This window comes from Curtobacterium phoenicis (assembly GCF_047238015.1).
Lineage (GTDB): Bacteria > Actinomycetota > Actinomycetes > Actinomycetales > Microbacteriaceae > Curtobacterium.
The window spans coordinates 2454151-2511055 of record NZ_JBDFLZ010000002.1 but is presented as its reverse complement, the minus strand read 5'-3'; the positions used below and the strand labels follow the sequence as shown (position 1 = coordinate 2511055).

At 72.6% G+C, this 56905-nt stretch carries 52 protein-coding genes (2 of these 52 running past the window's edge); 22 read left to right on the top strand and 30 right to left on the bottom strand.

Translation table 11 applies throughout. From position 1 onward, the window contains the following. From ABC270_RS12035 to aroA, 4 genes are all read right to left on the bottom strand, one after another. On the bottom strand, positions 1–12 hold the 5' portion of the coding sequence (locus ABC270_RS12035; protein ID WP_412881008.1) for an inositol monophosphatase family protein. 771 nt of this gene lie to the left of the window's left edge; the window shows 12 of its 783 coding nt (coding positions 1–12); it begins with the start codon at positions 10–12; its stop codon lies off the left edge, out of view. Positions 13–73: 61 nt separating this feature from the next. Further along, the gene (locus tag ABC270_RS12030; RefSeq protein ID WP_412881007.1) at positions 74–1189 is read right to left on the bottom strand and encodes an ABC-2 transporter permease; all 1116 of its coding nucleotides are present in this window, start codon (positions 1187–1189) and stop codon (positions 74–76) included. Between the two features lie 106 nt (positions 1190–1295). Continuing rightward, a complete protein-coding gene (gene rsgA / locus ABC270_RS12025) occupies positions 1296–2354 on the bottom strand; it encodes a ribosome small subunit-dependent GTPase A (protein WP_412881006.1) in 1059 nt (352 codons plus the stop codon). Further along, entirely contained in the window at positions 2351–3754 is a 1404-nt protein-coding gene (gene aroA / locus ABC270_RS12020; RefSeq protein ID WP_412881005.1) for a 3-phosphoshikimate 1-carboxyvinyltransferase, read from the bottom strand. Before aroA ends, rsgA begins: the two co-directional genes overlap by 4 nt. 114 nt (positions 3755–3868) lie before the next feature. Here aroA and ABC270_RS12015 point away from each other — a divergent pair, with 114 nt between their 5' ends. The 3 genes from ABC270_RS12015 (at position 3869) to ABC270_RS12005 (ending at position 5387) form a co-directional block, all read left to right on the top strand. Further along, positions 3869–4627 (top strand): sigma-70 family RNA polymerase sigma factor, encoded by a 759-nt coding sequence (locus tag ABC270_RS12015; protein WP_412881004.1) that lies wholly within the window; start codon positions 3869–3871, stop codon positions 4625–4627. Continuing rightward, entirely contained in the window at positions 4624–4866 is a 243-nt protein-coding gene (locus ABC270_RS12010) for a zf-HC2 domain-containing protein (protein ID WP_412881003.1), read from the top strand. Before ABC270_RS12015 ends, ABC270_RS12010 begins: the two co-directional genes overlap by 4 nt. Before the next feature lie 80 nt (positions 4867–4946). Beyond that, entirely contained in the window at positions 4947–5387 is a 441-nt protein-coding gene (locus ABC270_RS12005; RefSeq protein WP_412881002.1) for a GNAT family N-acetyltransferase, read from the top strand. 69 nt (positions 5388–5456) lie between these two features. Here the strand turns inward: ABC270_RS12005 and ABC270_RS12000 are convergent, their stop codons facing one another. After that, positions 5457–9245, bottom strand: a complete 3789-nt coding sequence (locus ABC270_RS12000) for a multifunctional oxoglutarate decarboxylase/oxoglutarate dehydrogenase thiamine pyrophosphate-binding subunit/dihydrolipoyllysine-residue succinyltransferase subunit (protein WP_412881001.1) — start codon at positions 9243–9245, stop codon at positions 5457–5459. Between the two features lie 221 nt (positions 9246–9466). Between ABC270_RS12000 and guaB1 the strand changes: the two genes are divergently transcribed. Then, complete coding sequence (gene guaB1, locus ABC270_RS11995) at positions 9467–10906, top strand: GMP reductase (protein WP_412881000.1); 1440 nt, start codon at positions 9467–9469, stop codon at positions 10904–10906. A 166-nt stretch (positions 10907–11072) separates the two neighbouring features. Here the strand turns inward: guaB1 and ABC270_RS11990 are convergent, their stop codons facing one another. The 4 genes from ABC270_RS11990 to ABC270_RS11975 form a co-directional block, all read right to left on the bottom strand. Beyond that, entirely contained in the window at positions 11073–12155 is a 1083-nt protein-coding gene (locus ABC270_RS11990) for a hemolysin family protein (protein ID WP_412880999.1), read from the bottom strand. Further along, complete coding sequence (locus ABC270_RS11985) at positions 12152–13567, bottom strand: hemolysin family protein (protein ID WP_412880998.1); 1416 nt, start codon at positions 13565–13567, stop codon at positions 12152–12154. Before ABC270_RS11985 ends, ABC270_RS11990 begins: the two co-directional genes overlap by 4 nt. Positions 13568–13717: 150 nt before the next feature. After that, the gene (locus ABC270_RS11980) at positions 13718–14800 is read right to left on the bottom strand and encodes an NADH:flavin oxidoreductase/NADH oxidase (protein WP_412880997.1); all 1083 of its coding nucleotides are present in this window, start codon (positions 14798–14800) and stop codon (positions 13718–13720) included. Continuing rightward, the gene (locus ABC270_RS11975) at positions 14797–15432 is read right to left on the bottom strand and encodes an HAD family hydrolase (protein ID WP_412880996.1); all 636 of its coding nucleotides are present in this window, start codon (positions 15430–15432) and stop codon (positions 14797–14799) included. Before ABC270_RS11975 ends, ABC270_RS11980 begins: the two co-directional genes overlap by 4 nt. Before the next feature lie 24 nt (positions 15433–15456). Between ABC270_RS11975 and ABC270_RS11970 the strand changes: the two genes are divergently transcribed. The 5 genes from ABC270_RS11970 to ABC270_RS11950 all read left to right on the top strand — a co-directional run bounded on the left by ABC270_RS11970 (position 15457) and on the right by ABC270_RS11950 (position 20010). Beyond that, a complete protein-coding gene (locus ABC270_RS11970; protein ID WP_412880995.1) occupies positions 15457–16314 on the top strand; it encodes an ADP-dependent NAD(P)H-hydrate dehydratase in 858 nt (285 codons plus the stop codon). 193 nt (positions 16315–16507) lie between these two features. Beyond that, on the top strand, positions 16508–17815 hold the full coding sequence (locus ABC270_RS11965) for a glycosyltransferase 87 family protein (RefSeq protein ID WP_412880994.1): 1308 nt from the start codon (positions 16508–16510) through the stop codon (positions 17813–17815). After that, the gene (locus ABC270_RS11960) at positions 17812–18120 is read left to right on the top strand and encodes a thiamine-binding protein (RefSeq protein WP_412880993.1); all 309 of its coding nucleotides are present in this window, start codon (positions 17812–17814) and stop codon (positions 18118–18120) included. The genes ABC270_RS11965 and ABC270_RS11960 overlap by 4 nt, the downstream gene beginning before the upstream one ends. Before the next feature lie 132 nt (positions 18121–18252). Next, positions 18253–18435: a hypothetical protein gene (locus ABC270_RS11955; protein ID WP_412880992.1), complete on the top strand. Its 183-nt coding sequence runs from the start codon at positions 18253–18255 to the stop codon at positions 18433–18435. A 309-nt stretch (positions 18436–18744) separates the two neighbouring features. Then, positions 18745–20010: an MFS transporter gene (locus ABC270_RS11950; protein WP_412880991.1), complete on the top strand. Its 1266-nt coding sequence runs from the start codon at positions 18745–18747 to the stop codon at positions 20008–20010. Between the two features lie 263 nt (positions 20011–20273). Here ABC270_RS11950 and ABC270_RS11945 read toward each other — a convergent pair whose 3' ends face one another. The 6 genes from ABC270_RS11945 to ABC270_RS11920 form a co-directional block, all read right to left on the bottom strand. After that, positions 20274–20945 carry a response regulator gene (locus ABC270_RS11945; RefSeq protein ID WP_412880990.1) on the bottom strand — a complete coding sequence of 224 codons (672 nt, stop codon included), beginning with the start codon at positions 20943–20945 and terminating at the stop codon, positions 20274–20276. 115 nt (positions 20946–21060) lie between these two features. After that, positions 21061–22383, bottom strand: a complete 1323-nt coding sequence (locus ABC270_RS11940; RefSeq protein WP_412880989.1) for a hypothetical protein — start codon at positions 22381–22383, stop codon at positions 21061–21063. 49 nt (positions 22384–22432) lie between these two features. Then, positions 22433–23590, bottom strand: a complete 1158-nt coding sequence (locus tag ABC270_RS11935; RefSeq protein WP_412880988.1) for a sensor histidine kinase — start codon at positions 23588–23590, stop codon at positions 22433–22435. Positions 23591–23758: 168 nt separating this feature from the next. After that, positions 23759–24958, bottom strand: coding sequence for a homoserine O-acetyltransferase MetX (metX, locus tag ABC270_RS11930; RefSeq protein ID WP_412880987.1), 1200 nt, complete (start codon positions 24956–24958; stop codon positions 23759–23761). A gap of 325 nt (positions 24959–25283) precedes the next feature. Then, complete coding sequence (locus tag ABC270_RS11925) at positions 25284–26612, bottom strand: bifunctional o-acetylhomoserine/o-acetylserine sulfhydrylase (protein WP_058726377.1); 1329 nt, start codon at positions 26610–26612, stop codon at positions 25284–25286. 176 nt (positions 26613–26788) lie between these two features. Beyond that, positions 26789–27871, bottom strand: coding sequence for an acyltransferase family protein (locus tag ABC270_RS11920; protein WP_412880986.1), 1083 nt, complete (start codon positions 27869–27871; stop codon positions 26789–26791). Positions 27872–27963: 92 nt separating this feature from the next. Between ABC270_RS11920 and ABC270_RS11915 the strand changes: the two genes are divergently transcribed. From ABC270_RS11915 to ABC270_RS11895, 5 genes are all read left to right on the top strand, one after another. Further along, complete coding sequence (locus tag ABC270_RS11915; protein ID WP_412880985.1) at positions 27964–28740, top strand: SDR family oxidoreductase; 777 nt, start codon at positions 27964–27966, stop codon at positions 28738–28740. An 85-nt stretch (positions 28741–28825) separates the two neighbouring features. Beyond that, positions 28826–29359 carry a phosphoribosyltransferase gene (locus tag ABC270_RS11910; protein WP_193750459.1) on the top strand — a complete coding sequence of 178 codons (534 nt, stop codon included), beginning with the start codon at positions 28826–28828 and terminating at the stop codon, positions 29357–29359. Then, on the top strand, positions 29356–30075 hold the full coding sequence (locus tag ABC270_RS11905; RefSeq protein ID WP_412880984.1) for a Type 1 glutamine amidotransferase-like domain-containing protein: 720 nt from the start codon (positions 29356–29358) through the stop codon (positions 30073–30075). The genes ABC270_RS11910 and ABC270_RS11905 overlap by 4 nt, the downstream gene beginning before the upstream one ends. 5 nt (positions 30076–30080) lie before the next feature. Then, positions 30081–30761 (top strand): uracil-DNA glycosylase, encoded by a 681-nt coding sequence (locus ABC270_RS11900; RefSeq protein WP_412880983.1) that lies wholly within the window; start codon positions 30081–30083, stop codon positions 30759–30761. 48 nt (positions 30762–30809) lie between these two features. Beyond that, entirely contained in the window at positions 30810–31424 is a 615-nt protein-coding gene (locus ABC270_RS11895; RefSeq protein ID WP_412880982.1) for a GNAT family N-acetyltransferase, read from the top strand. A gap of 461 nt (positions 31425–31885) precedes the next feature. On the opposite strand, the gene ABC270_RS11890 is transcribed toward ABC270_RS11895, so the two are convergent. Further along, positions 31886–32593: a FadR/GntR family transcriptional regulator gene (locus tag ABC270_RS11890; RefSeq protein WP_412880981.1), complete on the bottom strand. Its 708-nt coding sequence runs from the start codon at positions 32591–32593 to the stop codon at positions 31886–31888. A gap of 227 nt (positions 32594–32820) precedes the next feature. Between ABC270_RS11890 and ABC270_RS11885 the strand changes: the two genes are divergently transcribed. Both ABC270_RS11885 and ABC270_RS11880 read left to right on the top strand, forming a co-directional pair. Next, positions 32821–34350 carry a GntP family permease gene (locus ABC270_RS11885; RefSeq protein ID WP_412880980.1) on the top strand — a complete coding sequence of 510 codons (1530 nt, stop codon included), beginning with the start codon at positions 32821–32823 and terminating at the stop codon, positions 34348–34350. A 62-nt stretch (positions 34351–34412) separates the two neighbouring features. Continuing rightward, entirely contained in the window at positions 34413–34895 is a 483-nt protein-coding gene (locus ABC270_RS11880; protein ID WP_412882089.1) for a gluconokinase, read from the top strand. Positions 34896–34984: 89 nt separating this feature from the next. Here ABC270_RS11880 and ABC270_RS11875 read toward each other — a convergent pair whose 3' ends face one another. Next, positions 34985–36979 carry a glycoside hydrolase family 43 protein gene (locus ABC270_RS11875; RefSeq protein WP_412880979.1) on the bottom strand — a complete coding sequence of 665 codons (1995 nt, stop codon included), beginning with the start codon at positions 36977–36979 and terminating at the stop codon, positions 34985–34987. Positions 36980–37164: 185 nt separating this feature from the next. Here ABC270_RS11875 and ABC270_RS11870 point away from each other — a divergent pair, with 185 nt between their 5' ends. Next, positions 37165–38430: a cytochrome P450 gene (locus ABC270_RS11870; protein WP_412880978.1), complete on the top strand. Its 1266-nt coding sequence runs from the start codon at positions 37165–37167 to the stop codon at positions 38428–38430. Between the two features lie 27 nt (positions 38431–38457). After that, the gene (locus ABC270_RS11865; protein ID WP_412880977.1) at positions 38458–38826 is read left to right on the top strand and encodes a YciI family protein; all 369 of its coding nucleotides are present in this window, start codon (positions 38458–38460) and stop codon (positions 38824–38826) included. 9 nt (positions 38827–38835) lie between these two features. On the opposite strand, the gene ABC270_RS11860 is transcribed toward ABC270_RS11865, so the two are convergent. After that, positions 38836–40518: an ABC-F family ATP-binding cassette domain-containing protein gene (locus ABC270_RS11860; RefSeq protein WP_412880976.1), complete on the bottom strand. Its 1683-nt coding sequence runs from the start codon at positions 40516–40518 to the stop codon at positions 38836–38838. 72 nt (positions 40519–40590) lie between these two features. Here ABC270_RS11860 and ABC270_RS11855 point away from each other — a divergent pair, with 72 nt between their 5' ends. Beyond that, positions 40591–41214 carry a dihydrofolate reductase family protein gene (locus ABC270_RS11855; RefSeq protein WP_412880975.1) on the top strand — a complete coding sequence of 208 codons (624 nt, stop codon included), beginning with the start codon at positions 40591–40593 and terminating at the stop codon, positions 41212–41214. 7 nt (positions 41215–41221) lie between these two features. Here the strand turns inward: ABC270_RS11855 and ABC270_RS11850 are convergent, their stop codons facing one another. Then, the gene (locus tag ABC270_RS11850; RefSeq protein ID WP_412882088.1) at positions 41222–41521 is read right to left on the bottom strand and encodes a putative quinol monooxygenase; all 300 of its coding nucleotides are present in this window, start codon (positions 41519–41521) and stop codon (positions 41222–41224) included. Positions 41522–41648: 127 nt separating this feature from the next. Here ABC270_RS11850 and ABC270_RS11845 point away from each other — a divergent pair, with 127 nt between their 5' ends. Further along, positions 41649–43112 carry an amidase gene (locus ABC270_RS11845; protein WP_412880974.1) on the top strand — a complete coding sequence of 488 codons (1464 nt, stop codon included), beginning with the start codon at positions 41649–41651 and terminating at the stop codon, positions 43110–43112. Positions 43113–43541: 429 nt separating this feature from the next. Here ABC270_RS11845 and ABC270_RS11840 read toward each other — a convergent pair whose 3' ends face one another. The 6 genes from ABC270_RS11840 to ABC270_RS11815 form a co-directional block, all read right to left on the bottom strand. Beyond that, positions 43542–44324 carry an ABC transporter ATP-binding protein gene (locus tag ABC270_RS11840; protein ID WP_412880973.1) on the bottom strand — a complete coding sequence of 261 codons (783 nt, stop codon included), beginning with the start codon at positions 44322–44324 and terminating at the stop codon, positions 43542–43544. Then, on the bottom strand, positions 44321–45088 hold the full coding sequence (locus tag ABC270_RS11835; RefSeq protein WP_412882087.1) for an ABC transporter ATP-binding protein: 768 nt from the start codon (positions 45086–45088) through the stop codon (positions 44321–44323). Before ABC270_RS11835 ends, ABC270_RS11840 begins: the two co-directional genes overlap by 4 nt. 95 nt (positions 45089–45183) lie before the next feature. Further along, entirely contained in the window at positions 45184–46143 is a 960-nt protein-coding gene (locus ABC270_RS11830; RefSeq protein WP_412880972.1) for an ABC transporter permease, read from the bottom strand. Beyond that, positions 46143–47096, bottom strand: a complete 954-nt coding sequence (locus tag ABC270_RS11825; RefSeq protein WP_412880971.1) for an ABC transporter permease — start codon at positions 47094–47096, stop codon at positions 46143–46145. The genes ABC270_RS11830 and ABC270_RS11825 overlap by 1 nt, the downstream gene beginning before the upstream one ends. Positions 47097–47125: 29 nt before the next feature. After that, positions 47126–48664: an ABC transporter substrate-binding protein gene (locus ABC270_RS11820; RefSeq protein ID WP_412880970.1), complete on the bottom strand. Its 1539-nt coding sequence runs from the start codon at positions 48662–48664 to the stop codon at positions 47126–47128. A 60-nt stretch (positions 48665–48724) separates the two neighbouring features. After that, positions 48725–49678 carry an alpha/beta fold hydrolase gene (locus tag ABC270_RS11815; protein ID WP_412880969.1) on the bottom strand — a complete coding sequence of 318 codons (954 nt, stop codon included), beginning with the start codon at positions 49676–49678 and terminating at the stop codon, positions 48725–48727. A 64-nt stretch (positions 49679–49742) separates the two neighbouring features. Here ABC270_RS11815 and ABC270_RS11810 point away from each other — a divergent pair, with 64 nt between their 5' ends. Together ABC270_RS11810 and ABC270_RS11805 are read left to right on the top strand one after the other, a co-directional pair. Next, entirely contained in the window at positions 49743–50657 is a 915-nt protein-coding gene (locus tag ABC270_RS11810) for a siderophore-interacting protein (RefSeq protein WP_412880968.1), read from the top strand. A gap of 8 nt (positions 50658–50665) precedes the next feature. Beyond that, on the top strand, positions 50666–51469 hold the full coding sequence (locus ABC270_RS11805) for an ABC transporter ATP-binding protein (RefSeq protein WP_412880967.1): 804 nt from the start codon (positions 50666–50668) through the stop codon (positions 51467–51469). 484 nt (positions 51470–51953) lie between these two features. Here the strand turns inward: ABC270_RS11805 and ABC270_RS11800 are convergent, their stop codons facing one another. The 5 genes from ABC270_RS11800 to ABC270_RS11780 all read right to left on the bottom strand — a co-directional run. Continuing rightward, on the bottom strand, positions 51954–52310 hold the full coding sequence (locus ABC270_RS11800) for a Fe-S oxidoreductase (RefSeq protein WP_412880966.1): 357 nt from the start codon (positions 52308–52310) through the stop codon (positions 51954–51956). After that, positions 52307–53710, bottom strand: a complete 1404-nt coding sequence (locus ABC270_RS11795) for a dihydrolipoyl dehydrogenase family protein (protein ID WP_412880965.1) — start codon at positions 53708–53710, stop codon at positions 52307–52309. Before ABC270_RS11795 ends, ABC270_RS11800 begins: the two co-directional genes overlap by 4 nt. 85 nt (positions 53711–53795) lie before the next feature. After that, positions 53796–54617, bottom strand: a complete 822-nt coding sequence (locus tag ABC270_RS11790; RefSeq protein WP_412880964.1) for an arginase family protein — start codon at positions 54615–54617, stop codon at positions 53796–53798. A gap of 80 nt (positions 54618–54697) precedes the next feature. Next, entirely contained in the window at positions 54698–55423 is a 726-nt protein-coding gene (locus tag ABC270_RS11785; RefSeq protein ID WP_412880963.1) for a PspA/IM30 family protein, read from the bottom strand. A gap of 109 nt (positions 55424–55532) precedes the next feature. Continuing rightward, on the bottom strand, positions 55533–56905 hold the 3' portion of the coding sequence (locus ABC270_RS11780) for a TPM domain-containing protein (RefSeq protein WP_412880962.1). 571 nt of this gene lie beyond the right edge of the window; the window shows 1373 of its 1944 coding nt (coding positions 572–1944); the start codon falls outside the window, past its right edge; the stop codon is at positions 55533–55535.

The following is a 56905-nucleotide window of genomic DNA, read 5'->3' as shown; positions in this document are numbered from 1 at the left end:
GCTGAGGTCCACGCGACGAGCGTAGCGTCCGGGCCACCCGGGCCCGGACGAGCACCGTGCGCGGCTTCCGGCCTCAGGCGGCGACGACCTCGTCCTCCTCCTGCGCGGTCACGACGCGGTCGCGGGCGATGCGGGTCCGGCGGGCGGCCAGTCCGTGCACGACGACGCAGAGCAGGACGGCCACGACCAGCCAGAGTGCCAGCACGAGCATCGGTCGACCGATGGACGCACCGGGGAAGTACTGCAGGGCCTGCGCGACCTGGAGCCATGCGGCGCCGCTCCAGAACGTGTTGAGCGCCGCGAAGAAGCCCGGCTGGAACGCCGGCTGGAAGATGCCGCCGGAGCTCGTGAAGTTGAGCATGACGAAGAGCATCGTGAGGATCGGCGTGGTCCAGCGTCCGAGGACCGGGTGCAGCCCGACCCCCAGCGCCACGATCACCGCGTCGTACAGCCACGCGACGAGGAAGACCTCCCACCGGTGGGTCGCGACGACGCCGTACACCGGGCCGGCGATGACGACGCCGATGCCCGCGACGACGCCCGCGGTGGCGAGCCCGACCGCGGCCGTCCAGACGCCGCGGAGCTTCGTCGCGACGGCCGCCACGGCGATCGCCGAGGCGTATCCGCCGACGCTGAGGCCGACCAGCAGGAAGAAGAGGCCCTGCCCGGTCGAGTCCTGTCCGCCAGCGGGCACGACGTCCACCACGCGGAACGGCAGGTGCTGGCCGTAGGCGATCGGCAGGAACACCTTCTGCGCGGCGGTGGCGGTCGTCTCGGACGCGGCGCTCGAGACGTAGAGGGTCGCGCCGGTGCTCCTCGGTGCGTAGACGGCGGCGAGCGCGCGGTCGCGGACCTGCTGCTCGGCGCGGTCGGTGTCCGCCACGACGTGCGCGACGAGGGCCCCGTCGGACCGGTCCGTCACGGTCTGCGCGAACACCTGCGTCGCAGCACCCTGCCCGACGATGCCGACCGGGAGGTCGTGCGGCGACGGGGCGTGGAACGCGCCGAGGTACGCCAACCCCATGCCCGCGGCGAGGAACAGCGGGACGAGGATGTGCGAGCCGAAGTGCCGCAGCACCGTACCGAGGCCCTTCGGTCGCCACACGCTGTCCGGCCGGGGGTGGTGGACCTTCGGGGCGGCGTGGGTCGCGCTCGACGAGGCGTAGTTGTACTTTGCAACTTCAGACACGTGGGGCAACGATACACCCGCCGCGGTGGCGCCCTGCGTGCTCTGCGTTGCCCGCGGTGCCGTGCGGTGCCGTGTCGGCTGCGCCGTGCTGGGCCGGTCGTCCCCGCTACTCCTGCCCGGGGTCCTCCGCGCCCATCCCCGTCAGCAGCGCCCGGAACGAGTCGAGCCGTTCGACACCGGTCGGTCCGAGCTCGCCGTCCGCCACCCGGTCGACGATCTCCCAGTCGTGCGCCTGCGACAGGGGGATGCCGTCGACGGGCTCCCGCACCGGCACCGCGTGGGCGGCGAACGCGCGGAAGACGTTTGCGGGGTCGACGTGGCCGAGGCCGAACGACCGGACCCCGGGGGTGTCGATGATCCAGCCGCCGTCCCGCACCCGCAGCGCGATCGAGGACGACGACGTGTGGCGTCCCCGGCCCGTGACGGCGTTCACGTGCCCGGTCGCGCGGGTCGCACCGGTGATGGCGTTCACGAGGGTCGACTTCCCGACGCCCGAGTGGCCGACGGTCACGGTGACCCGGTCGTCGAGGACCTCGTGCAGTGCGTCGAAGGGGACGTCGTCCGAACGGCTCGTGACGACCCGGACGTCGAGGCAGGCGAAGTGCTCGAGGAACGGCGCCGGGTCGGCCAGGTCGGTCTTCGTGATGCAGAGGATCGGGTCGAGACCCGCGTCGAACGCCGCGACGAGGTAGCGGTCGATGAGCCGGGTCCGCGGTTCGGGGTCGGCAGCCGCGACGACGACGAGCATCTGGTCGGCGTTCGCGACGATGACGCGCTCGACCTCGTCCGTGTCGTCGGCGCTGCGGCGGAGGAGCGTGGTGCGGTCGGCGACCTTCACGATCCGCGCGAGCGAACCCGGTTCGCCTGACAGGTCCCCGACGAGGGACACGTGGTCGCCCGTGACGACCGACTTCTTGCCGAGCTCCCGGGCCTTCGTGGCCGTGATCACGCGTTCGTCCGGTGCGCCGGGGTCGACGAGCACCCCGTACCGCCCGCGGTCGACGTTCGTGACCCACCCGACCGGCGCGTCCTCGTACGTCGGCCGGACCTTCGTGCGGGGCCGGTTGCCCTTGGGGTTCGGGCGGATCCGCACCTTCGACTCGTACTGCCCGTACGGCTCGTCGTCGTCCGTGTCGTCGCCGTCGACGTCGTCCCACCAGCTCACGGGGTCACCCCGTCCGGCGCCGTCGACCCGGTGTCGCTCCCCGTCGCCACGAGTTCGGCCCACAGCTCGGGAAACTGCGGGAGGGTCTTCGCGGTGGAGCCGATGTCGTCGACGGCGACGCCGTCGACGACGAGACCCACGACGGCTCCGGCCGTCGCCATCCGGTGGTCGTCGTAGGCGGCCCAGTCCGCGCCGTGCAGTGGAGCCGGCTCGATCCGGAGGCCGTCGTCGAGTACGCGCACCGTGCCTCCCGTCCGGTTCAGGTCCGCCGCCAGCGCGGCGAGCCGGTCCGTCTCGTGCCCGCGGAGGTGACCGATGCCGGTGACCTCGCTCGGTGCGTCCGCGAGCGCCGCGAGCGCGACGAGCGCCGGGGCGAGCTCGCCGCCGCGCGAGAGGTCGAGTTCGACCCCCGGCAGGGAGGCCCCGCCCGCCACCCCGACGCCGCCGTCGAACACGAGGTCGTCGCCGTCCCGCGTGACGGTCGCGCCCCACAGCGGCAGGAGCGTCTCGAGGTCGGCCCCGACCTGGGTCGTCTCGGTCGGCCAGGTGCGGATGCGAACCGTCCCGCCGGCGACGAGCGCGGCGACCGCGAACGGCGCGGCGTTCGACAGGTCGGGCTCGATGGTGACGTCGCGTGCCGCGATCGGACCGGGGTGCACGACCCACTCGCCGACCGCGGGCTGGTCGACGCGCACGCCGCGCGCCCGGAGGACCTCGACCGTCATGTCGATGTGCGGCAGGCTCGGCAGCCGCTCGCCGGCGTGCACGAGGTGCAGACCCTCGGTGAAGCGCGGCGCCGACAACAGCAGGCCGGAGACGAACTGCGAGGACGCGGACGCGTCGATCGTCAGCGAGCCGCCACGGACCGCGCCCGTGCCGGTGAAGGAGAACGGCATCGCGCCGTCGCCGTCGTCGGTGACGTCCACGCCGAGGTCGACGAGCGCCTGGATGATCGCGCCCATCGGCCGCTTCCGCGCGTACGGGTCGCCGTCGACCGTGACCGGGCCGGTCGCGAGGGCGGCGAGCGGGGGCAGGAAGCGCATCACGGTGCCGGCGAGACCGCAGTCGATGCGGACGTCGCCGTGCATCGGCGCCGGGGTGATCCGCAGGTCCGGGCCGTACGGGTTCGGGGTGCCGGTGGTGCCGTCCGGTCCGGGCGCCGGTGCGACCTCCTCGATGCCCACGCCGAGCTGTCGGAGCGCGGCGACCATGAGTGCCGAGTCGCGGGAGTGCAGCGGCAGCCGGATGGTGGACGGGCCGTCGGCGAGCGCGGCGAGCACGAGCTCCCGGTTGGTCAGCGACTTCGACCCGGGCAGCGACACGTCGCCGCGCAGGGGTCCGCGCGCGCGGGGGGCGGTCCAGGGGTCGGGGGCCTGGTGGGAATGCGTCGTGGCAGCCATCGGTTCACCAGGGTACTGAACCCACCGGGAGGACCATTGGCGACAGCAACCCTGACGCGCGAGCGGACGCCCCTGCCCGTCGCGGTCACCACGCTCGGCCTAGACTCGGCCGTGATGACCACCGACGAACCGCAGGCAGCACCGCACGACCTGGTCGAGGAGACCGAGGCGCAGCTCGACGCGGTCCAGGACGAGGACGAGGTCCTCGCCGACGAGACGACCGTGTCCGAGTCGGAGCTCCGCTCGCTCTTCGAGGCGCAGGCGGTGCCGTTCATGGACCAGCTGTACGGCGCGGCCATGCGGATGACCCGCAACCCCGCCGACGCGTCCGATCTCGTGCAGGAGACCTTCGTCAAGGCGTTCGCGGCCTTCCGGCAGTTCCGGCAGGGCACGAACCTCAAGGCGTGGCTGTACCGCATCCTCACGAACACGTTCATCAACACGTACCGCAAGAACCAGCGGAACCCGTACCAGGGCACGATCGACGAGCTCGAGGACTGGCAGCTCGGCGGTGCGGAGAGCGTCACGCAGTCGATCTCGGCGCGCTCGGCCGAGGCGGACGCCATCGACCACCTGCCCTCGTCGGCGGTGAAGGACGCACTGCAGGCGATCCCCGAGGACTTCCGGATGGCCGTGTACTTCGCGGACGTCGAGGGCTTCTCGTACCAGGAGATCGCCGACATCATGAAGACCCCCGTGGGGACGGTCATGAGCCGTCTCCACCGTGGCCGCCGCCTCCTCCGGGGGCTGCTGGCGGACCACGCCCGCGAGACCGGCATCGTCCCGGACGCAGCGTCGACCGCGACGATGCGCGGACGCGGCCGGAAGCCTGTTGCGACCTCGGGTCGCGTCGAAGGGAAGGAAGCACGATGAGCGGCTGCGACTGCTCGAAGGCGAAGGCGGAGCTCGAGGAGTTCCTGCACGGCGAGCTCTGCCGCGAGGACGCGGCGGACATCCGCGAGCACATGGCGGACTGCGAGGACTGCACGAGCGAGCACCGCGTCGGCGTCGTCCTCATCGAGACCGTCCGACGTGCCTGCAAGGAGACGGCCCCCGAGCAGCTCCGCGCCGAGGTCCTGGCCCGCATCCGCGTGGAGCAGGCGACGCACTGACGCTCGGGCGTCGCAGCCGCCGCCCTGCGAGCCCGGTCAGCGTGTCGTCACACGCCGTCCGTGCTCGGTAGGGTCGCGGCATGACCCTTGCTGTCGAGTCCGTCACCACCTGGTCCGACGACGACGTCGCGGACGTCAGCGCCCTCGTCCGCCTCCTCGGCCACGAGGTCGACCCGACGGACATGCGCGCCCGGCTCGAACGGCTCACGCCGGCCGCCGGGCACCGCACGTGGCTGGTGCGCGGTGAGGACGGTCGCGCGGTGGCCGTCGCGGGTGCGCAGGTCACGTGGGCGTACGCCTCGGACGAGCCGACCGCGCAGCTGCTGCTGCTCGTCGTCGACGAGACGGCCAGGAGGCACGGCACCGGTTCGGCACTCCTCGGCACGTTCGAGACGTGGGCGGCCGAGCAGGGCGCGCGTCGCCTCAGCGCCGTCAGCGCGGCCGCGACGGACAGCGCGCACCGGTTCTACCAGAAGCGCGGCTACCACGAGGCCGGGGTGCGCTACACCCGCATCGTGTGACGCGACGACGCATCGTGTGACGACGGAGGGCGACCGCGCAGTGCGCGGCCGCCCTCCGTCGTCCCCCGCTCAGCCGAGCGCGGCGCGGATGACCTCGGTGGCCTCCTGCGCGGAGCGCTTCGACGAGCCCGTCGCGGGGGCGGCACTCGCCGGACGCGACGCGACCGACAGCGGCCGGCCTTGCAGGTGCGGCGAGAGGTTCATGCACACGAAGGGCCACGCCCCCTGGTTCTCGGGCTCCTCCTGTGCCCAGACGACCTCGGCGTCCGGGTAGCGGCCGAGCACCTCGAGGATGCGCTCGAGGGGGAGCGGCGCGAGCTGCTCCAGCCGGACGAGGGCGACGTCGCCGCGGCCGGTCTTCTCGACCTCGGCGCGGAGGTCGTGGTGGACCTTGCCGGAGTGCAGCACCACGCGGCGAACGGCACCGGCGTCGAGCTGGCGGTCGTCGTCGATGACCTCCTCGAACGTGCCGCTGGTGAAGGCCTCGACCGGGCTCGTCGCCTGGCGCAGGCGCAGCATGGCCTTCGGGGTGAACACGACGAGGGGCTTCTGCGGGCGTTCCCACGCCTGCCGACGCAGCAGGTGGAACCACGATGCCGGGGTCGACGGCCGGGCGATCACCATGTTGTCCTCGGCGAAGAGCTGCAGGTACCGCTCGATGCGTGCCGAGGAGTGGTCCGGCCCCTGGCCCTCGTAGCCGTGGGGGAGCAGGAGCACGAGGCCCGAGCGCTGCCCCCACTTCTGCTCGGCGGAGGAGATGAACTCGTCGATGACCGTCTGCGCGCCGTTGGCGAAGTCGCCGAACTGGGCCTCCCAGAGCACGAGGGCCTCGGGACGCTCGACCGAGTAGCCGTACTCGAACGCCATCGCCGCGTACTCGCTCAGGAGCGAGTCGTAGATGGTGAAGCGTGCCTGGTCCTCGGTGAGGTTCGCGAGCGGGAGCCACTCCTGCCCGTTCACCCGGTCGTGGAAGACCGCCTGGCGCTGGACGAACGTGCCGCGTCGGGCGTCCTGGCCGGCGAGCCGGACGGGCTTGCCCTCGACGAGGACGGAGCCGATCGCGATGAGCTCGGCCATCGCCCAGTCGATGCCGCCGTTCCGGGTCATGTCGGTGCGCTTCGCAAGGAGCTGCTGCAGCTTCGGGTGCACCTGGAACCCGGCCGGCGGGTTGCTGTGCGCGTCGCCGACGGCCCGGACGAGGTCCTTGGAGACGGCGGTCTCGTGGACGTCGTTCTCGGAGTCGTCCCGCTGCGCGGTCGGACGCTCGAGGCCGTTGACCGCCCCGTCGTCCTCGCCCGTGATGACCGGGATGGTCCCGGTCTGCGCCTCGTGGGTCTCCGCGAACGCGCGCTCCAGGCGGTCCTGGAAGTCGCGGTGCGCCTCGTCGTACTCCTCCTGCGTGATGTCGCCGCGGCCGACGAGCGCCTCGGTGTACAGCGTGCGCACGGAGCGCTTCGCCTCGATGAGGTTGTACATGAGCGGCTGGGTCATCGACGGGTCGTCGCCCTCGTTGTGCCCGCGTCGGCGGTAGCAGATGAGGTCGATGACGACGTCGCGGTGGAACTCCTCGCGGTAGGCGAAGGCGAGCTCCGCGACCCGGGACACGGCCTCGGGGTCGTCGCCGTTCACGTGGAAGATCGGGGCCTGGATCGTCTTCGCGACGTCGGTCGAGTACACCGAGCTCCGCGCCGACTCCGGCGGGGTGGTGAACCCGACCTGGTTGTTGATGACGAGGTGGACGGTGCCGCCGGTGCGGTACCCGCGGAGCTGGGACATCTGCAGCGTCTCGACCACGACACCCTGTCCGGCCATCGCCGCGTCACCGTGCACGAGCACCGGCAGCACGTTCGTCGACCCGGGGCCCTGCTTGTCCTGCTTGGCGCGGACGATGCCCTCGAGGACGCCGTCGACCGCCTCGAGGTGCGACGGGTTCGCCGCGATCGTCACGGGGATGGCCGTGCCGTCGCTCGCGCGGAACACGCCCTCGGTGCCGACGTGGTACTTCACGTCGCCGGAGCCCTGCCCGGACACCGATCCCGGCAGGGACGACCCCTCGAACTCGCGGAAGATCTGGCCGTAGGTCTTGCCGGCGATGTTCGTGAGGACGTTGAGGCGGCCGCGGTGGGCCATGCCGATCGCGACCTCCTCGAGCCCGGCACCGGCGGCCTGCTGGATGAGCGTGTCGAGGAACGCGATCGTCGACTCGCCGCCCTCGAGCGAGAACCGCTTCTGGCCGACGTACTTCGTCTGCAGGAAGGTCTCGAACGCCTCGGCCTCGTTGAGCTTGCCGAGGACGCGGAGCTGCTCCTCCTTCGACGGCTTCGCGTACGGGACCTCGATGTGGGACTGCATCCACCGGCGCTGTTCCGGGTCCTGGATGTGCATGTACTCGACGCCGGTGGTGCGGCAGTACGCGTCGCGGAGGATGCCGAGCACGTCGCGCAGCGGTGCGTTCGTGGTGCCGGCGAGCCCGCCGGTGACGAACTCGCGGTCGAGGTCCCAGAAGGTCAGCCCATGGTTCTCGATCTCAAGGTCGGGGTGGGTGCGCTGGCGGTACTCGAGCGGGTCGATGTCCGCCATGAGGTGGCCGCGGACCCGGAAGCTGTTGATGAGCTCCTGCACGCGCGAGGTCTTGTTGACGCGGTGCGCGAGGTCGACGTTGATGTCGGTCGCCCACTGGATCGGCTTGTACGGGATGCGGAGCGCCGCGAAGATGCCCTCGTAGAAACCGTGCCCGCCGATCAGCCGCTCGTGCACCTTCTTGAGGTACTCGCCCGACCCGGCGCCCTGGATGACGCGGTGGTCGTAGGTGCTCGTGAGCGTGATGGTCTTGCCGATGCCGAGCTCGACGAGGGTCTTCTCCGCCGAGCCCTGGAACTGCGCGGGGTACTCGAGAGCGCCGGCCCCGATGATGCAGCCCTGGCCCTTCGTGAGGCGCGGGACGGAGTGCACGGTGCCGATGCCGCCGGGGTTCGTCAGCGAGATCGTCGTGCCCTGGAAGTCCGCCGGCGTGAGCTTGTTGTCGCGTGCCCGCTTGACGAGGTCCTCGTAGGCGGAGAGGAACTGTCCGAACGTCAGGGTCTCGGCGCGCTTGATGCTCGGCACGAGGAGCGAGCGCGTGCCGTCCTTCTTCGGGACGTCGATCGCGATGCCGAGTCCGACGTGCGCCGGCTCGACCACGAAGGGCTTGCCGTCGCGCTCCTCGTAGAACACGTTCTGGCTCGGGAACTCCTTGAGCGCCTGCACCATCGCCCACCCGATGAGGTGCGTGAACGAGATCTTCCCGCCACGCGCCCGGCGGAGGTGGTTGTTGATCACGATCCGGTTGTCGATCATGAGCTTCGCCGGGATCGTCCGGACGCTCGTCGCGGTCGGGACCGTGAGCGACGCGTCCATGTTCGACGCCAGGGTCTTCGCCATGCCCCGGAGCGGGGTGGCCACGTCCTCGTGGGTCTCCTCGTGCTCGTCCGTGGCGTCGTTCGCCTCGGCCGGGATCGGCTGCGGCGTCGGCTGGCGCGAGGTGGTCTTCGCCTGGATCGGTCCGGACTTGGCCTCGGCCGGGGCGTCGCCGGTCGCCGGCTGCTGCGTGCTCGACTGCCCGGCGGGCGAGGTCCCCGACGGAGCGGACGGAGACGAGGAGGCCGGAGACGGGGCTGCCGTGACCGGGGTGGAGGTGGCCGGAGCGGCCGGCGATGCCTGCCCGGTCTGCGAGCGGTGGAACTTCTCGAGGACCGGCCACCAGGACTCGTCGACCGAGGTCTTGTCCGCGACGAACTGCTCGTAGAGCTCGTCGACGAGCCACTCGTTGGCCCCGAATTCGCCCGCGGTCTCGTCAGTTCCGGTCAGATGGCTCGACACAGCCGATCGCCCACTCTCCGTCGATAGATGCTCGTGTGTGTCGTACGCAGCAACCCTGCTGCCGTACTGCACGGAAGCCTAGCCGTTCCCGGGTGACCGTTCGGTGACCGCCGGAGGCGATCCGTGCCTCCCGGCGGGCGCCGCGCGTGTCGCACCGGGAGCGGGCCGACGCGGACCCACCGGGCCGGTCCGCACCCCCTGAGCCGCCGTACAGTGGCCCCATGAGGTTCTACGAGACGCGGCCGACGCACGACCTGACCTACTCCGACGTCTTCCTCGTCCCCAGCCGGTCGGGGGTGACGAGCCGCTTCGACGTGGACCTCGCGGCGAACGACGGGTCCGGGGCGACGATCCCGATCATCAGCGCGAACATGAACTCGGTGACCGGCCCGCGCCTGGCCGCCACCCTCGCCCGCCGGGGCGGTCTCGGTGTCCTCCCGCAGGACATGCACCTGCAGGACCTCGACGCCGCGATCCGGTGGGTGAAGGACCAGCCCGTGGCGTTCGACACCGCGCTCGACCTCGGTGCCGACACCACGGTCGCCGAGGCCCTCGAGCAGCTGCTCCCGGTCGCCGGGCGGGGCGTCGTCGTGCGCGACGGCAGCGGTGAGTACCTCGGCTGCGTGCCCGCGACCCGGCTCGGCACGGCCGGCCAGGACGCGACCCTCGGCGACCTGCTGCACGGTGCCTCCACCGGCATCGACGCCGAGGACGCGGGCACGCCTCGACACGTGTACGACGTCCTCACCGCGGCGGAGGTCGACTTCGCGCCGGTCACCCGCCACGGCCGCGTCGTCGGGACCACGAGCCCGACGAGCGCGATCCGCTCCGACATCTACACGCCCGCCGTCGACGCCGACGGTCGTCTCCGGGTCGCCGCCGCGCTCGGCATCAACGGCGACGTGGCCGCGAAGGCGAAGGCACTCGTCGCGGCCGGGGTCGACGTGCTCGTCCTCGACACCGCGCACGGCCACCAGGAGGGCATGCTCCGCGCCCTCGACACGGTGGCCTCGCTCGGGCTCGGCATCCCGCTCGTCGCCGGCAACGTCGTCACCGCCGACGCGGTCGCGCACCTCGTCGGAGCCGGTGCCTCGATCATCAAGGTGGGCGTCGGACCCGGCGCGATGTGCACCACCCGCATGATGACCGCGGTCGGTCGGCCGCAGTTCTCGGCCGTGCTCGAGACCGCCGCCGCCGCGAAGTCGCTCGGCGCGCACGTCTGGGCCGACGGGGGCGTGCGGTACCCCCGCGACGTCGCACTCGCGCTGGCCGCAGGGGCGTCCGCCGTCATGATCGGTTCGTGGTTCGCCGGGACGCTCGAGGCGCCCGGTGTGCTCCGTCGCGACGCCGCGGGCAAGGCGTACAAGGAGAGCTGGGGCATGGCGTCGGCGAAGGCCGTGCGGGAGCGCTTCGAGCGGCTCGACCCGTACGAGCGGGCCCGGAAGGCGCTCTTCGCGGAGGGCATCTCGTCGTCGACGATCTACCTCGACCCGGAGCGGCCGAGCGTCGAGGACCTGCTCGACATGATCACGACGGGCATCCGCAGCTCGGCGACGTACGCGGGGGCGTCGTCGCTCGCGGAGTTCCACGACCGGGCCCTCGTCGGCATCCAGTCGGCCGCCGGCTACGAGGAGGGCAAGCCGCTGCCGGTCAGCTGGTAGCGCCGAGTGCGCCGCCGGCGCGCCGCCGAGACTCGGCCCCGCGGACAGTTTCGCGGTCCGCGGGGCGCGAAACTGTCCGCCCAGCCCAGTCTCGGTTCGTGACCACGTGACGGACGGGAGGCGCGGTGCCAGCTGGTACCGGGCCTCCCGTCCGTCGTTCCGCACGTCAGCGGCGTCGGGTCGCGTCCTCGACCTCGCCGACGAGCTCCTCGAGGACGTCCTCGAGGAAGAGCACGCCGAGCGTGCGGCCCTCGGCGTCGAACGCCCGCGCCACGTGGCGTCCGGCGGCGCGCATGGTCGCGAGGGCGTCCTCGAGGTCCGTCTCGGTGTAGAGCGAGATGAGCTGTCGGATGCGCTTCGGCGGCACCGGGTCGTCGTATTCGTCCGGACGCAGGTCGATGACGTCCTTCACGTGCACGTACCCCGTGGGGGAGCCGTCCTCGCCCACGAGCACGTACCGGGAGAACCCGCGCTGCGCCACGGCCCGCTCGACGTCGCCCGGGGTGGCGTCCTCGGGGAGCGTGACGAGCTCGGCCATCGGCACCGCGACGTCCTTGACCTGCTTCTCCGTGAACTCGAACGCCATCCGGAGCGTGCCGCCGGTGTCGACGAGGGTGCCCTCGCGGCGGGACTGCTCGACGATCGTCTGCACCTCCTCCACGGTGTAGGCGCTGACGGCCTCGTCCTTCGGCTCGACCCTGAACAGCCGCAGCACGGCGTTCGCGGTCTCGTTGAGCCCGACGACGACCCAGTGCAGGCCGTGGCCGATGTACCAGAGCGTCGGCACGAGCACGAGTGCGGCGCGGTCCGGCATCGAGAACGAGATGTTCTTCGGCACCATCTCGCCGAACACGACGTGCAGGAACGACACGAGCAACAGCGTGAAGACGAACGCCACGACGCCGATGACCTCGACGCTCCACCCGGTGAGGTGCAGCGGGCCCTCGAGCAGGTGGTGGATCGCCGGCTCGGACACGTTGAGGATGAGGAGCGAGCACACCGTGATGCCGAGCTGGGTCGTCGCGAGCATCCGCGTGGCGTGCTCCATCGCCCACAGGGTCATCTGCGCGGCCTTCGACCCGGCCTCGGCCCGCGGCTCGATCTGCGAGCGTCGGGCGGAGATCACGGCGAACTCGGCGGCGACGAAGTAGGCGTTGCCGAGCAGCAGCACGACGAGCCAGAAGATGCCCCACCAGTCGGAGGCGGACGACGCGGACCCGCCGGCGGCGAGGACGGTGACGGTGGTCATCGGGTGCCGCCCTTCGTGGTCGTGTTCGTGCTGTCGACGGTCGGCGTGGACTTCGTCGCGGGGATGATGATCGCGGTCGCGGGGGACTGCGCGGCGCCGGTCTCCGACGGCTCCGGCGCGGTGGGCGTGTACCGGATCCGGTCGACCCGGCGGCCGTCGAGTCGTTCGACGCGGAACACGCCGCCGTCGATCGCGACCTCGTCGCCCACGACGGGCAGCCGCCCGAGGGACGACATGACGAACCCGCCGACGGTCTCGTACGGGCCGTCCTCCGGCACCTTCACACCGGCACGGTCCTCGAGCTCGTCGGGGCGGAGGAGGCCCGGGAACGTCAGCCATCCACGCGAGCGGACGACGTCGATGCGGGCGCGGTCGTGCTCGTCGGACACCTCGCCGACGATCTCCTCGACGAGGTCCTCGAGCGTCACGACCCCGGCGGTGCCGCCGTACTCGTCGACGACGATCACCATCTGGTAGCCGCGGCTGCGGACCTCGGCGAGCAGGGCGTCGCCCGGCATGGTCTCCGGGACGCGCTCGGCGTCGGTCATGAGCGCCCCGACGGGCACGTCCGGGCGCTTCTCCCGCGGCACGGCGACGGCCTGCTTGACGTGCACGATGCCGACGACGTCGTCCGCGTCCTCCTCGATGACCGGGAAGCGGCTGAACCCGGTCCTCCGTGTCAGGGCGATGACGTCCTCGGCGGACTCGGACACCCGGATCGTGGACAGGCGCGGGCGCGGGGTCATGACCTCGCCCGCGTCGAGCTCGGAGAACGAGATCGTCCGTTCGAGGAGCGTCGCGGTGTCCTGCTCGAGGGAGCCCTCGGACGCGGACCGACGGAGCAGCGAGGTCAGCTCCTCGGCGCTGCGGGCACCGGAGAGCTCCTCCTGCGGCTCGATGCCCATGCCGCGGAGGACGGCGTTCGCGGTGCCGTTGAGCACGGCGACCGCCGGCTTGAACACCGTCGTGAACGCGATCTGCAGCGGGACGACGATCTTCGCCGTCTGCAGCGGCAGTGCGAGCGCGAAGTTCTTCGGCACGAGCTCACCGAGGATCATCGACAGGAGCGTCGCGATGACGAGCGCCACGATCGACCCGACGGTCTCGACCACGGCCTCCGGCAGCTGCGCCGCGAGGAACGGCGCCTCGAGCAGCGTGGCGATCGACGGCTCGAGCAGGTAGCCGGTGAGCAGCGTGGTCAGGGTGATGCCGAGCTGTGCGCTGGAGAGGTGCGTCGAGGTGACCTTCAGCGCACCGATGACCGGCGCGAGGCCGGACTCGCCGCGGTCTCGACGGGCCTCGACCTCGGCGCGGTCGAGGTTCACGAGCGCGAACTCCGACGCGACGAAGACTCCCGTGCCGAGCGTCAGCAGGATGCCACCGATCAGCATGACGACGTCGACCGGACTCATTCTTCACCCCCTGGGACGTGCGGGAGTGGGCTGCTCACCGAGTGAGCGCCGGATGAGTGGGAGGGCGAAGAGGCATTCGGAGGATCGTCCACAGTGCTCATCATCGTACCGGGTGCCCGTCGGGAAGCCGAGAGGACGTACAGGGACGGCCTACGCGGTGACCCGGGCCCGGTGGTACTGCTGCGGCTCGTAGTCCACGTGCACGCCGAGCTCCACCGCCGCGTGCAGGGGGAACGACGGGTCGCGGAGGAACTCGCGGCCGACCATCACGACGTCGGCCTGCCCGGTCGCGACGATCTGCTCGGCCTGGAACGCGTCCGAGATCATCCCGACCGCGATCGTCCCGATGCCCGCCTCGCGCTTCACCGTCGCGGCGTGGGGCACCTGGTAGCCGGGGCCGACCGGGATCGGCGCGCTCGCCACGTTGCCGCCCGTCGAGACGTCGGCGAGGTCGGCGCCGTGCTCGGCCGCCCACCGCGCGACCTGCACGGTCTCGTCGAGGGTGAGCCCGCCGTCGACCCAGTCGGTCGCCGAGAACCGGACGACGACGGGGAAGCCCTCGCCGACCTCGGCGCGGACGGCGTCGAGCACCTCGAGGAGCGCGCGGGCGCGGTTCTCGAGCGATCCGCCGTACTGGTCCTCGCGGTGGTTGGACAGCGGCGAGAGGAACTGGTGCAGCAGGTAGCCGTGCGCGGCGTGCAGCTCGACGAGGTCGAAGCCGGCGTCGACGGCGCGGCGGGCAGCCGCGGCGAAGGACAGCGCGACGACCCGGACGTCCTCGGCGGCCAGCTCGCGGGGCTCGGCGTAGCCGTCGAAGGCCTCGGCCGACGGGGCGACGGTCTGCCAGCCGCCCTGCTCGGCCGGCATCGAGCCGTGGTCCGCCTCCCACGGGCGGAACGTGGACGCCTTGCGGCCGGCGTGCGCGAGCTGGATGCCCGCGGCGGCGCCCTGCGAGTGGACGAAGTCGACGATCGGACGGAACGCGTCGCGCTGCTCGTCGTTCCAGAGCCCGAGGTCCTGCGGGCTGATCCGCCCCTCGGGGACGACGCCGGTCGCCTCGACCACGACCGCTCCGGCACCGCCCTTCGCGAACGACCCGAGGTGCACGAGGTGCCACGGGGTCGGGACGCCGTCCTGGGCCTCGACCGAGTACTGGCACATCGGCGAGACCCAGATGCGGTTGCGGACGGTGAGGTCGCGGATGGTGATCGGCTCGAACAGGACGTGCGTCACGCGGGTGCTCCTTCGACGGTCGCCGCCAGGTCCTGCAGGAAGGTCCGCAGGCCGGCGGGGGACGTGTAGTGGTGGCCGACCGCCCCGATCGCTTCCGCGCCGGCGGCGTTCTCGGCCCTGTTGTCGACGAACACCATCTGCTCGGGTGTGATTCCCAGACGGTCGCAGGTGTCGCGGTAGATGGACGGGTCGGGCTTCAGTACGTGGTCCTCGGCACTCACGACGACGGTCTCGAACAAGGACCCCATCGGCGAGCGGCGGTACGGGTCACCGAAGTCGAACCCGGCGTTCGACAGCAGGGCGAGCCGGGTGCCGGCGTCGTGCAGCTCCTCGACGATCGCGAGGGTCTCCGGCTCGACCTCGAACCAGCCGGTGAAGTCGATCGCCCAGAACCGGTGCACGTCCGTGACGCTCCAGGTCCGTCCGACCCGGTCGCCGATGGCCCGCCAGTACGCGAGGACCGACAGGTCACCGCGGTCGAGATCGTGCCGGAGCTCCTGGTACACGGGGAACAGCTCGTCCGCGGGCACGCCCGTCGCGGCCACGAGGGCGTCCCGCGACGCGTGCGGCGTCCGGCTGATCACCTCCCCGTAGTCGAAGACCACCACGCGACCGGGGAGGAACAGACTCATGCGCCCCACCGTACTGTCGGGACGATGAGCGATCCCCTGCCCTTCCGACCATCAGACGCCGCCTCGTGGGTCACCGTGCCGCACGGGGAGTCCACGAAGTACCGCCGCGGGGTGCTCGGCGTCGCGACCGGCTCCGACCGCTACCCCGGCGCCGCCGTCCTCGGCGTGGACGCGGCCGTGCACACCGGGGTCGGGATGGTTCGGTACGTCGGTCCGGACCGTTCCACCGACCACGTGCTGACCCGTCGTCCGGAGGTCGTGTCCGGCGTCGGACGGGTGCAGGCGTGGCTCGTCGGCTCGGGCATCTCCGCGCCGTCGCTCGACGACCTCGACCCGTCCACCGCCGATGCCTTCCGCCACGCTTCCGACGACGGCGTCCCGGTGGTCGTCGACGCCGGCGCGATCCCGCTCGTCGACCTCGGACCGCTCGCCGTGCTCACCCCGCACGCTGGTGAGGCCGCGTCGCTCCTGGGCGAGTCCCGCCAGGACGTCGAGGCGGGCCCCGCCGCTGCGGCACTCCGCGCCGCCCGGCAGACCGGCAGCGTCGTGCTCCTCAAGGGGGAGCGGACCCACGTGGTGACGCCCGACGGCAGCGTCGCGCTGGTCGCCTCGTCCGCGACGCCGTGGCTCGCCACCGCGGGCGCCGGGGACGCGCTCGGTGGCGTGCTCGGCGCGCTCGTCGCGGCGCGTCAGGGCCTCGCGGAGGCCGCTGATCGAACCCTGACGCCGTCCGACCTGGCCCACCTCGCCGCGACGGCGGCCGTGGTGCACGGGCTCGCGGCGCGCCGCGCCTCGCGCGGCGGACCCTTCCCGATCACCGGACTGATCGAACAGCTGAGCGGCCTCGTGCGCGACCTCGCGGTCGACGGCGACGCGAGCTAGCATCGCGCGGCGCCGTCGTCGGACGACGTCGCGGTCGTCGCGCGACAGCGGGCGGGTCGTCCCGCGGCGGTGACGCACCCACCTGACGGCCGGGAGGCACGGGTCCGGCCCGCACCGCGCCTCAAGGCCGTCCTCCGGTCACCTCCGACACCCTGTCGGCGTTCCGACACGGGCGGGTCGGTACGCTCGTCCGGTGCAGCGGAGAACCTGGGTCGAGCCCGTCCTGTTCGGGGCGGCCTTCGTGGCCGTGCACGCCCTGCTGTGGTGGCTGACGACGACCTCCGGCAACCTGCCCCTCGGCGACGTGACGATCACGTACCGCCGCTGGATCGAGACCGGCCAGCAGACGCACTTCTGGGTCGGCATCGACGAGGCGTGGGTGTACCCGATCCTCGCGATCGTCCCGATGGCCGCGGCCGCGCTCGGCGGTGTCGCGTCGATCGGGACGGGGTGGCTGGTCCTGATGGTGCTGCTCGACGCCGTCGTCTGCGTCCTGCTCTGGCGCTTCCGGGCCGCGATCGGCACCGTGCGCGTCCGGGTCGTCTGGTGGTGGCTCGTCTTCCTGCTCGCCCTCGGACCGATCGGGCTCGGACGCATCGACACCGTCGCGACGGTCCTCGCGCTCGCCGGGGTGGCCTTCGTGGTGTCGAGGCCCGCCGTAGCCTCGGTGCTGTTCACCCTCGCGGCGTGGACGAAGGTGTGGCCCGCCGCGCTCGTCGGCGTCCTCGTGCTGCTCCGTCGCGGACACCGTCGAGGCGTGGTCGCCGGCGCGCTGGTGACCACCGCGCTCGTCGTGCTCGTCGACGTGCTCTACGGGGGCGCTGCGTACCTGTTCTCGTTCGTCGGGGAGCAGAGCGGCCGCGCGCTCCAGATCGAGTCACCGCTCGCGACGCCGTTCATGTGGGCGGCGGCGCTCCGCGTGCCCGGAGCCGCCGTGTACTACGACCGCGAGATCCTGACGTTCGAGGTGTCCGGTGCCGGGACCCACGCCGCCGCCGCGGTGTCGACGCCGCTCATGGCGCTCGTCGTGCTCGCGGGCGTTGTCCTCGCGCTCGTGGCCGCGCGGCGCGGCGCGGCCCGGACCCAGGTGGCGCCGCTCCTCGCGCTCGTGCTCGTCGCCGCGCTCGTCGCGACGAACAAGGTCGGGTCGCCCCAGTACATCGGGTGGTTCGCGGTCCCCGTCGTCTGGGGGCTCGTCGCCGGGCGCGCGAGTGCGCGGCGGTTCCTGCCGATCGCGGTGCTCGCGCTGCCCATGGCCGTCCTGACGCAGCTGATCTACCCCGGGTACTACGACCAGGTGCTCACCGTCCAGCCCTGGATCCTCGTGGTGCTGACGCTCCGGAACGTGCTCGAGGTCGTCGTGCTCGTGTGGGGGATCGTCGGGCTCGTGCGGCTGGGGTCGGGCGCCGCGTCGGCCGGCTCGGTGTCGGGCGGTGCGCCGGGTGGCTCGTCGGCGGACGTGGCGCGCTCGGTGCGTCCTCGGGGCAGGATGGACGCATGATCGTCGCGTTCTCCGTCGCACCGTCCGGTGGTCCCGCCGCAGCCGAGGACGGCTCGGTGCACGACGCCGTCGCCGCGGCCGTCCGGGTCGTCCGCGAGAGCGGCCTGCCGAACCGCACCTCGTCGATGTTCACCGAGCTCGAGGGGGAGTGGGACGAGGTCATGGACGTCGTGAAGCGCGCCACCGAGGCCGTCGCGCCCTTCGGCACCCGGGTCTCGCTCGTGCTCAAGGCCGACATCCGTCCGGGGCACACCGGGGAGCTGGACGGCAAGGTCGAGCGACTCGAGGCCGCGCTCGGCGACTGACCGGTCGAGCGCGCTGGGTGCACGCTCCGGGTGGCCGCGACACGCCGAGCGCCTCCCACGGATGTCGGTGGTCGGGTGTCTCCTGTCGGTGACGGACGCGAGGGGCGTCCGCACGACGACGAGGAGCTGCTCATGATGCACGACGGCTGGTGCCCCGACTGCGACCTGCGTTCGGTCGTCATCGACTCCGACGCCGACGGTCAGCACGCCTGGGCGACGTGCAGCGAGTGCGGCGAGGGCTGGGTCCACCGCGACGAGCTGCCGGAACCCGCGACGACGCCCGTTCGGTCGGTGCCGGAGCGCCGCGCCGCCTGACCTCGTGAGCTGGGCGCCTGGTCAGCGCCTTCCTCATGCTCGGTCGAATCGATTCGGCACGTCGTCTTCCGTCGGCCGGTTGGAGCGTTCTACACTGCTGGGAGCAGGTCGACGCGATCGACCTGTGACCCGTTCGCCGCTGAACCGGGACGCCCGATCCGGGTGGTGCCCGCCGTTCGCGACGGGCCCGCCGCGCGGTGCGCCGCGCGACCAGCACGTCCGCCGCTGTCTCGATCGACCCGCACCACCCGTGGATCGCTCGACGACGTTCCGGGCCGATCCGCTCCTCCCGTCCGAGAGACAGGCACCATGACCCACCTCACGCCTGCGCGCCGCGCCGCTGCGCTCATCGCCCTCGCCCTCGGCGGGTTCGCCATCGGATCGACCGAGTTCGTCGCGATGGGCCTCCTGCCGAACATCGCCGAAGCGCTGCTGCCGTCGCGGTACGCCGCGAACCCGGACGCGGGCATCGCGCACGCCGGGTGGCTCGTCAGCGCGTACGCGCTCGGGGTCGTCGTCGGTGCGCCGACCATCGCCGCGATGTCGGCGAAGTTCCCGCGCAAGGGGCTCATCCTCGTGCTGCTCGTCGGCTTCGTGCTGGCGACCGTCGCGAGCGCCGTGCTGCCGTCGTTCGGGCTGGTGCTCGTCGCGCGGTTCGTCGCCGGCCTGCCGCACGGTGCCTACTTCGGCATCGCCTCGATCGTCGCGGGCGACATGATGGGGCCGGGCAAGCGCGGCAAGGGCATCGCGATGGTGCTCCTCGGCCTGTCGGTCGCGAACGTCGTCGGTGTACCTGCGATCACCTGGGTCGGGCAGGTCGCCGGCTGGCGCACCGCCTACGGCGTCGTCGCCGGGCTGTTCGCCCTGACGTTCCTCGCCGTCGCCGCGTTCGTTCCGCGCTCCGTGAAGGACGAGCACGCGACGATCAGGCGCGAGCTCCGGGCGTTCCGCGAGCCGCAGCTCTGGATCGTCATGGGCCTCGGCGCGATCGGCTTCGGCGGCTTCTTCGCGGTGTACTCGTACATCTCGCCGATCGTCCAGAACGTCACCGGCCTGAGCGAGTCCGCGGTGCCGCTCGTCCTCGTGGTGGTCGGGCTCGGCATGGTCGTCGGCGGGGTCGTCGGCGGGCACCTGGCCGACCACAGCGTGAAGCGCACGATCTACGTCGGGCTCCTGGCGCTCGTCGGGTCGCTCCTCGTCACCGTCCTGACGGCGCAGTGGACGGTCGGCATGGTCGTCGGGGCGTTCCTCATCGGAGCCACCTCGTCGGCGATCCCGCCGGCGGTGCAGTCGCGGCTCATGGACGTCGCAGGAGACGCCCGGACGATCGCGGCGGCGCTGAACCACTCGGCGTTCAACATCGGCAACTCACTCGGTGCGGCCCTCGGCGGTGCGGCGATCGCGGCCGGGTTCGGCTTCCTGGCGCCGGGCTGGCTGGGGATCGTGCTCGCGCTCCTCGGCGTCGGGGTCACGGCGATCAGCTACGGGGTCGAGCGGCGGTCGACGGCCCGTGCGGCGATGCGCTCGTCGCACCCGTCCACCGGCCCGGTCACGGCGCCCGTCCCGACCGTCTGACGGGTCCCGACCGGCGTGGGACCGAACCCACGCAGCGCACGTCCGCGTGGAGCTCGGCTGCGGCAAGCGCGGCTGCGAGCGGCGCCCGCTGACCACGGCGCGGAGTCGACCACTGCGCGGCGGGGCGCGCCCGCACGACCAAAGTCACCTCGAGCCACGCATGGACGTGGTGCGAGGTGACCTTGGTTGTGCGGGGCAGCGGGCTGGCCGGCAGGCGCCGACGCTGCAGCCGCGGGCCGGCAGCGTAGCCGCCGCCGTCGCCGCTAGAGGCCGAGCGGGCTGCCGTCCTGCACGATGATGCCGTCGGTGATCGCCCGCTTCCGGAGCGCCACCTTCGTACCGACGTCGAAGCCCGCGACGCGGTACTTCTCGCGGATGCGCTTGAGGTAGCTCTTCGCGGTCTCCTCCGAGATGCCGAGCTGGTACGCCACGCTCTTCACCGGCTCGCCACCGCCGTAGAGCGCCATGACGCGACGCTCCTGCGCGCTGAGCTTCGGCACCCCGCCGACGTCGCCGGAGTTGATCGCCAGGTCGAGCTCGGCGGAGACGTACTGCTCCCCGCGCTGGGCGGAGCGGATCGCCTCGACGATCATGTCCGCGTCCTCGCTCTTCACGAGGTAGCCGAGCGCACCGGAGGCGAGGGCCTCACGGACGACGTTCGGCTCCGAGTACGTGCTCATCACCACCGTCTTGACGCCCGCGGTCTTCAGCGTAGAGATCTTGAGCGAGACCGGGATCGAGTCCTTGAGGTCGAGGTCGAGCAGCACCACGTCGACCGGGAACGCGGGACTGGTCAGCAGCTCCGGCCAGGTCGTGACGGCGGCCACGAGGGTGATGTCGTCGGCGGCGCTGCGGATCCACTCCGTCAGTGCGCCGAGGAGCATCTTGTGGTCGTCGACGAGGGCGAGTCGGATCGGTTCCTCTGGAGTCGCCATGCTGGCGTCCTTTCTCGGGGGCTGTGCCGATCCTAGGGGGACCGAACGCACGGTACGGGCAGGCTGGTCAGGGTGTCCGGTTGTTCGGGTCCAGCCGGTGCGGTCCGCGCGACGGCTACATCGTCGGGTGCCGGTTGACGACGCAGTGCGCCACGATGCGCAGGCTGCCGTCCTGGACGGTCTCGGTGAACGGGCCGATGCGGTGCAGCGCGCTCCAGGTCGCCGGGCCGAGTCGCCGACGGGTGACGCTCCGCGACTCGATGACGATCGGGACGTCCATCGTCTCGTCGGTGACCGGGTGGCCGTCCGAGCCGACGGGGCCGAGCGTCACGGCCACGACGGGCTGGCCGGGCTGCGCGGTCCGTCCGTCGCCGGCCATCTGCCAGAGCGCCTGGAGGAGCCCGTCGCGCTGGGCGGGGGAGAGGTGGCCGGCGAGCGAACCCGGGTCCGCGACGCTCACGGCGCGGCCGAGGTGGTCGGACTCGGTGATGGCGTGGTAGAGCCACGTCTCGCGGCGTCCCTCGATGAGGTGGAGCCGGAGCTCCGTCGCGAGCGACGCCGCGACCGAGGCCGAGGCGTCGGAGAGCGGCAGCGGGTCGGACCCGTTCGCGACGGCGTCGAGGAGCTTCTCGGCGGCCAGGTCGAGTCGGGCGAGTTCGTCCGACGCGAGCATGCCCACGGCGAACTGCGGCGCCTGCACGTTGCTCTGCACGAGGACCCGGTCGAGCTCACGTTGGACGAGCTGCCGGAAGCGGTGCACCACGTAGAGCCCGAACGACGGCGGCACGACGACGAGGGCGACGAGCGACACCATCCCCGGCAGCGTGTCGGTCGTGACGGGGGTCGAGACGAGGCACATCACGATGAACGCGATGCCGAGGACGACGATCGCCGCCGCGACCTCGCGCGCGGGCCGCAGCGAGGCCATGGGCAGGAGCGCGAACCCGGCGGCGATCGACGCGGTGGCGAAGTGCGCGATGTCGTGTTCGGGCCAGATCCCGATGAAGTCGAGCGTGACGACGCAGGCGAGCACCACCCCGATCAGGGCGAACGCGACGCCGGTGAGGCGTTCGCCGTAGGTGAGCAGGCTCAGGCCGACCCCGAGTGCCGCCACGATGTAGAGCCCCCACGCTGCGGCAGGCAGCCACGGGTCCGTGTACTCGGGCCACCGGATCAGGAAGAGCACGATGCCGGCGACGGCCTCGATCGCGGTGAGGACGGCCGCACCGGCGCCGAGGTACCCGGCGCCGAGCGACGCGCCGGGCTTCGCGGCCTGCCGCAGGGAACGGGCACCGGTGGACGTGGACGGCAGGCCACGTGCCTGCCGTCGTTCGCTGCCCCGGTACCGCTCCCGTGCCTCCCGGCGGGTCCGCGGAGCGGGCTGCACGGTCTCGCCGGGCAGCCCACGACTGATGGTGTCCTCGGGGACGCGGCTCACAGCGCGGCTCCCGTCCGCCGGGGTGCAGGACCTGCTGATCGGTGCTGCCTCATCGGGGGGCCTCCAGGACGACGGTCGTGCCGGAGCCCGGCGCGGAGAAGAGCTTCGCGTCGCCACCGACCTCGCGGAGACGGTTCACGACGCTCTCCTTGAAGCCGAGCCGCTCGGCGCTGACGTGCGTGAGGTCGAAACCGACCCCGGAGTCCGTGACCATCGCCCGGACCATCTCGTTGTCGTGCACGATCGTCACGTGTGCCTCACCGACGCCCGCGTGACGCCGGACGTTCTCGAGGCACTCGCCGAGCGCGAGCAGGAAGGCGTCGAGGACGTTGGTGGGCAGGAGCACCTGACCGGTCCCGTGCCAGCTGACCTCGAGCCCCATGCGGCCGAAGCGCTGCTTGACCGACTCGAGCGTCTGGCCGAGGGGCGATTCCTCCTCGCGGGTGAGCGAGTAGTCGCCGGACTGCTGCGGCTGCGGTGTCGCACCGAGGCGGAGGTGTCGGAGCAGCCGCGCGTCCTCGGCGGCCTGCTCGCGCATCGCCTGCTCCGAGACGCCGACCCCGGAGTGCGCGAGCAGCGTCAGGGTCGCGAGCACGGTGTCGTGCAGGAGTCGCGCACCCTGGCGGCGCTGGGCCTCGGTCTCGCTCGCCTGCCGCTCCGCACGGTGGGCCGTGCCGATGCTGTAGATGCGGCGGGCGACGCGGGGGATGCTCCGGGAGATCCAGATGGTCACGACCGCGATGAGCACCCAGCCGAGGAGGGCGCCGCTCGCTGCGACGGACAGCACCGAGCCCGTCGCCCAGGCCATGCCCGCGGCGGTCGCGGCGCCGGCGGCGAGGGTCAGGGCGAGCCCGACGGGGTGTCCGCGTTGGGCCATCAGCGGTGCGGAGATCCCGCCGGCCGCGAGTGGCATGACGGCGCTCGCGATGACCGGGCGCGTGGCCTCATCAGCCCCGATGAGCAGGATCGCGAGGGCTCCGAGACCGCCGGCGAGGATCACGGCGGTCCACCACACCGACCCGCTCGAGCCGAACACCACGAACCCGGCGATCATCGCCGCGATGCAGGCGAGGGCGCCGAGGAGCAGCCCGACGGGGACGGCGAAGGAGGAGAGCACGGCGACGACGCTGATCGCGGTGCAGACGATGCCGACGACACGGACGGACGCCCGGAGCAGCCGGTCGCGTTCCTGTGCGATCAGATCCATCGATGTCCTGTGCGGTCGTCGTGCGAAGTCGAGACTCGGTCAGCCGAGCACCCCGCCATCATTCCACGCACGGCACCCGTTGGGGGGTGTTCGGCGCGCGGTGCGGGAGCCGATGGGGACCGAATCGTGATCGCAGGTGCGATGGAATCCGGAGAACGCGACGGTGCGTCACTCGAACAGCCGCCGCAGGTGCGCCCCGACCGCTTCCTGCTCGATGAGGAACCCGTCGTGCCCGAACTCGCTCGTCACCACGGTCGCACGGTCACCGTCGAGCGTGTCCGGGATGCCCGCTGCGATCCGGTGCTGGTCCTCGACGGGGAACAGCCGGTCGCTCGACACGCCGATCACGAGCGTGCGGGCCGTCACCCGTCCGAGCGCCGCGCGCACCCCGCCGCGCTCGGCGCCGACGTCGTGCGAGTCCATCGCGTGGGTCAGCGTCACGTAGGAGCCCGCGTCGAACCGCCGGGTGAACTTGTTGCCGTGGAAGTCGAGGTAGCTCTCGACCGAGAACCGCCCGTCGTCCCCGAGCGGCGACACGTCGCTCTGCCAGGACCGGTCGAAGCGCCCGTTCAGCTCGTCGGGCGCCCGGTAGGTCATGAGCGCCATGCGCCGGGCGAGCGCGAGGCCCCGGTGCGGACCCTCGCCCGGGGCGGCGTCGTGGTAGTCCCCGTCCGCGTACCCGGGGTCCATCTGGATCGCGGCCCGCTGCAGCGAGTTCGCGGCGATCTGGTCCGCGGTCGTCTGTGCGGTCGACGCGAGGACGGCGAGCCGCGCGACACGGTCGGGGTGGGCGATCGCGAACTCGAGAGCGTGCATGCCGCCCATCGAGCCGCCGACGACGCCGGCGAACCGCTCGATCCCGAGACGGTCGGCGAGCTGGACCTGCACGGCGACCTGGTCGCGCACGGTGACGAACGGGAAGCGGGACCCCCACTCCACGCCGTCCGGTGCGACCGAGGACGGCCCGGTCGTCCCCTGGCAGCTGCCGAGCATGTTCGGCACGACGACGAACCAGCGGTCGGTGTCGATCGCCCGCCCCGGTCCGACGACGTCGCCCCACCAGCCGGCGGTCCGGTGGCCCGGGCCGGCCTCACCGGTGACGTGCGAGTCGCCGGTGAGGGCGTGGAACACCAGCACGGCGTTGTCGCGGCCTGGGGACAGCTCGCCCCAGGTCTCGTAGGCGACCCGGACGTTCGGCAGGCGGCCACCGCGGACCCGCTGCTCGCCGAGGCTCTCGAAGCGTCGGTTGCCGGGGTGGTCGCCGGGGCGCCAGGCGCCCGTGACGGGCGGCTTGCCGAGCGTCCCGAGTTCGGTCCCGGGCACGAGGGAGGACGGCACGGAGTCCTCGGGGGTCGTCTGCCAGTCCATCGTCCGACCAGTCTGCCGGGAGGCACGGGTCGCCGCCGCCGTGTTACGTCACGTCGGGCGTGTGGCGGGGTCCGGCGGCTCGTGGTCACGTGGTCGCGCGCGCGTCGGGATCGCGCCGCGCGAGCGCCGCATGGTCGCGTCGCGTCCACGACGAAGCACGCGTCGATCGACGGGCGTTTCGTCGCGGATACGACGTGGCGCTCGATGCGGGTGCAACGAGCGACGTCCCACGTGTCGATCGACACGTGGGACGTCGGAACGCGCGCGTTTCGTGACGAGAGTCAGGCGCGGAGGCGCGGAGCACGGAGGTGAAGGGGCGCGGGCGTCAGGCGCGGAGGCGCTCCGACTCCGCACGGGCCGCGGCGAGCCCGGCCTCGAGGTCCGCCCGGAGGTCCTCGACGTTCTCGATGCCCACCGAGAGGCGGACGAGCCCCGGCGTGACCCCGGTGGTCAGCTGCTGCTCGGGCGTGAGCTGCGAGTGCGTGGTCGACGCCGGGTGGATCACGAGCGAGCGCACGTCGCCGATGTTCGCGAGGTGCGAGAACAGCCGGAGGTTGTCCACGAACGCCTTCCCCGCGTCCACGCCGCCCTTGAGCTCGAACGACAGCACGGCTCCGACGCCCTTCGGCGCGTACTTGTTCGCCGCGGCGTACCACGGTGACGTCGGCAGGCCGGCGTACGACACCGACGCGACGTCCGGGTGCCGGTCGAGCCACTCGGCGATCTCCTGCGCGTTCTGCACGTGCCGTTCGATCCGGAGCGACAGCGTCTCGATGCCCTGCAGCAGCGCGAACGCCGTGTCGGGGGAGTTCGACGCCCCGAGGTCGCGGAGCAGCTGCACCCTTGCCTTGATGATGTACGCGAGCGGGTCGCCGACCGCCTGCGAGAACACCGCCCCGTGATACGACGGGTCCGGGGTGCTGAACTCCGGGAACTTCTCGGCGTGGTCCGACCAGACGAACCGCCCGCCGTCGACGATGACGCCGCCGATCACGGTGCCGTGGCCGCCGAGGAACTTCGTCGCCGAGTGCACGACGATGTCGGCACCGTGCTCGAACGGACGGATCAGGTACGGCGTCGCGATCGTGTTGTCGACGATCAGCGGCACACCGGCCTCGTGCGCGATGTCCGACACCGTGGCGATGTCGAGCACGTTGATCTTCGGGTTGCCGACCGTCTCCGCGAAGAACAGCTTCGTGTTCGGCCGGACCGCGCGACGCCACTCCTCGGGGTCGTCCTGGTCCTCCACGAAGGTCGTCTCGATGCCGAGCTTCGCGAGCGTGTACTTGAACAGGTTGTACGTGCCGCCGTAGATCGACGACGAGGACACGATGTGGTCACCGGCACCCGCGATGTTGAGCACGGCGTACGTCTCGGCGGCCTGCCCGGAGGACACCAGGAGCGCGCCGGTGCCGCCCTCGAGCGCGGCGATGCGCTGCTCGACGACGTCGTTCGTCGGGTTCATGATCCGGGAGTAGATGTTGCCCGGCTGCGCGAGTGCGAACAGGTCGCGGGCGTGGTCGGAGTTCTCGAACACGTACGAGGTCGTCTTGTAGATCGGCGTCGCCCGGGCACCCGTCGTCGGGTCCGGCTGGGCGCCGGCGTGGACCTGCGTCGTCTCGAACCGCCAGGCGGCGGCGTCGTTCGTGCTCATCGGTGCTCCTGTCGGGTGCGGTTCTCGAGGTGACGTCGCAACGGCCGGGAGGCCCTCAGGCAGCGCTGCGTCGCACGTCACGGTACGCAGGTGGCCGGGACCGCACCACCGTGCGCGCCACGCGACGTAACGGACGGGGCGGAGGCGGGTCGTGCCTCCAGGCCGGCGCTCCGCGCCTAGCGCACCTCGTCCTTGCGGAACAGCCAGCCGACCTTCGGCTCGAGCAGCCAGCGCATCGCGCTGCGCACGAACGGCTGCGCGAGGAAGAGGCTCACGGCGCAGGCCACCACGACCATGAGGAGCACGTACGGCCAGGCCGAGTGCTCGCCGGCGAGGACCCCGGACTCGCGGATCGGGTAGAGGACGAACGTGTGGAGCAGGTAGACGTACATCGTCGCGGCGCCGAACCGGGTGATCCAGACCGTCCGTCGCGGGACGAGGAGCAGGAACGACGCCGTCAGCACCGCCGCGAGCAGCATCAGGCCGAAGCGCACCGCACCCGCCCACCACGCGTCCTCGCCGAGGCCGGAGTACGAGTCGTCGTAGAAGAACCAGTGGTGGAGGTCGAACTCCTTGAACTGCGGGATCCAGATCGCACACGACGCCGCCCACGCCGCGAACACCGCGGCCGCGAGGACCCGCACACGCACCACGGTCCGGCGGGGTGCGTCGTACCAGCGGTCGAACAGCCCCCACTGCTTGACCTGCCAGCCCACCAGGAAGAACGGCAGCAGGCTGATCGCCCGGCTCAGCGAGAGCGTCGAGTCGACGTTGTCGAAGTAGCCGACGCCGATGCTGAACACCACGGCCCAGAACAGCGGCCACCGCAGCTGCGCGAGGTACGGCAGGATCAGCCGGAAGATCCCGAGGGCGAGCAGGAACCAGAGCGTCCACGTCGGCTGGGTCGGGTTGAACTGCTTGCCGCCCTCGACGATCGCCTGCACCACGGTCCAGATCGTCTGCATGATGATGTACGGCACGACGATGTCCGTGATGGTCCGCTTCATCCGGTCCGCGGTCGGGGTCGCCGCCGACGAGAAGTAGCCGCTGATCACGCCGAACGCGGGCATGTGGAACGCGTAGATGAACGTGTACAGGGCGAGCGCGTGTTCGCTCGCACCCGTCTGCCGCTGGATCGCGTGCCCGATCACGACGAGCGTCACCGCGAGGAAGCGCGCGGTGTCCCACATCGGGATGCGCTGCTTCGCCCGCCCCGGCTCGAGGCCGGCAGGGGCCACCGGCGCGGCTTCTCTCGTCATGGCCCGTCACGCTACCGGCTGCTGCGGCGTCGTGGTCGGTACGGTTGTGACCCACACCCGTGTCCCACATCCAGGCGTTCGGAGGAACACCCATGGCACCTCGTCGCGCAGTCGTCACCGGAGCCAGCTCGGGCATCGGCGCCGCGACCGTCCGACTCCTGCGCTCCCGCGGGTGGGACGTGCTCGCCGTCGCACGGCGCCAGGCCAAGCTGCAGGCGCTCGCCGAGGAGACCGGTGCGACGTACCTCGTGGTGGACGTCACCGATGCTGCCGACGTGGCGGCGCTCGCCGAACGGGTGTCGGGCACCGGCGGCGCCGACGTCCTCGTGAACAACGCGGGCGGTGCCCTCGGGTCGGCGTCGGTCGAGGAGTCCGACGTCGCGGACTGGCGTGCCATGTTCGAGGTGAACGTCATCGGGACGAAGCAGGTGACCGCCGCGCTGCTGCCGATCCTCCGCCGGACGGCGCGCACCGCGGGCCACGCCGACATCGTCACGGTGACCTCCACCGCGGGGCACGTGGCGTACGAGAACGGCGGCGGGTACAACGCCGCGAAGTTCGCGGAGCACGCCCTCGTCGGTGCGCTGCGGCTCGAACTGAACGGTGAGCCGATCCGGGTCGTGGAGATCGCACCGGGGTTGGTGAAGACGGACGAGTTCGCGCTCACCCGGTTCCGCGGCGACGAGGCGAAGGCGGCGGCCGTGTACGAGGACGTGCCGGAGCCGCTCGTGGCCGAGGACGTCGCGGAGGCGATCGTGCACGCCGTCGAGCTGCCGGCGCACGTGAACCTCGACCTCGTCACCGTCCGGCCGGTCGCGCAGTCGGCGCAGCACAAACTGGCGCGGGGACGGTTGACGCCGCGCGACTGACGCGGCGGCCTGCGCGGACGAGTGCACGCGCCCGGGTGCGGATCGCGGGTCGCGGGCGCGGGGTCCCTGCCGGTACCGTGGGCGGATGCCGATCAGCAGCGAATCCGAGCCGGTGGCCCAGGCTCCGTCGACCGTGACCGTCACGAGTGGGCCCGAGGTGCTCGGCTGGCTGGAGTTCGGCGACGCCGCACGCCTGCTCGCCAAGGACGTCCTGTCGTCCGGGTTCGAGCCCGAGGTCGTCGTGGCGGTCGCCCGCGGCGGGCTGATCATCGCCGGTGCCGTGGCGTACGCCCTCGGCACGAAGGAGTGCGGCTCGATCAACGTCGAGTTCTACACCGACGTGGAGCAGCGCCTCGAGGAGCCCGTCATCCTCGCCCCGGCGCTCGACGCCCCGGCGCTCGCCGGCAAGAAGGTCCTCGTCGTGGACGACGTCTCCGACTCCGGCCGCACGCTCCGCCTCGTGGTCGACATCATCGCGAACGCCGGTGCGGAGGTCCGCAGCGCCTGCCTGTACTCGAAGCCCGGCACCGTCCTCGAGCCCGACCACGTCTGGCGTCGGGTCGACGGCTGGATCACGTTCCCGTGGAGCGCCCTCGCACCGGTGACGGCCGAGTCGTGAGCATCCACCTCGTGGGTGGGGGCCTCCTCGCCGCGGCGGACGTCGCCGCCCCGTTCACCGCCGAAGCGACCGCGCGTGCAGCCGCCGTCGGTCGGACCGTCCCGCGCATCGCCGTCCTCTCCGTCGCACGCGCCGACGGGTCCTCGCCGTCGAGCACCGGCGACATCGCCGAGACCCTCGGCAGCGCCCGCCAGGCCGAGACGATCGTGACCGAGGTCGCCGCCGGCGCGACCTTCGACACGACCGTGCTGAGCGACGTGGACGCCCTCGTCGTCGCCGGCGGCGTGACCCCCGACTACCTCACCGCGGTGGCGCCGATCGTCGACCAGCTCCGCCTGCTCGTCAGTGACGGGCTGCCCTACCTCGGGTACTCCGCGGGCGCGATGATCGCCGCCGACCGTGCCCTCGTCGGCGGTTGGCGGATCGGCGGCGTCGAGATCTGCCCGGAAGAGGCCTCCGAAGGCATCGACGAGGTCGAACTCCGCGAGGGCCTCGGGCTCATCGACCTCACCGTCGACGTGCACGCCGTGCAGGCCGGGACGCTCGCGCGGCTGATCGCCGCGGCCGAGGCGGAGTTCGTCGCGGCGGGGCTCGCGATCGACGAGGACACCACGCTCGTCGTCGGCGAGGGCGCGCTCGAGGTCCGGGGGACCGGGAGCGTCTGGCGGGTGATCGCGGGCGACGAGTCCGTGTCCGTCGCCACCATGGGCGCGTAGCCGTCGTGGAGCCGAAGCCCCTCGCCGAGCTCGTCGACCCCGGGTGGGCGACCGCGCTCGCACCGGTGGAGGCCGACGTGCACCGCATGGGCGACTGGCTGCGGACCGAGGTCGCCGCCGGACGCCCGTACCTGCCCGCCGGAGCGGACGTGCTGCGCGCGTTCCGCGACCCGTTCGAGGACGTCCGGGTCCTCGTGCTCGGGCAGGACCCGTACCCGACCCCGGGCCACCCGATCGGCCTGTCGTTCGCCGTCGACCCCGAGGTCCGCCCGGTGCCGCGCAGCCTCGCGAACATCTACACCGAGCTCCGCGACGACCTCGGCGTGGAGCCCCCGGCGCACGGCGACCTCAGGGCGTGGTCGTCCCGGGGCGTGCTGCTGCTCAACCGGGTCCTCACGGTCCGTGCGGGCGACGCCGGGAGTCACCGTGGCAGGGGCTGGGAAGCCGTCACCGACCAGGCCGTCCGTGCACTCGTCGCCCGTGACCGACCGCTCGTCGCCGTGCTCTGGGGCGCCCAGGCCGCGACCGTGCGACCCCTGCTCGGTGACACGCCCGTCGTGGCCTCCGCCCACCCGTCGCCGCTCAGTGCTCGGCGCGGGTTCTTCGGCAGTCGTCCGTTCTCGCAGGTGAACGAGCTGCTCGTGGCGCAGGGCGCGGAGCCGGTGGACTGGTCGCTGCCCGCCTGACCGGTCCTCGCCGTGCCGAGACGCGCGGCTGCCCCGTAGGCTCGACCCGTGCTCGAGGAGGAATACCAGCGACGGCGGGTCCTGCCGCGACACCTGCGCGCCCCCGTCCCGCAGGAGGCCGCGTTCACCTACACGATCCGCGCCGCCGAGCCGCGGGACCTCCCGGACGTCCGCGAGATCCACACGCACTACGTCCGGAACTCCTCCGTGACGTTCGACCCGTCGGCGTTCACCTTCGCCGGGTGGAAGCAGCGGTACGACGAGATCCGCCGGCGGGGGCTGCCGTTCCTCGTCGCGGAGAACCCCTCGGGTCAGGTGCTCGGCTACGCCCTCGTCGACCCGTGGAACCCCCGCGACCGCTCGAACCACGTGGTCGAGGACTCGATCTACCTCGGCGCGGCCGCGGGTGGCAAGGGCCTCGGGCGGGCGCTCATGGAGGCGCTGATCGAGGAGTGCCGCGCAGCGGGCGTCCGCGAGGTCGTCGCCGTCATCGCCGACCGCCAGGCCGAGGCATCGATCCGCCTGCACGAGCGTCTCGGCTTCGAGGAGGTCGGACGCATGGGCAAGGTCGGGTACAAGTACGACCGGTGGCTCGGCACGGTGACGATGCGCCTCCGGCTGCGCGATCCGCGGCGCTTCTCCCGGGGCCGCGCCGCGCGCTGAGCGCCGACCTGTGACAGTCGGCTCCAGGTCGGTCGCAGGACGTGTCGCCCCGGGCCGCTGACGGCGGCGTGTCGTGCGACCGCGGCGCAGTGCACGCGGCACGTCGTGCGACCGGCGCGAGCGTGACCGGGGCGGGCGCGCCGGGGGCGAGCCGGGCGCGCGGTCGCGCGGGGCCACGGTGGACCGACCGCGCTCGGCAGGCGGGCGTGGCTGTCGCCACGCCGGCCGGGAGGCACGTGGCGGGCCGGCGCCGCGCCTCCCGTCCGACGAGGCGGTGACACGTGCAGACACGACCCGCGACGGTCGCAGAAGGGGTTGCCGCTCATCGCCGCTGGCGGCATGTTCTACGACCAACGTGACCCGCCGACGGCGGGTCGTGCGACCAACCCGCGCGCCCTGCGCGCCCGCGTGCCCCGCACCCCACGTGCTCAGCGCGCCCGCGTGCCCCGCACCCCACGTGCTCAGCGCGCCGGCGCCTCCGCGATGAACTCGTCCCGCGTCACCCGCACCAGGTCCGCCGCGGCGGCCGAGGCCCCCGTCGCGTCGCCCCGCGCGATGGCCCGCGCCACCGCATCGTGCCGCTCCGCGGCGTCCCGCGTCCACCGGGTGATGGTGTCCCGCGACTCCGAGGTCCGCGTCCGCAGCAGTGCCTCGACGGTGCCGGCGAAGTGCCGGAACACGGCGTTCCCGGAGGCGTCGAGCAGTGCTCGGTGGAAGCGGACGTCGGCCTCGAGGTAGGCGCGGCTGTCCTCCCGCGCGCACGCCGCCAGCATGTCCGCGGCGGCCACCGACACCGCCGTCACGGTCGTCGCGTCCGGCCTGGCTGCCGCGAGCGCGGCAGCGACCGGTTCGACGCCGAGCCGCAGCTCGAGGAGTTCCCGCTGCTGCACGAAGTACGCGGGGGAGGCGCCGCGCCACCGGATGACCGTGGGGGCGAGGAGTTCCCACGAGCCGATGCCCAGCACCTGCGTGCCGACGCGCTGTCGGGGTTCGACGAGGCCGAGCGACTGGAGGACCCGGAGCGCCTCGCGGACGACCGATCGCGAGACGGTGAACTCGGCGGCCACGAGCTCGGGCCGGACGACCGTCCCCGGAGCGAGCACGCCGTCGACGATCCGCTGGCCGAGGGTGTCGAGCACCTGGGCGTGCAGTCCGCGGGCCGTCGCCATCGTTCCTCCGTGCAGTACGCGTCACGCGGGCGCCGTGACGTCCGGTCCATCGAAGCGGCAGACTGCGCCGGAGGGCGCGTGCCGCGCTGGGGATCATCGTATAGTCTGATTAATCAGATTATTCGGGACGGCGGCACACGGCCGGACCGAGCCGGTCCAGGGCGACGCCCGGACCGGCACACGAAGGCGACGGAGTCCCGCGGATGCGACTCCAGGAAGGGGCGCAGATGCCTCACGCGCTCACGGCGGCCACCGCCCACACGACCGTCCTCGCAGCGGAGGGCGGAGCAGCACCAGCGGTCGACCCGTCCGGGCCGGTCGCACAGCTGATCATCGCGGCGCTGATCGGCATCGTCGTCATCATCGCGCTCATCACGTGGCTCAAGGTCCACCCGTTCATCGCGCTGACGATCGGCGCGCTCGGGGTCGGCATCGGTGCCGGACTCGCCCCGGACAAGGCGGTCACGAGCTTCGGCAACGGGTTCGGTGCGACGATGACGAGCGTCGGCATCCTCGTCGGCCTCGGCTCGATGTTCGGCAAGCTGCTGGTGGACTCCGGTGCGGCCGACCGCGTGGTCGACACCCTCGTCCGTCGGTCCTCGAAGGCCGCGCTGCCCTGGACGATGGCGCTCATCGGCGCGCTGATCGGTCTGCCGATGTTCTTCGAGGTCGGCCTGGTCCTCCTCATCCCGATCATCGTGCTCGTCGCGAAGCGCAGCGACGTGCCGATCATGAAGATCGCGGTGCCCGCGCTCGTCGGCCTCTCGACCATGCACGCGTTCGTGCCGCCGCACCCCGGTCCGCTCGTCGCGATCTCGACGGTGGGCGCGAACCTCGGCACGACCCTCGCCTTCGGCATCGTCCTGGCGATCCCGGTCATCGTGCTCGCCGGTCCGGTCTTCGCGCGCTTCGCCGCGCGCTGGGTCGACATCCCGGCCCCTGACCTGTTCGGTTCGCGTGGATCGGCCAGCGGTCACGACGACCCGGCTTCGGCCGGACGGGAGGCGCGGCGCGGCCCCGCCACGCAGGACACCGCGTCCCTGCCGAACGGCAAGAGCGACTTCACCCGTGTCATCAGCGAGCCGCGCAGCCCGTCGTTCACCACGGCGCTCGTCGGCATCCTGCTGCCGGTCGTCCTCATGCTCGCCCAGGCGATCCGTGAGGCCGTCGCGCCCGACGCCGCCGGGTCCTGGGTGAGCGTGCTCGACTTCCTCGGGACGCCGATGATCGCGATCGGGATCGCCGCCGTCTTCGCCATGGTCTTCTTCGCGATCGGTGGCGGGATGGACCGGACTGCGGTGTCGAAGTCGCTCGAGAGCGCCCTCCCGCCGGTGGCCGGGGTGCTGCTCATCGTCGGCGCCGGCGGCGGCTTCAAGCAGGTCCTCATCGACACCGGGATCGGTGGGGTCATCGCCGACGCCGTGAAGGACTCCGGGATCTCGGTGCTGCTCGTCGCCTGGGTGGTGTCGGCGCTCGTCCGGGTCGCGACGGGATCAGCGACGGTCGCCACCGTGACCGCCGCCGGCATCATGGCGCCGATCGCGAGCGACCTGTCGCAGCCGATGACCTCGCTGCTCGTGCTCGCGATCGGTGCGGGGTCGGTGTTCCTCTCGCACGTGAACGACGCCGGGTTCTGGCTCGTGAAGGGGTACCTCGGCACGACCGTCGGCCAGACGTTCAAGACGTGGACCGTGCTGGAGTGCCTGATCTCGGTGTTCGGCCTGGGCGGCGTGCTCCTCGCCGGGGTGTTCCTGTGACCGGCGCCGATGGCGCCGACCGCGTCGACGCTCGCGTCGCGGACGCTCGCGTGCTCGTCGTGATGGGCGTGTCCGGGTCGGGGAAGTCCACGGTCGCGGCGACCGTCGCCGAGCGGCTCGGGTGGGACTTCGCCGAGGGCGACGCGATGCACCCCCGGTCGAACGTCGACAAGATGCAGGCCGGGACGCCGCTCACCGACGAGGACCGCTGGCCGTGGCTCGACGTCGTCTCCGGGTGGATCCGGGAGCACCTCGACGGCGGGACGCCCGGCGTCGTCACGTGCTCGGCGTTGAAGCGCTCGTACCGCGACGTGCTGCGCGCACCAGGGGTCGTGTTCGTGCACGTCGCCGGGGACGGTGCGCTCATCGCCGACCGGATGGCGGCACGGTCGGGGCACTTCATGCCGACGTCGCTCCTCGCCTCGCAGCTCGCGACGCTCGAGGTGCCGGGGCCGGACGAGGCGCACGTCACCGTCGCCGCGGACCGCACGCCCGACGAGGAGGCCGACGAGGTCGTCGAGCGTCTCGGTCTCGCGGTCCACTGACGCCCGGTCCGCCGGCACGCGGACGCGCCCCCTCCGGATCAGGGAGGGGGCGCGTCCGTGTGCGTCCGAGTCCTCGCGGACGTGTGGGGTCAGGCCTTCGAGACCATGATCCAGCTCACCTGGATGCCGTACTTCGTCGCCGGGCTGATCCGGAGGTCGACGATGCCGTCCTTCCCGACCGCCGTGGTCGACGTCAGCGTGCGGAACGTGCCGTCGATCGGTTGCCCCGTCTCGACCGTCGTCCCGTTGACGCTGACCGTCGCCGCACGACCGGGAGCGCTCTTCGTCCACGGGTCCCAGAAGCCGACGTCCACGCGGTAGCGGCCCTTCCCGAGCCCGCCGAGTGCGTACTCGAGGTCGGTCGCGTCCAGCTGCCACCGCACCGTCGAGGTGATCGTCCCGCTGCTCGTGCCGGAGACACCTCCGGTGGTGCCGAAGTACCCCCAGTGCACGCCGGTCCGCTGGTCGGCGCCGAACCGCTGGTCGGCGACGCCGTTCAGCAGCCGGTCGCCGCGGCGCTGCAGGAACGCGAGGTCGGCCGTGTGGTCCGCGGTGCCCTGGGCGTCCGGGGTGTCGGGTCCACCGGCGTCGACGAAGTAGGACAGCCGCTTGGGCAGCACCGTGACCGTGCGGGTGAAGGTCCGGCCGTCGTCGAGCGTCCCGGTGAGGGTCTGCTCGCCGGCCGTCCGCAGTGCTGAGGTCGTCCAGGCGACGCGGTGCGTGCGTGTCGTGCCGGTCTCACGGACGCTCACCCGCTTCGGCAGCGCGCCGCTGTCGCCGAGCGTGACCTGACCGGGCACCGGGGTGGTCACCGCCCACGGGGTGTACGGGTGCAGGTCCGCGAGCGTCCACTCGCCGGTGTCGCACGAGAACGTCATCGAGCCGCCCTCGCCGAACGTCACGGGCAACCACACGCTCGGGGCGGTGCGCAGGTCCTCGGCGTTGTTCCACCGGTCGCCGAGGTAGACGACGCGGCCGTCGCCGAGGTTCAGCAACGAGGTGCTCTGCGAGTCGCAGGTCGTGTCCGCGCCGGAGCCCGTCGCGGGGTTGCCGTGCGCGGTCCAGGTGCCGAGGATGTCCGTCGCGGTGGCGTACGCCGCCGCGTTCGGTGCCCACCCCGTCGCTCCCGAGGTCACGAGGTAGTAGGTGCCTCCCACCTTGGTGATGGCCGGGGCCTCGCGCTGGCCGCCGATCCACGGCTGGGGACGGCGGAAGTCGACGCCCTCCACCGCCTTGGTCGGGTCGGTGGACAGGTTCGTGTAGTCCGCGTCGAGCTTCGAGATGTAGAGCGTGAGGTTCTCCTCGCTCGCGTACACGATGTACGCCGTGCCGTCGTCGTCGACGAACAGGTTCATGTCACGGGCCATGCCGGGGGAGTCCGGCTGGTGGTTCGTCGGGTCGTCGGCCGACACACGGTCGAGGCGGTACGAGTCGATGTACCGGAACGGCCCCGTGGGCGAGTCGGACACGGCGACACCGGCCTGCGCCTTCGCGTACTGCGCGTCGGACGAGTCGGTCGGCCCGTCGGCGTGCACCCACATGACCCACTGGCCGGTCTTCGCGTTGTGGATGACCTTCGGCCGCTCGAGGATCGCACCGGGGCGGGTGCTGCTCGGAGCGGTGACGCCGAGGTCGCGGTACACGGCGTCGCGCTGCGTCTGGTCGTAGCCGCCGTAGAGCGCCGCGAAGTACGGGTCGTCGAAGTCCGCGCGGCTCGTCATCGTGCGGAGCGCGAGACCGTCGTCCTTCCAGTGGTACAGGTCTCGCGACTCGTAGACGTGGACGCCCCGGGTGTCGCTGTACCCGTTGGTCCGGTCCTCGCCGTACCAGTAGTAGATCGTCTTCCCGTCGTCGTCCGTGGCCGTGACGACCTGGCCGCCGTGGCCCTGGATCGGCTGTCCCTGGTCGTCGAGCCACGGCGCGCCCGGTCGGAACGCGCTCGTGGTCGGCGCGGTGCTCGCCGCGTCGGCCGGTGTCGCCGTCAGTCCGGTGACGGCGAGCGCTGCTGCGACGGCCACGGCGGCGATGCCGCGCCAGCGTCCGGTGGTGCCCGTCCTGTCTGGCCCGGTGTTGCGAATCCTCATCGATCCGCCCCCTCCTGTGTTCGTGTCGCCCCCGATGGCAACGTCAACATCATCGGGATCCGGAGGCTCGTGGACAAGCCTGCGGGCCGTGTTGCCACTCGTTGCCATCGTCACGATCCGGTCTCCGCATCCGTCGCGCGCGGCTCCTGGGCGGTGTGTCGGACCGGCCAGGGCAGCCTGGGGCCATGGCGATCGACGACTCGCTCGGACTCCTGATCCGCGGTTACGCCTTCGGCGCGCACCTCTGGCGGCGGACCACCGCCGGCGCCCGGGCCGTGCCCTTCCGCCTGCTGGGCCGACCCGCGCTCCTCGTCCGCGGCGTCGAGGGCGTCGACCTGTTCTACGACGAGGCCAGCACCGCGCGCCACGGGGCGATGCCGGCGCTCGTGCAGCGCACCCTCTTCGGTGTGGGTTCCGTGCACAGCCTCGACGGCGCCGAGCACCGTCACCGCAAGGCGACCTTCGTCGACGTCGCCTACGAGGACGAGCAGGTCGCTCGGATCGCGCCACTCCTCGCAAGCGAGTGGGCCGCCGAGCTCGACGCCTGGAGCGCGGGCAGCCGCCGCTCGGCGTACGAGGCGGCGGTCGGGGCCGTCGGGCGAGCGGTCATGCGGTGGGCCGGACTGCCCGGCACACCGGACGCGAGGACGCGGTGGGCTCGACGGCTCGCCCGGATCGTGGACGGCTTCGGTGTGCCGTACTCGCCGGATTACCTGCTCGCGGTCGTCGACCGGCACTGGTCCGACCGTCACGCGGCGCGGCTCATCGAGGCCGTGCGGTCCGGGCGTCTCCGACCCGCTCCGGGGACGGCGCTCCACGAGTGGGCGTGGCACCGCGACCCCGCCGGTGCGCTCCTGGCCGCCCGAACCGCCGGTGTCGAGCTGCAGAACGTCCTGCGGCCGACCGTCGCCGTGGCGCGCTTCGTCGCGTTCGCCGCGAAGGAGCTGCACGATCGTCCGCACTGGCGGTCCCGGATCGGGCTCGAGACAGCGGCACGCGGCACCCTCGTGGACGGACCGCTCGCCGTGGCGTTCGCCCAGGAGGTCCGGCGCACGGCACCCTTCGTCCCGATGTTGCCGGGCTGGGCGACCCGGGAGGTCGAGCTCGACGGCGAACGACTCGCGGCCGGGGGTCGTGTCGTCCTCGACGTCCTCGGGACGGACACGGACGACCGGTCCTGGCCCGACGCCGGCCGCTTCGACCCCGAGCGCTTCGTCGGGGTCGAGGACGCCGAGGCCATCCGCACCTTCGTGCCGCACGGCGGCGCCGACGTGGCCACGGGACACCGCTGTCCGGGGGAGAAGCTCGCCGTCACCGCACTCGCCGTCGCCGTCGCCGCGCTCAGCGATCCGCGCGTGGCGGTCCTCGGGGACGGACTCGAGGTGGACCACCGCCGCATGCCCACGAAGCCGCGCTCCGGGGGCCGCGTCCGCGGGTGCCCCTTCCACTGAGCCTCGTCGTGGGGTAGACCTCTGCCCATGCCGCACTTCGTCGTCATCATCCACGGAGGCCCGGGCGAGCCGTCGCAGGCCGACCTCGCCGCCCACGACGCCCACGCCCAGGACCTGATCGGATCCGGTGCGCTCGTCGCCGCCTTCGCGTTCGGGGCGATCGACGACGTGGTCAGGATCGACGGGGACGGCCCGGCACCCGGAGCGCCCGGTGCGACCGCGATCGACGGGATCGGGGTGATCGAGGCCGACGACCTCGACGCCGCGGTCGCGATCGCCCGCGCGAACCCGGCGACCGTGCAGGGCGGCTCCGTCGAGGTGCGCCCGGTGCTCGGCTCGTGGGTGCGCGGCGGCGCGGCGGACGGCTCGGCGCCAGGGGTGCCACCGACGTCCTGAACCGCGGGGTCAGCGCTCGGAGACTCGCCCGTCCTCGACGTGCCAGTGCCGGTCGAGCCGGACGGTGTCGAGCATCCGGCGGTCGTGCGTGACGAGCAGGAGCGTGCCGTCGTAGGACTCGAGCGCCTGCTCGAGCTGCTCGATGGCGGCGAGGTCGAGGTGGTTCGTCGGTTCGTCGAGCACGAGCACGTTCACGCCGCGGGCCTGCAGCAGCGCGAGTCCGGCCCGGGTGCGTTCGCCCGGCGACAGGTCCGCGCAGGCTCGCCCGACGTGGTCCGCCCTGAGGCCGAACTTCGCCAACAGGGTCCGGACGTCGGCGGTGGCGTACTCGGGGACGAGGGCCTCGAACGCCGCTGCCAGGGGCTCAGGGCCGGAGAACGCCGCGCGCGCCTGGTCGACCTCCCCGACCGCGACGCTCGACCCCAGAGACGCCGACCCCGTGCTGGGCGCCTGCCGTCCGAGCAGGGCGCGGAGCAGCGTCGACTTGCCGGCGCCGTTCGGGCCGGTGATGCCGATGCGGTCCCCGCCGTCGACCTGCAGCGACACCGGGCCGAGGGTGAAGTCCCCCTGCGTGAAGGTCGCGTCGACGAGCGTGGCGACGACCGCCGACGACCGCGGCGCCCGCCCGATGGTGAACTCCAGGCGCCACTCCTTGCGGGGCTCCTCGACCTCGTCGAGCCGGGCGATGCGCGACTCCATCTGGCGGACCTTCTGCGCCTGCTTCTCACTCGACTCGCTCGCCGCGCGCCGGCGGATCTTGTCGTTGTCCGGGTTCTTGCGCATGGCGTTGCGGACACCCTGGCTCGACCACTCGCGCTGCGTGCGCGCACGGGAGACCAGGTCGGCCTTCGTCGCCGCGTACTCCTCGTAGGCGTCACGCTTGTGCTGGCGGGCGATCTCGCGTTCCTCGAGGTAGGAGTCGTATCCCCCGCCGAACAGCCGGTTCGACGACTGCGCCAGGTCGAGCTCGAGCACCGCGGTGACCGAACGGGCGAGGAACTCGCGGTCGTGACTCACGAGCACGGCCCCGCCCCGCAGCCCCTGCACGAACCGCTCCAACCGCGCGAGCCCGTCCAGGTCGAGGTCGTTCGTCGGCTCGTCGAGGAGCACGACGTCGAAGCGGGAGAGCAACAGTGCGGCGAGACCCACCCGTGCCGCCTGGCCACCGGACAGCGAGGTCATGAGCGAGTCCGGTCCGACGGCGGCCACAGCCGACCCGGCCCCGTCTGCCGGACCGGCACCGAGTCCGAGTTCAGCCAGGACGACGGGGAGCCGCTCCTCGAGGTCAGCCGCACCCGACGCCAGCCACCGCTCGAGCGCGACCGAGTAGGCGTCGGCCTCACTGTCGCCCGCACCGGGGTCACCGAGGGCGGCAGCGGCCGCGTCCATCGCCGCGGTCGCCGCCGCACAGCCGGTCCGCCGCGCGACGTACCCGGCGACCGTCTCGCCCTCGACCCGGTCGTGCTCCTGCGGCAACCACCCGACGAACGCGTCCGACGGCGACGTCGACACCGTGCCCGCGAGCGGCTCGTCCACCCCGGCGAGCAGACGGAGCAGCGTCGACTTCCCCGCGCCGTTCACCCCGACGACGCCGATCACGTCACCGGGCGCGACCGTGAGGTCGACACCCTCGAACAGCGTGCGGGCGGAGTACCCGCCGGCGAGGTCCTTGGCGACGAGGGTGGCGGTCATCCGCCAATCGTCCCATCCCGCACGCGTCCCGCCTGCCATGATCGAGGCACCACCGTCGACGAGGAGCACGCGATGCCCGAGGACACCACCACCGACACCACCTGCCACATGTCGATGTCGCTCGACGGCTTCGTCGCCGGTCCGGCCCAGGGCCGCGACCACCCGCTCGGGGTCCGCGGCGGCGAACTGCACACCTGGCACATGCCGGGAGTCGAGGTGGGCGAGGCAGACCGGACCGCAGCCGCGTGGCTCATGCGCCCGCGCGGCGCCTACGTCATGGGTCGCAACATGTTCGGGCCGGTGCGCGGTGCCTGGGACGGACCGTGGGACGGCTGGTGGGGGCCGGAGCCGCCGTACCACGCACCCGTCTTCGTCCTCACGCACCACGAGCACGAGCCGATCGAGATGGCGGGCGGCACGACGTTCCACTTCGTCACCGAGGGCTTCGACACCGCGTACGCCCGCGCTGTGGAGGTCGCCGGCGGCCGCGGCGTCGACATCGCCGGGGGAGCGTCGACGGTGCGGCAGGCGCTCGCCGCGGACGTCGTCGACGAGCTGACGCTCGACATCGCCCCGGTGCTCCTCGGCAGGGGTGAGCGCATCTTCGACGGAGCGCAGGAGTTCGGGTTCGAGCCCGTCGAGGTGCTGCACTCGCCGCTGACGACGCACATCCGGTACCGACGCGTCCGCGGGTGACGGGCGCTCAGTCGAGCGCGATGGACCGGTCGAAGGTCCGGGTCGTCGGTGGTCCGGCGATGACGGACGCGAGCTGGCGTGCCGCGCCCTCCGGCGTGGCACGCCACGCGACGTACGCCGAGTGGTCGGCTGCCGTCGCCCAGCGCTCCACGACCACGACGTGCTGCGGGTCGGCGTCCTCGACGATCACCTCGAGCGACTCGTTGCCCGGGAAGGCCCGGGTCTGGGCGAGGGTCGCGCGGATCGCGGTCTCGACCTCGTCGGCGGGCAGCTCGGCGCGGAGCTGCACCTCGAGCAGGACGGTCATCGTCACTTCGGACACCTTTCGTCGGGGACGCGGGGGACAACCCGTCGGCGCGCTGTGGTGTTCCGGATCCGTCCACAGGGCGGACGGGCGAGGGAGACCGGCGGTGGGCGCCGCCTAGGCTTGCCCCGTGTTCGAACTGCACCACCTGTCCGCCCAGGAGCTCTGGGACTGGATCCGTCGCGGTGAGGTGACCGCTCGGGAGGCGGTCGACCACTACCTCGCTCGGATCGATCGGTTCGACGCGGACGGACCTGCCGGAGCCGGCCTCGGCGCGTTCGTGACCGTGACGGCCGAGGCCGCGCGCGACCGGGCCGACCACCTCGGCGAACGGGTGCCGACGTCGCGACCGCTGTGGGGCCTCCCGGCTGCCGACAAGGACCTGTACGACCGAGCGGGTGTCGTCACCCGCAACGGCACGACCAGCCTGCGGGCGCAGCCAGCACCTGCCGATCACCCGCTCGTCGCCGCGGCGGACGCAGCGGGCAGCATCAGTCTCGGCAAGACGGCCTCGCCGGAGTTCGGGATGTCGTCCTCGTCCGAGACGCGCTTCGGCACGACCCGCAACCCGTACGACACCGCTCGTGCCCCCGGCGGGAGCTCCAGTGGTGCCGCGGTGGCGGTCGCGGCCGGACTGCTCCCCGCGGCGGTCGGCAGCGACGGCGGCGGATCCGTCCGGATCCCCGCGGCGGCGACGGGTCTCGTCGGGCTGAAGCCGAGCCGGGGCCGTGTCCCCGCGATGCCGGGCCGGTCGGGTGTCGGCGGGCTCTCGGTCGCGGGGCCGCTCACGCGGTCGGTCGCCGACGCCGGGATGCTGCTCGACGCGCTCGTCCGACCGACGGGGCTCGACGAACCGGAGCCGTACGCGCTCGTCACGCCGGACGTCGGCGACGGTCCGTTCACCGCGGCGGCCGTCCGTGGCGAGGGACGCTTCGTGGTCGGTGTCCTCGACGGGTCGCCGTGGGACGACACCGTCGACGTCGTGGTCGATCCGGCGGCGCGCGCCGCGGTGGAGACGGCGATCCGGGTGCTCGGCGAGGTCGGACACGGAGTGGAGGACGTCGCGATGCCCCGCACGCCCTACGCCGACGCCTTCCGCGTGGCGTGGGAGTCGAGCGCGGCGCGGCTGCCGTTCGTGCCGGGCATCGACCTGCGGCAGCTCACGCCCCTCGTCGGGTGGCTCGTGGCCCGGGGACGGCGCCTGACCGGCCCGCGGGTGCTCGACGCGATGACGGCGCTCGACGCGTTCTCGGTGTCGCTCATCGGCGCGTTCGACCGGTTCGACGCCGTGCTCACGCCGACCCTGGCCCTGACGCCCCGTCCGCTCGGTTGGTACGGCGACGACCCGGAGGAGGACTTCCGGCGGCAGTGCGCCTACTCACCGTGGACGTCCATGGTGAACGTGTCCGGGTTGCCCGCGATCACGTTGCCGGTGGGCGTCACGGACGACGAGCACCCCGACGGGGGCGGGCTCCCGATGGGGGTGCAGCTCATCGGTCGCCCCGGCGGTGAGCGCGTGCTGTTGGCGATCGGCGCCCAGCTCGAGCGCCGGCTCCGCTGGCAGCGGCGACACCCGCCCGCCTGGACCGCCTGACCGTCGGACGGGAGGGCCGTGGCAGCGCCGCCATGCGCCTGCCGTCCGGGTCGTCGCGGACCCCGGCCGTGGGGTCTGGTGCGGCGTGGCTGGGTGTGGACGAGCCAGGCGCGCGGGCCGTCGTCGCACGACTGCCGTTGGCGGACGACGGTCCCGTCGTCGTCCGAGAGCGGGCCCGTCGTCCGTTGCGTGTGCACCTGTTGCGTGCGCCCGTATGTGACCGTGCCGTCGTCGTACGACAGCGGCGCCGTCGCCCGTTGCGCGTGCGACGACCCGACGGCACGAGACGCACGTGCGACACGCGACCACCGGCGGGCGCGTGCATGTTCCGACGAAGCACGCGTCGATCGACGCGTGGGATGTCGAAACGCGCGCGTTTCGTGGACTCGCCGCCCGAGACCGGCCCGAGCTCGGCCCGAGGCCCCCGCCCTACGGCAGGGTCGGCGCCGCCGCCACCAGGGCCTGGGTCACGGGGTGCTGCGGCGCGTCGAGGAGCGACACCGGCCCGTGCTCGACGATCCGCCCCGCCGACATCACCGCGACCGTGTCGCACAGCCGCTGCACCACGCCGATGTCGTGCGACACGAGCACCAGGGTCAGCCCGAGGTCGTCCGCGAGCGACCGGAACAGGTCGATCACGCGTGCGCGGACCACCACGTCGAGGGCGCTCATCGGTTCGTCCCCGAACAGGATCCGCGGCGAGTGCACCACTGCCCGCGCGATCGCGATGCGCTGCCGCTGGCCCCCGGAGAACTCGTGCGGGTACCGCGACACGGCGTCCGCGGGCAGGTCCACCCGCTCGAGGACCGACTCGACGAGGGACGCGTGCGAACCGGGGACCCGCAGCGCCCGCAGCGGTTCGGCGACGATCGCCCCCACCCGCATGCGCGGGTCGAGCGAGGCGTACGGGTCCTGGAACACCACGCCGGTCTCGCGACGGTACCAGCGCAGCGCACGCGCCGACGCCGACGCGACAACAGGGCGTCCGGAGGCCGACACGGTCCCGGCGGTCGGTACCTCCAGGCCGGCGAGCAGCCGCACCAGGGTGGACTTGCCGGAGCCGGACTCGCCCACGACCCCGAGGCGGCTGCCGGCGGCGACCGCCAGGTCGACGCCGTCGACCGCGGTCCGCACCGGGCCGGGTTCGAACGGACCCCGACGGGGGAGTCGGTAGTGCCGGTGCAGTCCGGTGCCCTCGAGCAGTGCGGTCACCGGTCTCCTCCGGGGGTGCGGCGGGCGGTCGCCCGGGCGGCGGACACGAGGGCGACGGTCGCGGGGTGTTCCGGCGCGGACAGCAGCTGCTGGACGGAACCCTGCTCGACCACGCGTCCCGCGTCGAGCACGACCGCGGTGTCGGCGATCCGGGCGAGGACCGCGAGGTCGTGGGTCACGAACACGATGCCCGCTGACCGCTGCTCGAACAGCTCGAGGATGCGCGCCTCGGTCGTCACGTCGAGCGCGGTCGTCGGTTCGTCGGCGACGAGGTACGCCGGGTCACCCGCGACGGCCATCGCGATGCACACACGTTGACGCTGGCCGCCGGAGAGCTGATGGGGGTACTGCCGGAGGAGTGACGCCGGGTCGGGCAGGCCGACCTCCGTGGCGAGCGCGATCGCTCGCGTCGCGGCGGTCCGCCGGTCGAGCCCGTGGTGCAGTCGGAGCGGCTCGGCGATCTGCGCCCCGACGCGGCGCAGCGGGTCGAGCGCGGTGCCCGGCTCCTGGAACACCATCCCGATGCCGGAGCCGCGGTGGCGCGCGCGCTCCCGGTCCGGCAGTCCGACGAGCTCGGTGCCGTCGAGCCGGATGCTGCCGGTGACGGCCGCCCCGGCGGGCTCCAGACCCATCAGCGCGAGGGCGGTCATCGACTTCCCGGAGCCGGAGGCGCCGATGACGCCGAGGCGCCGGCCGGGAGGCACGGTGAACGTCACGCGGTCGAGGATCGTCCGCCCCGCGATCCGGACCGTGAGGTCGCGCACCTCGAGCCCGCCGGTCGCATCGGTCGCATCGGTGTGTCCGGTCGCGTCGGTAGGTCCGGTCGCGTCGGTACGTCCGGTCGCGTCGGTGTGGTCGGTCACGCAGTCACCCCCGGCTCGGCGCCCGCTGCGCGGTCGCGGTCGGCGGGGGAGCCGATGCCCGTGCCCGTGCCCGCGCCCGCGCGCGGGCCCGGACCAGCGACGGGTGGATCCTCGTCGCCCGCGTCGGACGCACGGTCGGCGGTGGTCAGTCGCGGATCCGTGGCGTCGCGCACCGCGTCCCCGAGGAGCGACAGCGCCGCGACGACCAGTGCGATCGACGCGCCCGGCCAGGTCGCACTCCACGGGTGCACGCCGATGTAGGCCTGCAGGTCGGAGAGGAGCGACCCCCACGAGGCCGTGTTCGACCCGGCGCCGTAGCCGAGGTACGACAGCCCGGCCTCGGCGAGCACCGCGGTCGCCATCGCGAGCGAGAGCTGCACGGTGAAGAGCGGTGCGGCGTTCGGGACGAGGTGCCGGAGCAGCACGCCGCCACCACCGACCCCGGACGCCCGGGCCGCGGTGACGTAGTCGCTCCGGGCGATGCGGCGGATCTCCCCGCGGGCGACGCGGGCGATCGTCACGCCGAACGACAGGCCGACCGAGACGATCACGACGCCGAGCGAACCGCCGTACACCGCGGTGAGGAGCATCGCGGTGAGGAGCGTCGGGAACGCCACGAGGATGTCGAGGAGGACCGCCGTGCCCTCCCGGACCCACCGCGCGGTCAGCGAACCGATCGCGGTGAGGACGACGCCCACGACGCTCGCGATCACCCCGGACCCGACGGCGACGAGGACGGTGGTCCTGGTGCCGGCGAGCAGGTAGCTGGCGATGTCGCGTCCGGAGGCGTCGGTGCCGAACCAGTGCGCGGCGCTGGGGCCCTCCCACTGGTGGAAGGGGTCGGCACGGAAGGGGTCCTGCGGCGTCCACACGAGCGACACCACTGCGAGCACCACGAGCAGGCCGAGCACCACCACGGCGAAGACACCCGTCGGACGGGCGAGGAGGCGACGCATCACGACGACGCCTCCCGCTGCCGGGGGTCGAGTGTGCGGTGCACGACGTCCACCGCGAAGCCGACGAGCAGCACGAGCCCGGTGAGCACGAGGAGCTCCGACTGCACCTTCGTCACGTCCCGGCGTCCGACGTCGGTGACCAGCATCCGGCCGACCCCGGGGAGCGAGAAGAGCTGCTCGACGACGACCGCCCCGACGAGCAGTCCCGCGATCTGGACCCCGAGCACGGCGAGCACCGTGAGCGCGACCGAGGGCAGGCCGTGCCGGAGCAGGGCCTGCGTGCGGGTGAGCCCGATCGCCGCGGCGGTCCGGACGTGGTCGGCGTCGAGGACGCCGAGCGTCGCCGAGCGGGTGAAGCGGAGGATGACCGCGCCCTCGACCGCGCCGATCGTCAGCGCCGGGAGCACGAGCGAGGAGAACGCGCGACCCGGCTCCTGCCAGCCGTCGAGCGGGAACCCCTGGGTCGGCAGCCAGTGCAGCGTCACGGCGAACAGGGCGACGAGCAGCATGCCGGCCCAGACGATCGGCACCGCCGCCACGGCCTGCGCGACGAACCCGATGACCGCGCCGCCCGCACGCTTGCGGAGCACGGCGGCCAGCACGCCGAGCGGCACCCCGAGGACGAGGGCCGCGACGAGCGACATGCCGGCGAGGGGCAGCGTCACGCTGAGCTTCTGTACGAGTTCCGGCGCGACGGCGCCTCCGGTCACGAGCGACCGGCCGAGGTCGCCGCGGAACAGCCCGCCGATCCAGTCGAGGTACTGCACGACCACCGGACGGTCGAGCCCGAGCGCCTGTCGCAACTGCGCCACCTGCTCCGGCGTCGCCTGGGTGCCGGCCACGATCTGCGCGACGTCGCCCGGCAGCACCCGCAGCGTGGCGAACACGATGATGCTCGCCACGAGCAGGCCGACGACGAGCAGCAGGAGCCGCCCGATCAGGAACCGGGTCACGGGTCGATGCTACTGAGGGGCCGGCCGGGTCACCCGACGGCGACGCCGGACAGGTCGAGCCGCGAGTTCGTACCGTCGAACGGGACCCCCGTCACGCCCTTCCGGACGGCGGTGATCGACGTCGACGTGTACAGCCACTCGCCGGCGGCGTCCTCGGAGACGATCTTCGCGGCCTTCCGGAGCGCCTCGACCTTGGCGGACTCGCTCGTGGCGGCGAGGGACTGCGCGTAGAGGTCCTGGACCTCCTCGTTGTCGTACCCGAAGTAGTAGTCCGGGTTCGCCCAGTTGCCGAAGTCCCGCGCCTCGACGTGGTCGACCATGCTCATGTCGAACGTGCGCTCGCCCGACTTCGGTGCCGAGAAGACGTTCGACAACCAGGTGGCGAAGTCGACGCGCTGCACCGTCAGGGTGATGCCGACGTCGGCGAGCTGCGACTTCAGCACGTCACCGATCGTCGCCGGGTAGATGTTCGCGTAGGTCAGGGTCAGGTCGAGCTTCGGCTTCCCGGCCGCGGCGAGCAGCTTCTTCGCGTTCGCGGGGTCGTACGCGTCGATCGAGGTGAGGTCCTGGTAGCCGGGGTCGAGCTCCGGGATCGGTCCGCCCTGCTCGACGCCGGTGCCGCCGATCGCCTTGATGATCGCCTTCGCGTCGATGGCCTGCCGGATGGCCTGGCGGACCCGCTTGTCGGTGAACGGCGCCTTCTTGTCGTTGAACGCCAGCGTGTACTTGTCGGTCGTCCTGCCGGTGTGCAGCGTGATGTCCTGGTTGCCCTGGAGCTGGCTCTTGAGCGTGCCGTCCACCGCGGTCTGGACGTCGAGGTCGCCGTTGGCCATCGCGTTCACGGCGGTCGAGGGGTCGGTGATGTAGCGGAACACGACCTTGGCGACCTTCGCCTTCGTGCCCCAGTAGTCGTCGTTGCGGTCGAAGGTCAGCGAGTCGCCCTGCTTCCAGGACGCGACCTCGAACGGGCCCGTGCCGTTGGCCGAGTCGGAGAGGTCGTTCTTCGCGGCCTTCTCGAGCACGAGCCCCGAGCGACCCGTGAGGTTCCAGAGCAGGTCGGAGTCGGGCTTCGACAGCCGCAGGACGACCGTGTCCGACGACGGTGAGGTGATCGAGGACACGTTCGCGAGCTTGGCGGAATCGACGTAGGTGTCGTTGTCCTTGACCTGCTGGAGCGACCACACCACGTCCGCTGCCGTGACGGGCTTGCCGTCCTGGAACGACGTCCCCTTCCGCAGGGTGAACGTGTACGTGCGGCCGTCGGAGGAGACCTGGTGCGAGGACGCGAGCACGTCCCGGATCTCGCCGTCCGTCGTGCGGCCGACGAGGCCCTGGTACACGTTGTCGATGAGCACCTGGTCGAGCGCGGCGCCGGACTGCGTGCGGATGTCGAGGCTCGTGGGCTCGAGCACCAGGCCGACGCGCACGGTGGCGTCTGCGCCGCCCTGCTCGTTCGACGAACCGGAGCAGCCGGTCAGAGCGAGTGCGGACGCGACGGCCACCGCGGTCGCTACGACGGCGAGGCGTGCCCGCTTCGACGCGGCGGTGCGGGGGAGGAGCGGACTCATGGGTTGTGGGTTCCTTCCGGACGCTCGTGGCGACGGTCGTCGCGTGGCGCTCGCACGAGACTACTGGCGTGCGGAGCCGTGCTGCGACGGTTTCTGTTCCGGGTGCAACAATTCGTGATCGTCCGTCCATGCCCGGATCGCCCGTGCGAGTTCGAGCGGCGCCTGGTTCTGCACCGCGTGCCGCGACTCGACCGTCACGATGCGGGCGTGCGGCAGGCGTTCGGCGAACCCGGCGTGCAGCTTCGGCGAGACGTAGCCGCGGTCACCGCGCACGAGGAGGATCGGCACGTCCAGGGCCTCGAGGTCCGGCCAGGCGTCGGCGAACCGCCCCACCGATGCCGTGCGGCCCTTCGGCAGGTGCGGGAAGTGGTGTCGACGCACGAGTCGTCCGTCGGCGCCGAGTCGCGTGGTGTGCCGGGCCTCGCGCAGCAGGACCTCGCGGTCGTGGCCGACCCGTGCCTCGACGGCGCGGTCGACGACCTCGTCGAGGGAGGTGAACGGCTGCTCGTCCTCGAGCGCGCGGGCGATCCGGTCGACGGCCCGCTGCGCGAAGTCCGGGGACATGTCGACGAGCACGAGGCCGGTCACGCGCTCCGGGGCGGTCGCGGCGATCCGCGCCGCGAGGATGGCGCCGAGCGAGTGCCCGACGAGGACTCCCGGTGGCACGTGCAGCGCGTCGAGCGCTGTGAGCACGGTCGGCGCGGTCGCGCTCGCACCGTAGTCGGCGTCGTCGCGCCACGAGGATCGGCCGTGGCCGGGCAGGTCGAGCGCCACCGCCGGCGCCCCGACGGCGATGGCCGTCTGGTCGAAGCTGTGCGCGTCGATGCCGAGCCCGTGCAGGTAGGTGATCCGGGCCTCCCGGTCGCCCCACCGGATCGCGGACACGTCGTGTCCGTCCGGGGTGCGGACCACCTGCCTGGAGGCGCGCAGCGGCTCCGCCACGCCGCTCGCGGCGGCGAGACGGGCGAGGTCGGCGAACTCGTCGTCGGGTTCGGGGTCGAGACGATCGGACACGGCACGATCCTGCCACCGTGTGGAACCCTGGCCGCGTTAGGTAAGGCATGCCATACTTGGACGCGTGGCAGCCCGGTACCGCATCTTCTCCGTCCGCGTGGCAGCCGTCACGTCCCTCACCCCGCACTTCGTGCGGGTGACGCTGACGGGCGACGCACTCGCGGAGTTCTCCGCCGTCGGGCTCGACCAGCGGATCAAGGTCATGCTGCCGATCGAGGGCCACGGGTTCTCGGAGCTGCCCGAGGACGGCGACTGGTACGGCGCCTGGCGCGAGCTGCCGGATGCGGTGCGCAACCCCCTCCGCACGTACACCGTGCGGTCGTTCCGCCCCGACGCGCACGAGCTCGACATCGACTTCGTGGCGCACGGTGACGCCGGACCCGCCTCCCGCTGGGTGTCCGGCTGCCGGGTGGGTGACGAGATCCGGATCGTCGGGCCCCGTGTGCCGGAGTCGCCCGACGAGCTGCCGACCGGTGCCGCCGAGTTCGCTCCCGGCACCGCGACCCGCATCCTGCTCGCGGGCGACGAGACCGCCGCGCCGGCGATCTGCGCCATCCTCGAGGCCCTCGACGTCGCCACCGTCGGTCACGTCTTCATCGAGGTCCCGACCGACGCCGACCGTCTGCCCGTGCGCGCGCCGTCCGGGGTCGAGGTCCGGTGGATCGCCCGGAACGGCGCATCGCACGGTGTCCGGATGACGGACCAGGTGCACGCGTGGGCCTCGACCGTCACGGCGACGACGGCCGGGGGCGCGCCCGCGGTCTGCGCCGACCCGGCGGACTTCACCGAGGTGGACGTCGACGAGCAGGTCCTCTGGGAGGTCCCCGCCCCCGTCGACGAGCGCCCGGTGTACGCCTGGATCGCGGGGGAGGCCGGTTGCGTCAAGGAGTTGCGCCGCCACCTCGTCCGCGGCGTCGGTCTCGACCGGGAGCAGGTCGCGTTCATGGGCTACTGGCGGAACGGCAAGGCCGAGCATTGACCGCGGCGGTGCCCACCACCGCCCTCCCCACGACGGCGCTCGGTGCCCGTGGGCTGACGCTCGCGTACGACGACCGCGTGGTCGTGTCGGACCTCGACGTGGACGTCCCCGACGGTGAGCTGACGGTGGTCATCGGCCCGAACGCCTGCGGCAAGTCGACCCTCCTGAAGTCGTTCGCGCGGACGCTGCGACCGAGCGCGGGCACGGTGTACCTCGACGGGGCACCGATCACGTCCCTCCGGCCGAAGGCCGCCGCGCGTCGCGTGGCGATGCTGCCGCAGACGCCGATCGCCCCCGACGGCATCACCGTGCGCGACCTCGTGTCGCGTGGACGCTTCCCGCACCAGGACCTCCTGCACCCGTCGTCGGGGTCCGACCGGGCGGCCGTCCAGGCAGCACTCGAGCAGACCGACACGGTGGCGCTCGCGGACCGCAGCGTCGACGAGCTCTCGGGCGGGCAGCGGCAACGGGTCTGGATCGCGATGGTGCTCGCGCAGCAGACCGACATCGTGCTGCTCGACGAACCCACCACGTTCCTCGACATCGCGCACCAGTACGACGTGCTCGAGCTCGCCGCCGGGTTGCACCGTGCGGGGCGCACCGTCGTCGCCGTGCTGCACGACCTCAACCAGGCCGCCCGGTACGCGACGCACCTCATCGCGATGCGGGCGGGGTCGATCGTGGCCGCGGGGACCCCGTCGGAGGTCCTCACGGCGTCCCTGGTGGAGGACGTGTTCGGCCTGCCGTGCGTCGTCGTCCCCGACCCGGAGACCGGCACGCCCCTCGTCGTCCCGAGGCGTCCCGCCGCCTGACCCGCTGCGCGAGCGAGTGCGGCGGGTCAGGCGCGCGCGTGCCGGGTCGAGGTTTCGCAATCCTGGCATCTCGCGCTCGCTGACGCCGCCCTGAGGAACCTCGGCGACCGGCGCGCGGGGAGTTGCGGAACCTCGGGGGTGGAGCGCGTGGCTCGCGCGCGGCGCCGCGAAGTTCCGAGATCCTGGCATCTCGCGCTCGCTGACGCCGATCCACGAAACCTCGGCGCCCCGCACACGGCGAGTCGCGGAACCTCGGGCGCGGCTGGACGCAGGACGGGCCGGTCACGTTCGTGGCTCGCGACGCGCGTCCTGCGATCGCGGCGAGGCGCAAGCGGCGTGTTGCGGGATCGACGGACGGACGGGCGGTCGTTCGGACTGGCGGGGCCCGCTCAGCGTTGACGCGACGGCGTCACGCGGCCGGCGGTGGACGGACGGGAGGCACGTGGCGGCGCCGCCACGTGCCTCCCGTCCGTCTCGCACCGCGTCAGCGGACGTAGCCGCCGTCCTCGAGGCCGGCCTCGACCTCGAACCGGTTGCGGAGCGGATCGCGCCCTGCGATCGCGTAGAGGACGGGCATCGCCATGCCGTACCGCTTCCACTGCGCGACGTGGACCCGCTCGTGCCGGAGCACGCGGTCGCCGTCGTTGTCGCGCGTCAGGTACACCGAGCCGACGCAGGTGCCGCCTCGCCGGAACGCCCAGCGGGGGAGACCCGAGCAGACGACGAGCCCGTCGACGACCCGGACCGGACCCGTCGACAGCGGGAGTCCGACGGCGAGGCCGACCGCGGTCGCGAACAGCCAGCCGGCCCGGGACAGCACCGAGTCGACGAAGGGGTTCACGCCGGACGGCCGTAGGTCTCGAGGAGCCGCAGCCACACCTCGTTCATCGTGGGGTAGGCGGGGACCGCGTGCCAGAGGCGGTCGATCGGGACCTCACCGACGACTGCGATCGTCGCCGCGTGCAGCATCTCGGCGACGTCCTGGCCGACGAACGTGGCTCCGACGACGACCCCGCGGGACTCGTCGACGACGAGGTTCGCACGTCCGGTGTAGCCGTCGGCCTGCAGCGCGGCGCCGGCGACGTTGCCGAGCTCGTACTCGACGGTGCGGACGTCGAGGCCCTGCTGGCGCGCCTTCGCCTCGGTGAGCCCGACGCTCGCGACCTCGGGGTCCGTGAACGTCACCTGCGGGGCGGCGGCGTGGTCGGCAGTGGCGACGTGCGCACCCCACGGCTCGGTGTTCAGCGGCGTGCCCTGGTACCGCGCCGCGATGGCCTCTCCGGCGGCACGGGCCTGGTACTTGCCCTGGTGGGTCAGGAGCACCCGGTGGTTGACGTCGCCGACCGCGTAGAGCCAGTCGGTGCCGTGCACGAGCATCGTGTCGTCGACGTCGAGCCACGCGCCTGGTTCGAGGCCGACCGTCTCGAGACCGAGGTCGGCGGTGTGGGCGCGACGTCCGGTGGCGGCGAGGACCTCGCTCGTGACGACCGTCGAGCCGTCGTCGAGCGTGGTGGTGACCAGGCCGTGCTCGTCGCGGTCGACCCGGACGGGGTTGACGCCGGTGCGGACGTCGACACCGCGGGCACGGAGGGCGTCCGCCACGAGCTCGCCGGCGAAGGGCTCCATGCCACCGAGCAGGCCGTGCCGGGCGACGAGGGTGACCTTCGCGCCGAGCGACGCCCACGCGGTCGCGAGCTCGGAGCCGGAGACACCGCCGCCGATGACGAGCAGGCTCTCCGGGACCTCCTGCGCGCTGGTGGCCTCGCGGGTGCCCCAGGGCTGTGCCTCGGCCAGGCCGGGGACGTCGGGGAGCGTGTGCAGTGAGCCGGTGACCACGGCCACGGCCGCACGTGCGGTGTGCTCCGTGCCGTCGACCTCGATGGTCTTCTCGCCGGTGATGCGCGCGTGTCCGCGGATGAGCGCGATGTCGGCGGACTCGAGCCAGGACACCTGGCCGTCGTCCTTCCAGTCCGAGGTGAAGGAGTTGCGACGGGCGAGCACGTGCGCGGCGTCGAGGCTGCCCGTGACGGCCTGCGCGGCACCGTCGAGGCGCTTGGCCGCCTCGAGCGCGTGACCACTGCGGAGGAGCGCCTTCGAGGGCATGCACGCCCAGTACGAGCACTCGCCACCGACGAGCTCCGCCTCCACGATCGCGACCGAGAGCCCGCGCTTGTGGGCGTAGTCCGCCACGTTCTCGCCGACTGCGCCGGCGCCGATCACGATGAGGTCGTAGTCCGTCATATTGCCAACCTACGCGGCAACGGTCTCCGGATGCCGACCGCGATCGCTACCCGGCGTGGCGGCCGCGCGAGCGGCGGCGCGGGGCTCAGGGGGTCTTCGCCGCGTTCGCGAGGGCGCCGACGGCCCGCAGGATCACGCCGAGGTCGTCCACGGCCCGGTCCGGGTCGACCGGGGCGAACCCGGTGAGTGCCGCGCCCACGAGCCGTCGGCCCCGGGTCGCCGCGGTGATGCGTTCGACCAGGCCGCCTCCGTCGAGGCCGAACGGCACCGGTTCGAGCAGTCCGTCGACCTCTGACGGATCGAGCACGTCGAGGTCGACGTGCACGAACACCGAACCGGCCCCGGTGGCGCTCACGGCGCTGTCGACGGCCTCTGGAGTGGCTGCGTCCACGTCGAGCGTGCGGATGCCGGCACGCTCGAGTGCGGTCAGCTCGCTGTCCTCGGTGCCGCGGACACCGGCGAGGACGACCTTCGAGCCGGACAGGACGGGCAGGTCGGGGAAGAGGTCGTCCGGCCGGTCGACCATGATCCGGAGCGCTGCTGCCTCGGCCGCGACCGGCTGCGCCCGGTTCAGCGGGCGGTAGCCCGTGGACCCGGCGATCCGGACGAGCGCGGTGTCGTCGTCGAACCCGATGGTCGCACCGAGGAACGACGCGCCGTCTCCACCGACGACGAAGGGCGCCTCGGGGGCGACGCTCGACTCCTCGGCGACCCGCTCGGCCACCTGTCGCACCGACGTGTAGCGAGCGATCGCGGTCTCGAGTCGGTCGCCGGCACCGGGCGGGACCTCGACCACGGTCGTCGAGGCGCGAGGAAGGTCCGCCGCGATCGCTGCGGCACCGTCCCCGAGCCGCATCGCACGGGACGACGCCGAACCCTGCCACTGACCGACCACGATGAACTGCATCGTGCCAGTCTGGCAGCCGGGCCCGACGTCGTCCGGGGTGCGTGCTGGGTGCACGCTGGGTCAGCGCGTACCGGCGCGCGTCAGATGCTCGACGACCCGCCGCTCTTGAGCGCCGCGAGCCGGGCCTCGACCTCGGCGTCCTTGCCGACGTCCTCGAGGCTCTCGAACTGGGCGTCGAGGCTCGACGACTGGAGCTCCTGCTGCCCGAGGACCTTCGCCTCTTCGCGGCGGACTTTCTCCTCGAAGCGGTTGAGGTCGCTGGTCGGGTCGGTGATGTCGATGTTGCCGATGGCGTCGTTGACCTTCGACTGCGCCTCCGCCGTCTTCTGGCGGGCGACGAGCGAGTCGCGCTTGGACTTGAGCTCCTCGAGCTTCTGCTCCATGCCCGCGAGGCCGGCCTTGAGCTTCTCGACCTGCTCGTTCTGCGTCGCCAGCGGCCCCTCGTTGTCCTTGACCTCCTGCTCGGCGGCGATCTGCTTGCCGATCGCGACCTTGGCAAGGTTGTCGAACTTGTCGGCGTCCTCGGTCTTGCCCTCGGCGCGGTACTTGTCCGCGGCTGCCGAGGCGTTGGCGGCCTTCTGCCCCCACTCGGCGGCGGCCTTCTTGTCCTCCTCGTGGTCCTGCTCGAGCAGGCGGAGGTTGCCGATGGTCTGCGCGATCGCGGTCTTGGCGTCCGCGATGTTGTTCGTGTAGTCGCGCACGAGCTGGTCCAGCATGAGCTGCGGGTCCTCGGCGTTGTCGATGAGCTGGTTCACGTTCGCCCGGATGAGCGAGGAGATGCGACCGAAGATCGTCTGCTTGGCCATTGCTGTTCCCTTTCTGGAGGAGTACCGGGTCCTGCTGTCTGGTGTGGGTGGTCCGGGTGGTCGTGTCGGTTCGTGGTGGCGTTTCGCGGTGCCGGGTCGCGGTGCCGGGTCAGAAGCGGCCGCCGCCGGAGAAGCCCCCGCCGCCCCCGCCGCCGCCGCCCCCGAAGCCGCCGCCGCCTCCGCCGAAGCCGCCGCCCCCGAAGCCGCCTCCGCCGAACGATCCGCCACCGAACGATCCGCCACGCCCGCCGAGCAGGCCACCGAGGACCAGCCCGGTGACGAGGCCGCCGAGCTGCGCACCGTTCCCGCCGCCACCGGCACCGGGCCAGCCGCCCATGTCGTTGCCGGCCTCGTCCATCGCGGCCGCAGCGTACTGCTCGGCGGCGCGGGCGGCCTGGAGCGCCTGGCCCGGGTTCGCCGTGGCGAGGTCGACCGCGTCGTCGAGGGCCCGCTCGGCCTCCGACAGCCGGGTCCGTGCCGTCGGTCCGACCGCTCCGCGTCGGAGGGCGATGTACTCGCGCGCCTGACTGATCCGGGAGCGGGCGTCGCGCAGGGCGTCGTCGAGGGCCCGTGCGGCGCGTTGGTTCTGCTCCTCGATCCCCCGGGCGGTCGCGAGCGCGGCATCGATGTCGGTGTTCGCCTTCGTCAGGGCGTCGACGGCGGAGATCGGGTCCTTCGGGTCGATGCCCTGCTGCAGGACCGTCTCGGCCTGGGTGACGGCCGCCGCGAGCTCGGGGCTGCTCGTGCGCATCGACCGTGCGGCTGCGACGTCGCCCTCGACGTCGGCGCGCATCGCCTGGGCGCGCGCCGACGCCTCCGCGAAGGTCGTCTCGGCGGCGGTCGCCGACGCGGTCAGCTGCTGCACCTGCGCGAGGGCGTGCTGGGCATCACGTACGGCGACGACGGCTTCGCCCTTGTCTCCGGACGCGATCGCCGCCGTGGCCGCTGCGGACCGTTCCGTCGCGTAGTCGAGCACCTGCTTCGCCTGGTCGACGTTGTCGGACACCGTGGCGAGGGTCCGGCCGGAGTACGACGCGCGGACCCGCTCGAGGGCGGCCGCGGCGGCGGTGACCGACCCCGGCGCGCGTGCGACGTCCGCGGCGAGGGCGGTCGCCGCGTCCTCGACACCGTCCTCGAGCGCGCGGAGCTCGTCGAACGACTCGGTCTGCGCCTCGATCGCTGCGTGCGCCTGCTCACAGATGGCGATGATCTGGTTCGCCCACTCGGCGCGCTGCTGCGGTGTGTCGGGGATCTCGTCGTCGAGCTGCTGCTGGTACGTGAACGCCTGGCGGACGTTGCGCTTCGCGGTGGCGACGGCATCGGCGAAGGGCTTCGCGGCGTCGGGACCGAACTGGGCGGTGGCGAACCCGACCTCTTGCTCTGCGGTCTTCAGCTCGTCGTCGATCGTGACGAGGGCGCCCCCGGCGGTGCGCTCGAGCCCCGCGAGCGACTCCTCCTGTGCCCTCGTGGCCGCGGCGGTCC

Excerpts from the sequence above, each read along its gene's own strand:
- ABC270_RS11975 (WP_412880996.1), bottom strand. The coding sequence starts at position 15,432 with ATGAGTCTGTTCCTCCCCGGTCGCGTGGTGGTCTTCGACTACGGGGAG.
- ABC270_RS12005 (WP_412881002.1), top strand. The coding sequence starts at position 4,947 with ATGACCCTTGCTGTCGAGTCCGTCACCACCTGGTCCGACGACGACGTC.
- metX (WP_412880987.1), bottom strand. The coding sequence starts at position 24,958 with ATGGACTGGCAGACGACCCCCGAGGACTCCGTGCCGTCCTCCCTCGTG.
- ABC270_RS11885 (WP_412880980.1), top strand. The coding sequence starts at position 32,821 with ATGCCTCACGCGCTCACGGCGGCCACCGCCCACACGACCGTCCTCGCA.
- ABC270_RS11850 (WP_412882088.1), bottom strand. The coding sequence starts at position 41,521 with ATGACCGTCCTGCTCGAGGTGCAGCTCCGCGCCGAGCTGCCCGCCGAC.
- ABC270_RS11955 (WP_412880992.1), top strand. The coding sequence starts at position 18,253 with ATGATGCACGACGGCTGGTGCCCCGACTGCGACCTGCGTTCGGTCGTC.
- ABC270_RS11925 (WP_058726377.1), bottom strand. The coding sequence starts at position 26,612 with ATGAGCACGAACGACGCCGCCGCCTGGCGGTTCGAGACGACGCAGGTC.
- ABC270_RS11820 (WP_412880970.1), bottom strand. The coding sequence starts at position 48,664 with ATGAGTCCGCTCCTCCCCCGCACCGCCGCGTCGAAGCGGGCACGCCTC.
- ABC270_RS11915 (WP_412880985.1), top strand. The coding sequence starts at position 27,964 with ATGGCACCTCGTCGCGCAGTCGTCACCGGAGCCAGCTCGGGCATCGGC.
- ABC270_RS11935 (WP_412880988.1), bottom strand. The coding sequence starts at position 23,590 with ATGGATCTGATCGCACAGGAACGCGACCGGCTGCTCCGGGCGTCCGTC.
- ABC270_RS12015 (WP_412881004.1), top strand. The coding sequence starts at position 3,869 with ATGACCACCGACGAACCGCAGGCAGCACCGCACGACCTGGTCGAGGAG.
- ABC270_RS11865 (WP_412880977.1), top strand. The coding sequence starts at position 38,458 with ATGCCGCACTTCGTCGTCATCATCCACGGAGGCCCGGGCGAGCCGTCG.
- ABC270_RS11870 (WP_412880978.1), top strand. The coding sequence starts at position 37,165 with ATGGCGATCGACGACTCGCTCGGACTCCTGATCCGCGGTTACGCCTTC.
- ABC270_RS11990 (WP_412880999.1), bottom strand. The coding sequence starts at position 12,155 with ATGACCACCGTCACCGTCCTCGCCGCCGGCGGGTCCGCGTCGTCCGCC.
- ABC270_RS11860 (WP_412880976.1), bottom strand. The coding sequence starts at position 40,518 with ATGACCGCCACCCTCGTCGCCAAGGACCTCGCCGGCGGGTACTCCGCC.
- ABC270_RS11910 (WP_193750459.1), top strand. The coding sequence starts at position 28,826 with ATGCCGATCAGCAGCGAATCCGAGCCGGTGGCCCAGGCTCCGTCGACC.
- ABC270_RS11875 (WP_412880979.1), bottom strand. The coding sequence starts at position 36,979 with ATGAGGATTCGCAACACCGGGCCAGACAGGACGGGCACCACCGGACGC.
- ABC270_RS11785 (WP_412880963.1), bottom strand. The coding sequence starts at position 55,423 with ATGGCCAAGCAGACGATCTTCGGTCGCATCTCCTCGCTCATCCGGGCG.
- ABC270_RS11855 (WP_412880975.1), top strand. The coding sequence starts at position 40,591 with ATGCCCGAGGACACCACCACCGACACCACCTGCCACATGTCGATGTCG.
- ABC270_RS11790 (WP_412880964.1), bottom strand. The coding sequence starts at position 54,617 with ATGCAGTTCATCGTGGTCGGTCAGTGGCAGGGTTCGGCGTCGTCCCGT.
- ABC270_RS11890 (WP_412880981.1), bottom strand. The coding sequence starts at position 32,593 with ATGGCGACGGCCCGCGGACTGCACGCCCAGGTGCTCGACACCCTCGGC.
- ABC270_RS11960 (WP_412880993.1), top strand. The coding sequence starts at position 17,812 with ATGATCGTCGCGTTCTCCGTCGCACCGTCCGGTGGTCCCGCCGCAGCC.
- ABC270_RS11985 (WP_412880998.1), bottom strand. The coding sequence starts at position 13,567 with ATGAGTCCGGTCGACGTCGTCATGCTGATCGGTGGCATCCTGCTGACG.
- ABC270_RS11970 (WP_412880995.1), top strand. The coding sequence starts at position 15,457 with ATGAGCGATCCCCTGCCCTTCCGACCATCAGACGCCGCCTCGTGGGTC.
- guaB1 (WP_412881000.1), top strand. The coding sequence starts at position 9,467 with ATGAGGTTCTACGAGACGCGGCCGACGCACGACCTGACCTACTCCGAC.
- ABC270_RS11795 (WP_412880965.1), bottom strand. The coding sequence starts at position 53,710 with ATGACGGACTACGACCTCATCGTGATCGGCGCCGGCGCAGTCGGCGAG.
- ABC270_RS11945 (WP_412880990.1), bottom strand. The coding sequence starts at position 20,945 with ATGGCGACTCCAGAGGAACCGATCCGACTCGCCCTCGTCGACGACCAC.
- ABC270_RS11920 (WP_412880986.1), bottom strand. The coding sequence starts at position 27,871 with ATGACGAGAGAAGCCGCGCCGGTGGCCCCTGCCGGCCTCGAGCCGGGG.
- ABC270_RS11950 (WP_412880991.1), top strand. The coding sequence starts at position 18,745 with ATGACCCACCTCACGCCTGCGCGCCGCGCCGCTGCGCTCATCGCCCTC.
- aroA (WP_412881005.1), bottom strand. The coding sequence starts at position 3,754 with ATGGCTGCCACGACGCATTCCCACCAGGCCCCCGACCCCTGGACCGCC.
- ABC270_RS11830 (WP_412880972.1), bottom strand. The coding sequence starts at position 46,143 with ATGCGTCGCCTCCTCGCCCGTCCGACGGGTGTCTTCGCCGTGGTGGTG.
- ABC270_RS11880 (WP_412882089.1), top strand. The coding sequence starts at position 34,413 with ATGGGCGTGTCCGGGTCGGGGAAGTCCACGGTCGCGGCGACCGTCGCC.
- ABC270_RS12010 (WP_412881003.1), top strand. The coding sequence starts at position 4,624 with ATGAGCGGCTGCGACTGCTCGAAGGCGAAGGCGGAGCTCGAGGAGTTC.